Source organism: Methylobacterium sp. FF17 (genome assembly GCF_025813715.1).
Lineage (GTDB): Bacteria > Pseudomonadota > Alphaproteobacteria > Rhizobiales > Beijerinckiaceae > Methylobacterium > Methylobacterium flocculans.
The window spans coordinates 283,396-340,808 of sequence record NZ_CP107532.1; the positions used below are offsets into that span (position 1 = coordinate 283,396).

A 57,413-nucleotide genomic window follows, 5' to 3' on the forward strand; every position below is an offset into this window, starting at 1 on the left:
CGCCAGCGGTCGGAGATCTCCTTGTCCTTGGCCAGCGTGTTGGTGATCAGCGTGAAGGTGCGCAGGTTCGCCCGGAACACCTCGCTCAGCGCCCCGGCCGCCTCCTTGCGGACGGCGCCGTCAGGGTCCTGGAGCTTGTTGAGGGTGGGCTCCAGGGTCAGCGCCTCGCCCTGGACAGGGAAGCGCAGGGCCGCGATCGTGCCGTCGAAGAGGCGGTTCCAGGCGGAGCGCCCCGTCACCGACTTCTCGAGGAACAGCTTCTCGGTGCGGTCGTCGAGCTGGAAGGGCTTCTCCCGGCGCAGGTCCGCGATCCACGGGGCGTAATGCGCCAGGGGACCGTCGGCCATCGCCCGGTCCAGGGTCTCGTCCGGGATGCGGTTGAGCTCGAGGGCGAAGAAGAGCAGGTGGCTCGAGGCCGTGGTCAGGCGCTCCTGGGTGTCCCCGTAGAACTTTTCGCGCAGCTCGTCGGTGGTGTCGCCGGAATAGACGAGACCGGCGAACGACATCAGCCGGCCGAGCAGATCCTCGATGCCCTCGTAGGCCGCCACCGCCTCGGCGAGCTGGGACGAGGCCTCGGGACCGCCCGCGAGGTCGGCGAGGCGGCCGGCATAGCGCTCCGAGAACCGGGCGCAGTCCGCCTCAGCGCGGGCGAGGTCGGCGGTGAAGTCGGGGGAATCGATACCGGCATAGAGGTCCGTCAGATCCCATTCCGGCAGGGCGCCGAGACCCGCCGCGTGCGCGGCCGCCCTGGCCGCGCTGGTCCCTTCCGCATTCGCGACGATGCCCGAGAGGGTGGCATGGGCGACGGCTCGGCTCGGCATGATGGTTCGCTTCCCTGGTGGCACGACGGGTGCCCTGGCCGCTGATATCGAGCGCCGGCCCGGTGCGATCAATCCGCGTCGGGCAGAATCGTCCGTCGCACCCGCGTTTGCACAGGCGCGTTCCGGCCGCGACGCGGCGCCGGCGGCCGTCCCCGATGAAAAGTCCGATCGTCGTTAAGCGCGGCTTTACGCATCTGGCCCACCCTACGGTTCGAAACGAAACAAGCGGGCGTGGCGGCCTCCGGTCCGTCCCGCCCGCGAACCTCGAGGCTGCCCCATGTCGACAACGGTCCTCATCGTCGACGATGATCCCGTGCAGCGCCGCCTCGCCGAGGCGATGGTGCGGCGGCTCGGGTTCGAGGCGCGGGTGGCCGAGAACGGCGAGCAGGGCCTGGCGCTCCTGCGCGCCGGCGAGGCGGTGGACGTCGTGCTCCTCGACCTCGTGATGCCGGGGGGCCTCGACGGCCTCGGCGTCCTGGCGGAGATGCGCCGGGCCGGCATCGACGTGCCCGTGATCGTGCAGACCTCGAACGGCTCCATCGATGCGGTCGTCACCGCGATGCGGGCCGGCGCCGTGGATTTCGTGGTCAAGCCGGCCGGCGCCGAGCGGCTCCAGGTCTCGATCAAGAACGCGCTCAAGGTCGACCAGCTCGAGGAGGAGGTGCGCCGCATGCGACGCCGGGCCTCGGGCGCCCTGAGCTTCAAGGACCTGACCTCCCGCAGCCCCGACATGGACCGCGTCATCCGCCTCGCGGAGCGGTCGGCGCGTTCGAACATCCCCGTGCTGATCGAGGGCGAGTCCGGCGTCGGCAAGGAGGTGCTGGCACGGGCGATCCAGGGCTCGGGCGACCGACGCGGCAAGCCCTTCGTCACCGTGAATTGCGGGGCGATCCCCGAGAACCTCGTGGAATCCACCCTGTTCGGCCACGAGAAGGGCGCCTTCACGGGCGCCACCGAGCGCCATGCGGGCAAGTTCGTGGAGGCCTCGGGCGGCACGCTGTTCCTCGACGAGATCGGCGAACTGCCCCTCGACGCGCAGGTCAAGCTCCTGCGCGCCTTGCAGGAGGGCGAGGTCGACCCGGTCGGCGCCAAGCGCAGCGTGCGCGTGGACATCCGCCTGATCTCGGCGACGAACCGCTCGCTCCTCGACCTCGTGAAGCAGGGCCGCTTCCGCGAGGACCTGTATTACCGCCTCAACGTGTTCCCCATGACGCTGCCCCCCCTGAGGGCCCGCCGGGAGGACATCCCGGACCTCGTACGCTCGTTCTGCGCGCGCTTCTCCGCCGAGGAGGGCAAGCGGGTCCGCGCCATTACCCCGGAGGCGATGTCGCTGCTCACGCGCTACGGCTGGCCCGGCAACGTGCGTCAGCTGGAGAACGCCCTGTTCCGCGCTGTGGTCCTCGCCGACGGGGACGAACTCACGGTCTCGGAGTTTCCCCAGATCGCCGCGCAGGTCGAGGGGTTCGAGGTCCGCATCCCGGCCGCTCCCGTGCAGCCGCTGGTGCAGTCCGGCGCGCCGGAGCCCGTGCGGGAGATCGTCCGGGTGGAGGTGCGCGACCCCCACGCCATGAGCCTCGTCGCGGAGGCCACCGGCGAGATGAAGACCATGGAGGGCCTCGAGACCGAGATCATCCGCTTCGCGCTGCAATACTATCGCGGCCGCATGTCCGAGGTGTCCCGCCGCCTCGGAATCGGCCGATCCACCCTCTACCGCAAGCTCAGGGATCTCGGCCTCGACGGGGACGGCAAGGCCGAGGAGGCCGCCTGACGGCTTCCGTCGGGCGTCCTTTGCCGGAGCTCGGGTGCGATTGCGCACGCGCGCTCGAGATCCGATCATCCTAATGCCATCGGCCGGCCCGGTCGGTCCCGAGGAGTTGCACCCATGGGCGTTTCGCGCTCCGCCGCCGTCGCGCTGTCAGCCCTGCTGGCGGCCTCCACGGCCCAAGCTCAGACGGCCCAAGCTCAGACGGCCGAACCGGCGGCAACACCGTCGGTGATCCGGAACGCCGCCGTCGATCCCGGCGCGGCCCCGGTCGCACCGGAGGCGCCGAAACCCGCGCTCGCCGCCGACGCCCCGAAGCCCGCGACCTCGCCGGATGCCCCGGCCGCTGAAGCGCCTCCCGCCCAAGCTCCCGGCGCCCAGACCTCCGGTGCCCAAACCCCAGGGGCCCAAGCCCCGATCGCCCCTGCGCCGGCCGCCGAAGCCCCGCCACCGCCGGCCGATCCGCAATCGGCCGCCGTCGCCGCGCGCCTGTCCGATCCGGCCCCCCTCCTCCCGCGTCTCTCGACCAAGGAACGCGAGGCGATCCAGGCCTTCTACGCGCTCGGCGCGTTCAAGCCGGTGTGGATCGCGGACGGGGCCTTCACCCCGGCGGCGAAGTCGGTCGCCGCGCGCCTGGCCGCTGCCGGCGAGGACGGCCTCACGGCCTCGGCCTACCCCGTGCCGGTGCTCGGGACCCAGGGCGTCACCGAGGCGCAGCTCGCCGAGGCGGAGCTGAAGCTCTCGGCCGCCGTGGTGCTCTACGCGCGGGACGCCCGGGGCGGGCGCATCGCCCTGTCCAGCGTCTCCCGGCTGATCACCCCCGTCCTCGATATCCCCGCGCCCGATACCGTCCTCGGCCGCATCGCCTCGGCGGGGAGTTCGGCCGGCGCCCTCCTTCAGGGCTACAACCCGGCCCAGCCCGGCTACCTCGCCCTCAAGGCGCGCCTCGCCGCCCTGCGCGGCCACAACCATGCGCCGGTGCCGCCGAGCGTGCAGCTTCCCCCGGGCCCGGTCCTCAAGCTCGGGATGACCGATCCGCGCGTCCCGGCCCTGCGCAGCCGCTTCGGCCTTGAGACCCGCACCGCCGGCACACTCGATTCCGGACCCGGCGACCCCGAGACCTACGATGCCCGCGTGGCCGCCGCCGTGTCGGGCTTCCAGCGCGGGCGCGGCCTGCCGGCCACCGGCACGCTGACGGCGCAGACCGTGGCCGCCCTCGCCCGGCCCGACACGGCCGCCCGGACCGACGAGGGCGAGGCCGCCCTCATCGTGAACATGGAGCGCTGGCGCTGGCTCCCCTCCGACCTCGGCCGCGACTACGTCATGGTCAACATTCCGGAATTCAAACTCCGGGTGATCCGCGACGGCCGCCAGCGCGACGAGGCCCGCGTCATCGTCGGCAAGACCGAATCCCCCACCCCGATCTTCTCGGGGATGATGGAATACGCCGTCGTCAATCCGTCGTGGAACGTGCCGCCCTCGATCCTGAAGAACGAGTTCCTGCCCGGCCTCGCCCGCGACCCGAACTACGCGGCCCGGCGCGGCTACGAGGTGGTCTACCGCAACGGCAACGTGTCGGTGCGCCAGCCGCCGGGCGAGCGCAACGCCCTCGGCTTCATCAAGTTCATGTTCCCGAACAACCACGCGGTCTACCTGCACGACACGCCGAACCGCGGCCTGTTCTCCGCCTCGCAGCGGGCGCTCAGCCACGGCTGCGTGCGGGTGGACGACCCGTTCCGCTTCGCCGACGCGGTGCTGCCCGAGGCCTGGTCGAGCGAGCGCCTGAAGAAGCTCATCGGCAAGGGCGAACGGCATATCCGCCTTCCCGAGAAGCTGCCGGTGCACCTCGCCTACTTCACCACCTCGGTGGACGAGGCCGGCGGCGTGCGCACCCTGCCGGACCTCTACGGCTACGATGCCCGCATGAAGGTCGCGCTGGGCCTGAGCCCCGGCAGCCTCCTCGTGGCCAAGGCCCCGGGCGGCAAGACGTCCGGCGCAAAGCCCGTCGCGGGCCGGACGTCCGGTTCCGGGAGCGCCGAGGCGGCCAATGCTGTCAAGCCGAAGCCCAAGCCGGTGGCGGAGGTGCGGCGCAGGCCCCGCCCCGAGGCGGCCTTCGCCGACGCCCCCACGACCCGGACCTCGGCCGCGCGGGCCCCGGCCGATTTCGGCGAGCCCGACCTCTGGACGCCCCGTCCCGGCCGTACCTCGAACGGCTGGTGGTAGGCGGCGCCCCGGCGGCTGCTCCCACTGCTCCATTTCGCCGGGTCGGCGTCCCGCTCGATCCCGTCTGGTTCGCTTCGCGGCGCGTCACCCCCGCGGGCGGCTGGACTCCGCGTGCGGCCGCACACCCCCGGCACGATTTCGCCACGGTTCAGACTTAGCCCTGAAGCCGACAAAAGGCGAAGCGACGAGGATCCGGTAAACCGGTCGTTCACGGTTTTCGGCAACCTTGCGTTCACCATGATTCGCGTCCCGCTCGCGATCAGGCAGAGGGTGAGACCAAGGTGCTGAAGCGTCTGCGAAATGGGCTCCCGAGGCCAACGCGTGTCACCGAGGCGGATCAGGTACGCGAGGCCGGCAAGGCGCGCGTGGCGGCGCGCAGCCGCCGGCTTCGCCCCCTCGCCGCCATCGTCGCGGGACTCGGCCTCACCGTGGTGGGCGGCACGCGCGGCACGCAGGATGCGGTGGCCAACGGCGATACCCGCACCCTCTCGATCTATCACAGCCACACCAAGGAAAGCCTGACCGTCACCTTCAAGCGTGACGGCCGCTACGATCGGGCCGCCCTGGAGCAACTGAACTGGCTCCTGCGCGATTGGCGCGCGGACGAGCCCACGAAGATGGACCCGCGCCTGTTCGATACGGTGTGGGAGGCCTACCGCTCCGTCGGCTCGCAGGAACCGATCACCGTCGTTTCCGCCTATCGCTCCCCCGGCACCAACGCGATGCTGCGGCGGCGCTCCCGCATGGTGGCCGAGTACAGCCAGCACATGCTCGGCAAGGCGATGGACTTCTACCTGCCCGACGTATCCATCGACCAGATCCGCGCCATCGGCATGCGCATGCAGCGAGGCGGCGTGGGCTGGTATCCGCGCTCGGGAACTCCCTTCGTCCACCTGGACGTGGGCTCGGTCCGGTCCTGGCCGCGCATGACCCACGACCAGCTCGCCCGGCTGTTCCCGGACGGCAAGACCGTCCACCTGCCCTCCGACAACCGCCCGCTCCCCGGCTACGAGTTGGCGCGCGCCGAGGTCCTGGCCCGGGGCGGCACCGTGCTCGGCGTCACGGAAGTGGCGCAGATGGACGAGGATGACGGGCCGAGCATCAAGGGCTTCTTCGCCAGCCTGTTCGGCGGCGGCAGCCGCGAGGCGGAACCGCCGGCCCAGGTCGCGAAGGCGCAGGGCCGCTCGCGGGCCAAGGCGGCGCCGGTGCTCGTGGCGAGCGCGGATCCCGAGGATCAGTCCGCGACCCGCTCGGCCCTCGCCTACGCCGCGCCGGCCGCCGACGACACGCTGAAAACCGCGCTCCTGCGCCGCGATGGCCGCGACGCGCAGAGCCTCCTGACGGCGGAGACGGGGGAGACGGCGGCGGCCGCCCCCGAGCCTGCCGCGACGATCGCGCTCCCGCTTCCGCCCCGGCGCCCGGCCGAGTTCGCCGCCGTCACGGCCGCCCTGACCATGCCGCTGCCCCCGCCGCGCCCGCCGGTCCAGGTCGCGAGCCTCGGGACCTCCGGCATGGCGAATCTCACGGTTCCGCCCGCCCCCGCGCGCGCCGGTGCCCCGCTGGTTCCCGCCAACGCCGATTCGCGTACCCAGCTCCGGGCCCTGTTCGCGGCCGCGACCGCCGATGCGGAGCCCGCGAGCCGCGCCGCGCCGGTCAAGCTGGCCAACGCCAAGGCGAAGCTCGACGGGGCGCCCGCCGCGATCGTCGCCCCCGTCACCGGTGTCGCGACCCGCTTTTCCACCCGCAGTCCGGGCGACGACCTCGCGGCGTCCCGATTCACCGGATCCGCGACCCGCGTGGTGCCCGGCGCCCGCTGAGCGTCGGCCCTCGCCCCGAAACCCCGCGCCTCGGCCGGTCGGCCGCCTCCATCCACACGCTTGAGCCTGCGGGCTCGCGCCCGCCGTGGTGGCGGTGACGCGTTCCAAGACCGTCATCGGGTTCGACCGCAACGGCCCGCATCCGGGCCGGGGCGACGGCGTCGTCGCGCCCAGGGCGCCGCGGCGCGATTTTCCCCGGCAGTTGCCTCAGTCTCGGCCATGATCTCTGCGACAAGGCCGGCGTGTGCCAAGGTTTCGCCCTTGGGCGCTTTGTTCTATTCTGGACGAACGCCGCGCGAACGACCTACTCACGAAATCGAGAGGTGACAAGCCTCGTGCTCGTGAATCAAAGCTAACCCCGCTAACCTTCGGCGTTCCGTTCGCTGGGTCCACAACTCAGGATCGTCGCGCGGATCGACCAACGTATGTGATGGCGGCAGGGTGTTTTCAGGCTTTGATAGGGATCTGTGCCCTCGGCCGGATTTGATCGCGCGGGCGCCTGTATTGAAGGAACATCTCGGCTGTACGTCGTTTATCTGAGCGCAAGTCGTCCGGCCTCCCTCAAATGGGTCAGGACTCGGAATATCCATTGGTCCAGAAGGCTCGATCCGTCTCAATGGGACGGAGTCGAGAACCGGGTTCTGAACGACGGAACTCCCCAGGCCCCGAAGGGAGGCACTCCGCCATGTTCGCCATCAGCTTGACCTGCCTCCTCGCCGGCGTGGCCCTCGCGGCCGCCGCGCAGAGTTTCCCGAACCACCGGGCGGCCATGGAATGGGCCTGCGGGACCCTGCTGCTCGCGGGGCTGGGGCTGCTCGGATTCGGCCTGCGCCTGTACCGGTAGGCCGTGGGCGCCGTCCGGCGCCGGTTCCGGGAGGCGAAGGCGCCGTCCGGCGCCTGTTCCAGTGGGCAAGGGCGCCGTCCGGCGCCACTTTTGTGGGCAAGGGCGCCGTCCGGCGCCAATTTCAGTGGGCAAGGGCGCCGTCGGCGCCCCGGGGCCTCAGACCATGCCGAGCGCCTGCATGTAGAGCTCGAGGATCGCCTCCTCCTCCTGGCGCTCGGCGTGGTCCTTCTTGCGCAGGGAGATGATCTTGCGCAGGGCCTTGGTGTCAAAGCCGGTGCCCTTGGCCTCGGCGTAGACGTCCTTGATGTCGGAGGCGAGGCCGGCCTTCTCCTCCTCCAGGCGCTCGATGCGCTCGATGAAGCTCTTGAGCTGGTCGGCGGCGACGGAGGAGGCGTCGACGGCGGGTGCGGCGGATGCGGCCATGGTCGTCTCAAGTCCCTGAGATGCGAGGCGCCGCGATGCGCGCGCCGGAACCGCTTCGATAAGCCGTCAAGCTTACCGGGAGCTTAGTGCGGCTCCGGTGCCGCCTTCGCGAAGGCCGCCTGCTGCTCCGGAGAGGCGTCCGCCTGGTGCAGGCGCTTCCACTCGGCATAGGGCATGCCGTAGACGGCCTCCCGGCTCGCGTCCTTGCTCAGGGGCAGGCCCTGCGCATCGGCCGCGTCCTTGAGCCAGTTCGAGAGGCAGTTGCGGCAGAACCCGGCCATGTTCATGAGGTCGATGTTCTGCACGTCGGTGCGGTTCTGCAGGTGCGCCACGAGGCGGCGGAACACCGCGGCTTCGAGTTCCGTCCGGGTGGCGGCGTCGATCTCGGTCATGATGGCGTCTCCTTGCTGGACCCTTCAGGTCGGCGTGGCGGGGCGTCGCGTCAAGCGCGGCGCTCAGGCACGGATCGGCAGCATGGGCGCGAGCAGGCGCGCGAACCGCGCCGCCCACTCGGCTTGGCCCGCCTCGCCGACGATGAGGTCCTGGCGGATCTCCACGAGCGCGTTGGGCAGCCCGCGCGCCATCGCGTGGCGGTCGATCGTGTCGCCGGGCAGGCCGCCGCCGTAGGGCTCGTTGTCGCCGACCGTCAGCCCCGCCGGATCGGCGCGCAGGCCCGCGATCAGCGGCGCGCTCATGCGGTCGTCGCGGTCCCAGAGGATGCCGACCTCCCAGGGGCGCGGCACCCCGCGCCAATAGGGCGTGAAGCTGTGGATGGTGACGATGGCGGGCCGCACCCCGGTCGCGGTCGCGGCGGCGATGCCGGCCTCGATCGCGGCGTCGAAGGGCTCATAGAAGCGCCGGATGCGCTCGGCCTTGCCCGCCTCGTCGATGCGGGCGTTGCCCGGCACCACGGCTCCGTCGGAGAGGCGCATCACCAGGGTCGGGTCGGCCCGGCCCCGGTTCGGGTCGATGATGAGGCGCGAGAAGCGGGTCAGGATCGCGGGCGCGCCGAGCTGGGCCGCGAGCCGGCGGGTCACGGCGGCGGCGCCGATGTCGTAGGCGATGTGGCGGCTGAACTCGTGCGCCGGCACCCCGAGCTGGGCCAGATCCTCGGGCACGTGGTTCGAGGCGTGGTCGCAGATCAGCAGGAGGCCGCGGGCGGGGTCGCCGGGGAGCGTCTCGACGGGATGCGGTGGCAGCATGGGGTCTCGCGCGGTCCGGGGTTGCGGCAGGCGGGGCTCCGGCCGCGGCCGCGGACGGTCCTTCCGCGAACGCGTGGCTTGCCGAGGCGGCGGGCGTCGGGCACAGCACGTATCGCGGATCGCGCCGCGACGGCAACAATCCGGCGTCATGCCGGGGGCAGAACAATCCGGAGGAGAACCCCCGGGCCGCCTTCGCGACCGCCAACCGGATGACGGAAGCGCCATGACCGATCCCAAGATGACCGATCTCGATAAGACCGAGGCCGCCCGCGCCCTGCTCCTGCACTGCCTCGACGAGGCCATCGCGGCGGCCCATCCGGCCCGCTGCCTCGTGCCGCACCTGCCCGCGCCGGGCCCGGGCCGGCTCATCATCCTGGGGGCCGGCAAGGCCGGCGGCAGCATGGCGGCGGTGGCGAGCCGGTTCTACCGCGAGGAGCACGGCGTCGATCCGAGCCGCATCGTCGGCCTGGCGGTGGCCCGCCACGGCTATGGCGAGGAGGCGCCGATGATCCGCATGGTCGAGGCCGGCCACCCCGTACCGGACCAGGCCGGGATCGACGCCACCGCCGACGCCCTGAAGATCGCCGCAGATGCCGGCCCGGAGGACGACGTGCTGGTGCTGCTCTCGGGCGGCGGCTCGGCGAACTGGATCGCCCCGGCCGGTGACCTGACCCTCACCGAGAAGCAGGCGATCACCAAGGCGCTCCTGCGCTCGGGCGCGCCGATCAACGAGATCAACGCCGTGCGCAAGCACCTGTCGCGCATCAAGGGCGGCCGCCTCGCGATGATGGCGCGCAACGCCCGCTCGATCCTGACGCTGGCGGTCTCCGACGTGCCCCACGACGACCCGGCGGTGATCGCCTCCGGCCCGACGGTGCCCGATCCGACCACCCTGGCGGAGGCGCGCGCGATCTGCGAGCGCCGCGGCATCCCGCTGCCCGAGACCGCCAAGGCGCTCCTGAACGATCCCGTCAACGAGACCCCGAAGGCGGGCGACCCCTCCTTCGCCCGGGCCGAATACCGCATCATCGCCCGGCCCATCGACGCCCTGGAGGCCGCCGCCGCCGCCGCCGCGAAGGCCGGCTACGAGCCGGTGATGCTCGGTCCCGACGTGGAGGGCGAGGCGCGCGAGGTCGCCGCCGAGCACGCCCGCCTGGCGCGCGAACTGGCCGAGGCCGGACGCCGCGTCGCGATCATCTCCGGTGGTGAACTCACCGTGACGATCCGGGGCGAGGGCAATGGCGGCCCCAACCAGGAATACGCCATGGCACTGGCGATCGCCCTCGACGGCGCCCCCGGTATCCTCGGCATCGCCGCCGATACCGACGGCACCGATGGCGGGCGGGGCGCGGCCACCGATCCGGCCGGCGGCCTCATCGACCCGACCACCCTCGCCCGCGCCCGCGCCGCCGGCCTCGACCCGGCCGCGATGCTGGCCGACAACGATTCGACGAAGTTCTTCGCCACCATCGGCGACCTCGTCCAGCCGGGTCCGACACGCACCAATGTCAACGATTGCCGCATCATCCTCGTCGGTTGAGGAAACATCCCGTCGCGTGCGCCGCCCCTCCCCCGGGGGGCGCACCTGCGCGGGGGCGGCCATCCTCGTCGTCCTCGCGCTGACGCCCGCGCCCGCACAGGCGGACCTGCGCATGTGCAACCAGACCGCCAGCAAGGTCGGCATCGCGCTCGGCTATCGCGATCCGCAGGGCTGGGTCACGGAGGGCTGGTGGGACGTGGCGCCCAAGGCCTGCGAGACCCTGCTCAAGGGGGCGCTGGCGGCGCGGTTCTACTACGTGTTCGCGGTGGACTATACGCGCGGGGGCGAGTGGAACGGCCGCTCGCTGATGTGCACCAAGGACCGGGAATTCACGATCCGGGGCGTCGAGGATTGCCTCGCGCGCGGCCTCGACCGCAACGGCTTCTACGAGGTCGATACCGGCGAGCAGAAGAGCTGGACGATCCAGCTGACGGATCCGAACCAGCCGGCGGCGCCGACGCCGTGAAGGGCGGGGCAGTCCCGGAGGCCGCTCAGGCGTCCCGGGGTCGAGACGGGTCGTCCCCGAATCGGATCGGGAAACGCCGGGTCAGCCGATCTGATCCTCGTCGTCCACCTCCGGAACGATGTCGCTGAACGGGATGGTGAGCACGGGACGGGTCTGCTCGTCCTCGATCTCGAACGAGCAGGCGAACCAATCCCGCACGGCCATGGAGGGCGGCCCGGCAACGAGGTCGCGGGCGGTTTGCAGCGCATGCTCGCGCGCCGCCTCCACATCGGCGAGCTCATCCCCTTCGGGATCGACCGCCAGCTTGCCGGCGCCGGGGCCGTAGCGAAGGTTGAAGAAGTAGCGAGGCATCGTCAGGCCCCCTCGATCAGCCGCGCGTACTCGGCCTCCGGAATACCGTAGCTGCCGTCCGCGATCTCCTCCAGAAGCTCCCGGTTGATCACGGTGACGCGCCCGCGCTTGGCTCGGATGCGGCCGGCGCCCTCGAGTTGCTGCATGGCGATGGTCACGCCGGAACGCCGCACGCCCAGCATCATCGACAGGAACTCGTGCTTGAGCAGGAGCTCGTTGCCGTCGGCCCGGTCGTGACACATCAGCAGCCAGCGGGCGAGGCGCGCCTCGATCTCGAGGGTCGCGTTGATGAAGGCCGTCTGCCGGACCTGGATCATCTCGGTGAGGATGTAGCGCAGGAGCAGTTTGCGCAAAGCCGGGCTGTCCTCCACCGCCGCGACCACCACCTCGGCGCTGATCTGATAGGCGCTCCCCGGCATCTGAACGAAATGGTCGTAGGGCACGCGATCCGAGCCGAGGAGCATGGGGGTCGCCCCGACGACGCCTTCCCGGCCGACGATCCCGATCTCGACCCGGCCGTTCGCGCTCTCGGCGGTGATCGAGGTGACCCCGCTCTCCATGAAGTGGAACGTCTTGATGCGGGCGTTCGGCTTGATCAGGGGTTGCCCCGACAGCAGCTCGACGAACTCCAAGTGAGGCTGGAGGCGCGCGAAGTCCTCATGGGTCATGACTTTGAGCAAACGATTCTGTACGTCGGATTGCTGGATCGGAGCCATGGACCCTTATCTGCCAATAGGAGCAAGAGCGCATTTCGTCTCTTAGTCGCCTGCGCTCGAATATTTTCAGCAGACGATCGATTCCGTGTGATACAAATATTGGTTCAATACAACGGCGCAAAACCACTTATGTTACTTCGTTACTAACTCGGTACGGTATCGCACATTCGAAAGTTCGATAGCGCACGCGAAACATTGTTGCCTTGATGGGCCTTTTACTTGGAGGCTATAAAATTGATGATACAGCCTTGTTGCCCTGGAGGTTGTTGAGCATCCTGTTCCGGAGCGTTCCATGGATCTCGCAGCCCGACGCCCGCTCGTCCTGCTTGCCGAAGCCGATGCGGTGGTCGGTGCGGATCTGAGCGAGGCGCTGGAGCGGGCGGGCTATCGTGTGCTCGGGCCGTTCGTAACGGGCGGCGAGGCCCTGGCCGCTATGGCGCGGGAGAGGCCCACCCTGGCCGTGGTGGATGTCGTACTCCGGGATGGTCTCAGTCCGGCCCTGGGCCGCGCCCTGCACCGGCACGATGTTCCGGTCCTCGTCTATTCCGCTCTCCGGCGAGACGACCCGCGGGCGCGCGACTTCCAAGGCCTGCCGTGGCTCGATAAGCCGGCTTCGCCGCAGGAGGTCACCACGCTCCTCGATGGACTGGCCCCGCCCCCGCCCCCATCGCCTGCCGTCGTGAAGTCCCCCGCGCCGGTTCGGATGCTCCGTTCGGATGAGAGCTTGGGCAATCCGCTCATCCGCAAGCTGGAGGGCTTCGGGGTGCTCTCGGACGCGGATCGTGCGGTCCTGACCCAGATCAGCGCCAATCCCCGCCTGATCGGGCCGCGCATGGACCTGATCCGCGAGGGCGACCGACCCGAGGGCGTGTTCCTGGTCCTCGACGGCATGGCCTGCCGGCACAAGGTGCGCGAGACCGGCGCCCGTCAGATCCTGGCCTACCTGCTGCCGGGAGATCTCTGCGACCTCGACGTGGCTCTCCTCGACACCATGGACCACACCATCACCACGGTGTCGGCCTGCCGGGTGGTGCAGATCCCGCCCGAGACCATCGCCGCGTTGATCCAGCATCACCCGCAGGTCGCCCGGACCCTGCGCAAGACGACCCTGGTCGACAACGCGACCCTGCGCGAATGGCTGGTGAACGTCGGCAGTCGCTCCGCCGTGGAACGGCTCGCCCACCTGCTCTGCGAGCTCCTCGTCCGGCTGCGCGCGGTGGACCGGACCGAGGGCGACAGCTTCGAACTGCCCGTGACCCAGGCGGAGCTCGGCGACACGACCGGGCTCTCGAGCGTCCACGTGAACCGCTCCCTGCAGGAACTCAGGCGCCAGGGGCTGATCGAACTGAAAGGTCGGCGCCTGACGATCCTCAATCTGCCTCGGCTCAAGGCGGTCGCCGAGTTCCGGGCGAATTATCTGCACCTTGGAAACCGAACCGCGGCATGATTCGGGGACATGGCGCAGGGGTGTGATTCCGAGGCGTGAGATCCCCGCTCCACGCCGGGTCCCCTCGCCCGCCGGGCGTCCGTGCGATCGAAAAATCTTGACAATATTCCTATTATGTGGTTCCTTGCCACCGCTCGCCTTCCACGAGGGAGGCCCCGCGACGGACCGGGTCGCGGGGCTTGGAAGGAGGAGACGGCGCCCGCGTCGGTGGCCCGGTTTCGCCATCGCTTCGGGCCGCGCCGTGCGACGCAAGGTGTCTCGGCAAACCGGTCCTTCCGGACCGGTCTCCTGGGGCATCCCCAGATAACGGACGACCTGCCCGAGACGCGGCGGGTCCGGGGCCGTGGGCCATGATAAGTCGGTCGCCAGGGGCTGCCGCTCCCGCCAAGGGGGTGACGGTGCCTGGAGGAGGGCCGCCACAAGCCGAGTCGCAGACGCTGTCGAAGACGCCGTGACGTGACAGGTTCGGCTCCCCGGCGGGGGCCGGGCCCAGGGACGCCGGGGAACCGGCATAACCTTCGAAAACGTGGTTTCGCGGCGTCCCGCGTCTCCCGCTTTCAGCCTCATCCCGCGCCGGAAACGGCGGCGGGGCCGTCGGCGCATGCCTCGCGCGCAGCGCGCGACCCTGCGTCGGGCGCGGCCCCCGCCGGGTCCCGGGGATCGGCGTTCTTGACGCGCCGGCTCCTTCGGTGCTTGTGGCCCTTCGCTCAATGCCGGTCGTTCGAAACTGGCGGGGCCCGATCCGGGGATGGAGACACCAGTGAAACGCTCACGCCGCACGAAGATCATCGCCACGCTCGGCCCGGCCTCCGACACGCCGGAGATGATCGAGACGCTGTTTCGCGCCGGCGCCGACGTCTTCCGGCTCAACATGAGCCACCTGCCGCGCGAGAAGCTGCCGGAGAAGATCGAGGTCATCCGCACCATCGAGCGCGAGCTGAAGCGCCCCATCGCGATCCTCGTGGACCTCCAGGGCCCGAAGCTGCGCGTGTCCGCCTTCGCCGAGGGCGCGGCGATGCTCGCGAACGGCGCGACCTTCGTGCTCGACAGCGATCCGACGCCGGGCGACGTCTCGCGGGTCTACCTGCCCCACCCCGAGATCCTCTCGGCGCTGGAGCCCGGTCACTGCGTCATCATCGATGACGGCAAGCTGCGGCTCACCGTGACGGAGGTCTCGGAGGGGCGCGCGGTGACCCGGGTCGAGGTCGGGGGCCGCATCTCGAACCGCAAGGGCGTCTCCCTGCCCGACACGGTGATCCCCGTCGCGGCGATGACCGAGAAGGACCGGGGCGACCTCGAGGCCGGCCTTGCCGCCGGCGCCGACTGGATCGCCGTCTCCTTCGTGCAGCGGCCCGAGGACGTGGCCGAGGTCAAGAAGGTCGCCGCCGGGCGCGCCCTGGTGATGGCCAAGATCGAGAAGCCGCAGGCGCTGACCCGCCTCGAGGAGATCATCGAGATCTCCGACGGGCTCATGGTGGCGCGCGGCGACCTCGGCGTCGAGATGCCGCTGGAGCAGGTGCCCGGCGTGCAGAAGCGCATCACCCGCGCCTCGCGCCGCATGGGCAAGCCCGTGGTGGTCGCGACGCAGATGCTCGAATCGATGATCTCCGCGCCGGTCCCCACCCGCGCCGAGGTCTCCGACGTCGCCACCGCCGTCTACGAGGGCGCCGACGCGGTCATGCTCTCGGCCGAGAGCGCCTCGGGGGCCTTCCCCGTCGAGGCCATCACCATGATGAGCCGGATCGCCGAGCAGGTGGAGCGGGACGCCCTCTACTGGACCATCCTGACCGCGCAGCGCTCCGAGCCCGACGCCACCGCCTCGGACGCGATCGCGGCGGCGGCCCACCAGATGGTCGATGCCCTGGGGCTCACGGCCGTGATGGCCTGGACGCATTCGGGCTCCACCGCCCTGCGCCTCGCCCGCTCCCGGCCGAACGCCACCATCATCGCCCTGACCCCGAAGCGCGAGACGGCGCGGCGCCTGGCGATGTGCTGGGGGACGCACCCGATCGTCACCAAGGACGCCAGCGACGTCGACGACATGGCCTTCCGGGCGGCGAAGTTCGCGGTGCGCGAGAACTTCGCCGAGATCGGCGGCCGGATCATCGTGGTGGCGGGCGTGCCCTTCGGAACGCCGGGCGCCACCAACCTCGTGCGCATCGCCTTCGTGACCCGCGAGCACGCTGCGAAGGCCTGACACCCGCCGTCGCCGGCTTCCCGGCCGGCGGCGGCCTTCAGCGGGCGCTGACCCCCTCGGAGAGGCGCAGGCTCTCGGAGAGACGCACGACCTCGTCCTGCACGGAGGTGCTCGCGACGGCGTGGACCATATGGCCGATGCCGGGCAGCACCACGAGCCGTGCCCCCGGGATGCGGGCCGCGAGGGGCTTGGCGTGGCGTTCGGCCGGCACGATGCTGTCGCGGTCGCCGGTGATGATGACGGTCGGCGCCGTGATCTCGCCGTAGCGACGGCTCTGCGCCAGGAGTGCCGCCGGAAGCCCGGTCAGGTCCTGTACGTTGGCGAGCATGGTCGCCGGCCGCAGCACCAGGGCGGCGCGGACCGCCTCCAGGTAGTTGGCGGGTGCCGCCTGCGGACGGAACACGCCGTTTCCGGCCCGGGGCAGGTAATAGAGCCCGACCGGCGTCGCCACGGTCCGGCTGAGCAGCCAGGTCACCGGGGGCCAGAGCGCCAGGCGATAGATCGCCGGGATCGGCCCGATCTCGGGCAGCGGCATCACGGCGGGCGACATCAGGACGAGGGCCGCGACCGCTTCCGGATGATCCAGGGCGAGCGCCGTCGCGAGGGCGCCCGACCAGGAATGCCCGAGCACGATCGCCGGACCGGCCCCGAGGCCCGCGAGGGCCTCGGCGATGGCGGCGGCCTGAGCCTGCGGCGTCGCCATCCCCGCGCCGGCGAGCCGGTCGCTCCAGCCGAAGCCCGGCCGGTCCAGGGCGATGACCCGGAAGCCCGCCTGGGCCAGGCTCCCGCCCAGAGCCGTCATCGGGTCGGCGGCATTGGCGGATGCACCGTGCAGGAGCACCACCGTTCCCCGGTCGGAGGGATTCGGCCCGGCCTGGATCGTCGCGATGCGCCCGCCTGTCACCGGAACGAAGGGTCCGGCGGGCGGATAGCGGGCCTCGATCCGCGCGGTGATGAGCAGGGTGATGCCCGCGGCCACGAGGGTGAGCACGAGGCCGCCGGCGAGCAGGGCCGCGATCAGTTTCAGGAGGAGCATCGGGCGCTACAGGTCCCGGCCGTCGACATCGGGGGCGAGGCGGTCGATCGCCGTCTGCAGCCGGTCCATGCGCGGGTAGAGCGCCGCCGCCCGCCGGAAGGCGACGAGCGCCCGACGCTTGTCGTCCATGGACTGGTAGATGCGCCCCAGGGCTGCCCAGGCCTCGTAGTGGCGCGGCTCCAGCGCGAGCGTCCGCTGCAGGTCCGCGATGGCGGCGGCGGGGTCGGCCAGCATCCAGAACACCGTGGCGCGCCGGTTCCAACCCTCGGACCAGGCCGGCTCCAGGGTCGTCGCCCGGTCCATCAGTTCGATCGCCAGCGGAAGGTCCTGTCCGGACATGGCCTGGCGCGCCCGCTCGGTCAGCAGGTCCGCCGTCGCGCTGCCCGATCGTCCCAGCCGCTGCTCGATGAGCTTGGCAACGCCCTTGGCCTCGGCATCGTCCCCCGCCGCCTTCAGGCGTGCGTAGAGTTCGTCGAGGCCGGGCGGTGGCTTCTTCTCGGGCCTTGCCGTCTCCGGTGTCGGCTCGGCAAAGGCAGGCGGCGCCAGGCAAACGCAGAAAGCCGCGACGAGCGCGGCTTTCAGGCAGGATCGGATCGAAAGGGGGTTCGGCATGGCCGGAGCTTCCTCGCCCCGCGCCGTGTCGTCAACGTGATGGCTTGCCGCGTCCGCGGCGAGCGCCGTTCAGCCCTGGCGCGCCTTGAAGCGCTTCTGGGTCTTGTTGATGATGTAGACGCGGCCCTTGCGACGCACGATCTGGTTGTCGCGGTGACGGCCACGGAGGGACTTGAGGGAGTTGCGAATCTTCATCGGTCTCACGTCGGCCGGGCGCAGAACCCGCCGCCTGTCCATAGGGTCTCGGGAACGAGGCACCTGACGGCGGCCTCGGCGATGTGTCGATGCATCGCGGAAAGGCGGTTGCCTTATCAGGATTCGCGACATCATGGCAAGGCTTCGCGGCGCTTTGCACGATCGAAGGCCTGAGATGGGTCCGGCATCGGTGCCCTTCGAACGAATGTATCGCGCTCGTCGGGTCGATACTCATGGTCGGATGGAAACCTGAGGGATTGGAATTCCTGATCGACCACGGCCGGATTGGCCCACCGCCTCGGGACTGGAATCGTCCGCTCGCCGTTCCGAGAGGGGGAGAGGCGATGTGCGGGTATCCTGAATTTAACAACCATCAGAAGATGTATCAAAGGATAGTCCGCGCGGCTTTCAGAGCTCGGCAGATCCCTGGACCAGTGGGACGGCAACGCTCTCGTGAAACGGTCGGGAGTGCCTGTTCCGCGGTTCTCGGTTTCGCGACAGAGCTGGCCGGAGGGGCTCGAAAGCGATTGAGAACTGCGTCCGGCGCACACGGTATGTCTCCGTAAACACTTCGCATGCGAGATAGCGTCAGCATCTGTCAGCTACGGAGACCCACGGGTGACGGTGGAATCAGGCGAGTCGACGCCAGAGTCGGCGGTCCCACGGCGGGAGGAGCGAAGCCCGACGAACTGGATCGCGACCATCCGTCTGCGCGATGGGACCGAGATCCCCTGCACCGTGAAAGACGTTTCGAAATCTGGTGCCAAGATCGGTGTGGCCGCCAGTCAGGTCCTGCCGCCTGTCTTCATGCTGCGAATCATCGGGCGCGATTTCCTGTGCCTCGTTCGCTTGGCGTGGCGCCGCGGGGATTACGTCGGCGTACGCATCGAGCGCGTGGGGAAGGTTCCCGTGTCGGCCGCAAAGACGGATGTGGATTCCCAAGCGCGACAGGATGTGCGCGGCGGTATCGGCGTCCCCTCACGCAAGCGCGGGATCTCGGCCTTCTGACGCGATGCCGGTGCCGGGCGCCGTACCGTTCCGATTTTTTTCGATGGCACCATGAAACGCGAGAACCCCGCCCTGCCGAGGCAGAACGGGGTTCTTCGATGATGTTCGATGGAGAGGTCTCTCGCGCGTTCAGGCGGCGCTGCGGTTGCGCGCCTCGCGCTTGGTGTCGACGCCCGAGGCTTTAATCTCGGACAGCTTCTGAGCGACGTTACGCGAGAACACGAACTCGGCCGGACGCTGGTTCTCGAGGTTGATCTCCGGCGCCATCGCGCCCTCGGTCTTGATGCCGCGAATGGCGTGAATCAGGGGCTTCCAGGGCTTCTTGACCGAGTCGACCACCGAGGACGCCTCGTAGCCCGAATGGACCATGCAGTCGGCGCACTTCTCGTAGTTGCCGGTGCCGTAGGAGTCCCAATCGGTCTCGTCCATCAGCTCCTTGAAGGTCGCCGCATAGCCCTCGCCGAGGAGGTAGCAGGGCTTCTGCCAACCGAACACGGTACGGGTCGGGTTGCCCCAGGGCGTGCAATGGTAGGTCTGGTTGCCGGCGAGGAAGTCGAGGAACAGGCCCGACTGCTGGAAGGTCCACTTCTCGCGACCCTTCTCCTTACCGTGACGGAACACGCCGCGGAAGAGATCCTTCGTCGCCTTGCGGTTCAGGAAGTGCTTCTGGTCGGGTGCACGCTCATAGGCATAGCCGGGAGAGACGGTGATGCCGTCGATACCCATCCGCGTGACGCTGTCGAAGAAGTCGGCGATCTTGTCGGCCGACGAATTGTTGAAGAAGGTGCAGTTGATCGTGACGCGGAAGCCCATCTCCTTGGCCTTCGCGATCGCCGCCACCGCCTTGTCATAGACGCCGCGCTGGCACACCGACTGGTCGTGCATCTCCTTGTCGCCATCGAGATGGATCGACCAGGTGAAGTACGGGCTCGGCTTGTACTCCTTGATCTTCTTCTCGAGGAGGAGTGCGTTCGTGCAGACGATGGCGAACTTCTTCTGCGCGATGATGCCTTCGACGATCTGCGGAAGATCCTTGTGGAGCAACGGCTCGCCGCCCGCGATCACCACCACGGGTGCACCGCACTCGCGGACGGATTCGAGCGCATCCGCCACGGGCAGGCGCTTGTTCAGGATCTCGTCCGGATAGTCGATCTTTCCGCAGCCGGCGCATGCGAGATTGCAGCGGAACAGCGGCTCCATCATCATCACGAGCGGATAGCGCTTACGTCCGGTCAGGTGCTGCTTCAGGATGTAGCCGCCAATCTTCGCGACGTACCGGATAGGAATGCCCAAGACGCGGCTCCTTGTTGTTGGCCCGAATGTATCGGGCTGCTTAGCGTGAAAAATGGCCAAATTCCAGCGACGTAGCTTGGAACCGATCTCAAAGGCGTCGAAAGGCGTTCATTCGGCAAAGATCGCGAAGCCCTGGGACAATCGCGCCACAGAGTTTCAAGCGTCGGGACCGACCGTGCGATGGAGACTAGGCAGGGTATCTCAGCCCCATCCCGACTTTCCTATTCCTCCAGAGCATGCCCAGGCTGCAGCTTGACGGTTCCTGGTCCGACGAGCCGCGGCATCAAGGGCTATTTTCGAACCGTGCTGCGGTGCGAAGCGGCACGCGAGATAGAACCTCGGGGCCGCCACGCCGTTTGCGTTGCAATCTGGTCGCGGGGTGGATAGGTGGGCGTGCTGCGCAGGGCTGTTTCGTCCCCATGCGATTCAGAGAAGCTGTGTCGAACATGCATCAATTGGCGCATGGGCAACTCGGTTTGCACGCTGGATTCGGGATTTGCAGCAACAGGTGATAACCCGCGGCACTAGACAGATCGATCCTCAGCTCCGCAGCCGTCCGGGCTGCGGCGTCCTTGCGGGCGCCAGGGCGGCGGGGATCGCATCGCTCAGGCAGGTAGGATACCCGTGATCGAACGGCTCGTCGCGTTTTCCGTCCAGCGTCGCTGGCTGGTCATTGCTCTCGTGGCACTCGTCACCGTGGCGAGCGCCGGCATGGCGGCTCATCTCTTCAAGATCAACACCGATGTCGAGCGTCTGATCGACAAGGACGTGCCCTGGCGGCAGGACGAGATCAACTACGAGAAGGCCTTTCCCCAGCGTACGGGGACTTTGGTCGCCGTGATCGACGGGAAGACACCCGAGGAGGCCGAGGAGGCCGCGGCCAACCTCTCGGCCGCTCTCGTCAACCACAAGGACATGGTCGAGTCGGTCTACCGACCCGATGGTGGTGCCTTCTACGAAAAGAACGGTTTCCTCCTGATGTCACAGGAGGAGCTGACGAAGACGACCGAGCAGCTCGTGCAGCAGCAGGGTCTGCTCGGCCCGCTTGCCGCCGACCCGTCGCTGCGCGGCATCATGCGGGTGCTCGGTCTCGGCGCACGCGGGATCAAGAGCGGAGACGCCAAGCTCGAGGACCTCGAGCGGCCGATGACGCAGATCGATGGAACTCTCCGCAAAGTGTTGACGGGCGAGCCGGCGCGCATGTCGTGGCAGATGCTGCTGTCGAATGGGCGGACGCAGAGCACCGATCTGCGCAAGTTCATCATGATCCAGCCGGTCCTCGACTATAACGCGCTGCAGCCCGGTGCCGAGGCGACCGAACTCGTGCGCAGGGTCGCCGCGGACCTGAAGATCAACACGCTCGGCGCTCCTGAGATCGCGGGCAACCCGCGCATGCGCCTCACCGGCCCGGTGGCGGTGGCGGACGACGAGTTCGCGACCCTCTCCGAAGATGCGCTGCTGAACTACAGCGTCACCGTCGGGGCCATCGTGCTCTTCCTGTGGCTGGCGCTGCGCTCCGCTCCGCTGATCGGCGCGGTCCTGATCACCACGTTCGCCGGGCTCATCGTCACGGCGGGCCTCGGCCTGCTCATGGTCGGCGAGTTGAACCCGATCTCGGTGGCCTTCGCCGCCTTGTTCGTCGGCCTCGGCATCGATTTCGGCATCCAGTTCGCGGTGCGCTACCGGGCCGACCGCTACGAGCAGCCCGATCTGCCCTCCGCCATGAACGCGGCCGCCCGTGGGGTCGGCTGGTCGCTGACCCTGGCGGCCATCTCGCTCATCGCCGGCTTCTTCGCCTTCCTGCCGACGGCGTTCCGTGGCGTGTCGGAACTCGGCCTGATCGCCGGCGTCGGCATGATCGTGGCCTACCTGTTCTCCCTGACCCTGCTGCCCGCGCTCATCGCGGTGTTCAGGCCGAAGGGCGAGCGCGAGGCGGTGGAGACGACCTGGCTCGCTGGCGTCGATCCCTGGATCATCCGCAACCGCAAACCGATCCTGATCGGCGTCACCCTGATCACGCTGGCGGGCATCCCGCTGCTCTTCAAGCTGCCCTTCGATTCCAACCCGATGCACCTGCGCAGCCCGAAGGTTGAGTCGATCTCGACCTATCTCGACCTGATCAAGGACCCCGAGACGAGCCCGAACCTGATCGACGTTCTGGCGCCCTCCCCCGAGGCGGTCCCGGCCCTTGCCGAGAAGATCTCCAAGCTCGCATCGGTGGCCAAGGTCATCGACATCAACACCTTCGTTCCGCCGGACCAGGATGCGAAGCTTGCGATCATCGCAGACACAGCCCAACTGCTCGGGCCGGTCCTGAATCCAGGCCGTAAACCGCCGCCGCCGACGGATGCCGACAACGTCAAGGCGATCAAGGAGGCCGTAACGGCCCTGCGCGGCATCGCGCTGGGTTCCGATGCGCCCGGCGCCAAGGCGGCGGGCGCTCTCGCGGATGCCCTCGACAAACTTGCCGCCGCGCCGGTGGCGACCCGCGAGGCGGCCAGTGTCGCCCTGACGAAGGATCTCAGGACCCTCCTCACCCGCCTCTCCGGGCTTCTGAACCCGGAGAAGATCACCCTCGACAATCTTCCGCCGAAGCTGAAGGCGGAATGGATCGCGGCGGATGGACGTTCGCGCATCGAGATCCACCCGAGCGGGGATGCCAACGACAACCAGGTCCTGCGTCGCTTCGCCAAGGATGTGCAGAGCGTGGCGCCGCACGCCACGGGTGCGCCGGTTGCCACGACCTCGTCGAGCTACACCATCCTCGGCGCCTTCCTGCAGGCGGCGGTGACGGCCCTGGTCCTCATCTTCATCATCCTGTCGGTGGCCCTGCGCAAACCCTGGGATGTCGCCATGACCCTGGGGCCCCTGGTGCTCGCGACCCTGTGGACCCTGATGGCCCTGCACATCGTGGGGATGCCCCTCAACTTCGCCAACATCATCGCAATGCCGCTGATGCTGGCGGTAGGCGTGGCCTTCCACATCTACTACGTCATCGCCTGGCGGGCCGGCGTCACCGACATGCTGGCGTCCAGCCTGACGCGTGCAATCTTCTTCTCGGCCCTGACTACGGGGACTGCGTTTGGCTCTCTGGTGCTGTCGAGCCATCCGGGTACCGCCAGCATGGGCAAGCTGCTTGCCCTGTCGCTGTTCTTCACCCTGGTGGCGGCCTTCTTCGTGGTGCCGGCTTTCCTTGGTCCGCCCCCGAAGCAGCCCGATCCGAAGCGGCCCGAAGGTGATGCCGCCCTGCCGCCGTCCCTTCAGCCTCGCAAAGCCGAGGCGCTGTCGGCGAAGTAGCGTGGCTGCGAATCTCAATTCCTGAACACCGAAGGGGCGCGGATCGGATCCGCGCCCCTTCTCGTATCGTCGCGGTCCTGAAGGCCGGGCTCAGGTCAGGAAGTCGGAAAATCCGCCCCGGGAAATGCCCGCCGCGGCCGCCAGGGTCGCTGGGGCGATGAGGGCGTCGCGCTCGGCCGCATAGGCGTAGCCCGGCGCCTCTCCCGCAAAGCCGCCACCCGTCGCAGGGTGGGTGTAGAGTTCCGTGAGACCATCCGGCAGGTGAGCCAGCAGGCCGGCGACCCGGGCCGGCGTCATGGCGCCGGACCAGGCGAGCCCGAGTGTCCGGTCGGGGATCAGCAGACCCGCCTGCCGCGCCCGCACGGCGAGCAAGGCAGCCCAGGGTGCACTGTCGAGGGCGGCTTTCGGGGTGGCACCGGGTTCGGCCGCGCGCAGGATGGCCCGCGTCTCACGGGGCACCCGGATTGCGCGCATGCCGTGCCGTTTCCCCGCCGCGAGGACGAGGCCGGCGATCAGCGGATGCACGTGGAAGTGCTTGTGGGCATTCACATGGTCGAGGGGCAGGCCGGTGGCGCGATAGGCCTGAAACTGGGCTTCGATCTCGGCGGTGAGTTGCCGACGGGCAGAGGCTTTCAGCGCAAGGTCGAGGCCGAGGCGACCCATGTCGCTGCGGATCAGTCCATCGGCTCCCACGAGGTCCGGAAGCTGTTCGGGTGGGAGCGTCGGCCACGCCTCGACCATCACCAGGTGAAGCCCGACGCGCAGTGAGGGCAGTCGCGTCGCGCGGGCTATGGCATCGGCGGCCGCGGGCGCGGACACCATCAGGCTCGCGGCCGTGAGGATGCCGTCGCGGTGGGCCTGCTCGACGGCCTCGTTGACCTCCCGGCTCAGGCCGAAATCGTCGGCGGTGACGATCAGGCGTTTCCTATGGGCCTCGGCCATGTCCAAGCCTTCTCATCGGGAATGGTGCCGGGGGAAGCGGCAAAGGTATTGCGGCCGAGCACCGGGGTCGCTCCGGCCTTCCTGCCAGAGGCGTCCTCGAGCAGGCGCAGGTTCATAAGCTCTGGATTGCGCTTCAGCATCGGGGTCAAACTAGCCAGGGAACGCAAGGGCCGGCCTGTTCAATGCGCGCGCTCCGGGCGGCCTGTCCCTCAAGCAGCACCCGCTCCACCTCCGCCTAGAGCCGGCGGACCCTTGCGTCGCTGGCCGCACCCCAGAGGGTGTCGCGCGACCGGATCTGCCCGGCCAGGCGTCTAGACCACGAGATGCAGGGTGGAAACCGGTTTCCCGCATCCGGCTCGCCGTGCAGCAGGCCGCAGAAAACGAGAACGGCCGGGCGATCTGCCCGGCCGTTGTTGGCGAAAGACGATGAGGAACCCGGGATCAGGCGGCCTTGGAGGTACCGGTCTGACGCTCCTTGAGGAAGCGGTAGAACTCGACACCCTCGCGCAGGCGGCGCTTCATCATATCGGGGGAGCGCACCATCTCGGAGACGATGGAGGCGATCTTCGGGGCGCGGAAGTAGAACTTCCGGTAGAACTCCTCCACCGACGTGAAGATCTCGGTGTGCGACAGGTGGGGGTAGTGCAGCGGGGCGATCTGAACGCCGTTCTCGTCGACGAGCTCCGCATTCTCCACGTCCAGCCAGCCGTTCTCAACCGCCTGCTTGTAGAGGAAGGTACCCGGATAGGGAGCCGCGAGCGAGACCTGGATTGTGTGCGGGTTGATGCGCTTGGCGAAGGCGATCGTCTCCTGGATCGTCTCGCGGGTTTCGCCCGGCAGGCCGACGATGAAGGTGCCGTGGATGGCGATGCCGAGTTCGTGGCAATCCTGAGTGAACTTCTCGGCCACCTCGACGCGCATGCCCTTCTTGATGTTGTTCAGGATCTTCTGGTTGCCGGACTCGTAGCCGACGAGCAGCAGGCGCAGGCCGTTGTCCTTGAGGACCTTTAGGGTCTCGCGGGGCACGTTCGCCTTGGCGTTGCAGGACCAGGTGACCCCGAGCTTGCCGAGTTCGCGGGCGATCTCCTCGGCGCGGGGCAGGTTGTCCGTGAAGGTGTCGTCGTCGAAGAAGAACTCCTTCGTCTGCGGGAACTCCTTCAGGCAGTACTTGATCTCTTCGATCACGTGCGCGACCGAACGGGTGCGGTAGGTGTGGCCGCCCACGGTCTGCGGCCAGAGGCAGAAGGTGCAGCGGCTCTTGCAGCCACGGCCGGAATAGAACGAGATGTAGGGGTGCTTCAGATACCCGATGAAGTACTTCTCCATCTCGAGGTCGCGCTTGTACACGCTCGTGACGAAGGGCAACTGATCCATGTCCATCATGATCTCGCGGTCCTCGTTGTGGACCACGGTACCGTTGGCATCCCGATAGGACAGACCCTTGATCTCCGACATCGGAGTGCCGTCGGCGACTTCCTTCACAGTGAAGTCGAATTCGTTGCGGGCGCAGAAATCCACCACCGGCGCCTGGGCCATCGCGCCGGCGGCATCGACGGCCACCTTCGCGCCGATGAGGCCGGCGATGAGCTTCGGATTGGCGGCCTTCAAGGCCTCGATCGTCTTCACGTCCGACTTGAAGGACGGCACCGAGGTGTGGAGCACCACGAGATCGAAATCGTGGGCCTGGGCCACGATCTCATCGAGCTTGATGTTGTGCGGGGGGGCGTCGATCAGCTTCGAGTTCGGCACGAGGGCGGCCGGCTGGGCGAGCCAGGTCGGGTACCAGAACGACTTAATCTCGCGCTTGGCCTGGTAGCGGGAGCCGGCACCGCCGTCGAAGCCGTCGAAGGTGGGAGCCTGCAGGAAGAGGGTGCGCATGGGGTTCAAGGCCTCAGCGAGATCAGGGAAAAAGGTGAATCGAGGACGGGCGAAGCTTAGAGCGAGGATGCACCAGCATCGCGGGCGAGCGTCGCCTCGGGGATCAAGGTGCCATCTGCAACCACGCGATAATCATGGCCCTTCCATGTCACGGCACCCGAGACGAAGCTCCAGGTGAAGTTCATGAAGGAGAGGATGTCGCGAATCGGCAACAGCCAGTAGGGATGCGGAGCGAGACCGAAGGCACGCTCCAGGCGGATGCAGAGGATGATGCGGCAGGCGAGCGCGAAGGCCGCCACCGCAAGGGCCGTGGCGCCGGCGCCGGGGATCAGCGCGCCGATGAGGGCGAGCGGAAAGGCATGGGTGACCAAGGAGCCGGCGTAACCGGCCGGGTCGACGTTGCGGATGGTCCGGTTCCAGCGCAACTCGTGACTCCACAGGCTGGCGAGGTCCGTGTCGACGCAGGTATGGCCGATGGTGAAGTTCGGAATCGCGACCACGCCGCCCTTCGCCCGCAGGGCTTCGCCGACCGCATAATCGTCCGCGAGGTCGTTACGGAACGCCTCGAAGCCGCCGATCTCGGCGAGCGCCTCGGCGGTGAACGCGATGGTGGAGCCGAAGCACGGATTGGCGAGCCCCAGGGACGTGCCCATCACCACGTTGGGTAGGAATTGGACATCGATGGCGAGGGCCGAGAGGTGGGCCCAGATACCCCGATGCGCCGGCACGCCGTGATACAGACAGGTGACGCCGTTGACGCCGGGCTGACCGAGTTCGGCGACGAGGCGGCCGAGGTAGTCCGGCTTCACCACCATGTCGCTATCGGCGAGCACGATCACCTCATGGGCGATCAGGCCCGACATGTTGATGAGGTTAGAGACTTTGCGGTTCGTGCCGTGCTGGCGCGCGTCGATCACGAGGTCGAGGCGCTTGCCCGGATAGGCGGCCTGGAGCCGGCGCACGACGGCGATGGCCGGGTCTGCGGCGTTCTGAACGCCGAACACGACCTGTACCGGTCCGGCATAGGCTTGCTGGCAGACGGTCTCGAGATTCTCGTAGAGGTTCGGCTCGATGCCGCATAACGGCTTCAGGATCGTCACCGAGGGAGCCGCCGCACCGAGCGCCGGGGCCGGTTTGCGCGCGAAACGCCCCGCCAGCACGGCGGCCGTCAGACCGTACAGGCAGCCGACCAGGGCGATCAGGGGCAGAAGGTGCGAGAGCCAGGTCAGGTCCATGAGGGGCATCGCTCGGTCACGGGTCTCGTGAGAGTGCCGCGGGATCGAGCGGCGCGAATGATTCGAAGATCGGGAGGAAGAAAGTCCGGCCTCTCTCGCCGGACTCTAAGGCGCTGGTTTGACGGCGAGCATGCCCGTGGTGCGATCGCGCAGAAATGTCAGAAGCGCGTCCGCGCCGCCGGCCTTCAGCGGTTCGGCGAAGCTGCCCCGTAAACTCGCCACTTCGCTGACGTTGCCGTTGAGGTAGACGTCCTGGACCCGGTTATCCGGGCCGAGAAGGAAATCGACCTGCGAGGTGTCTCCGTCCCGGTTCGCGACCTCGGTCTGGACCATTCGGTTCGGCCCCCGCGTCTCGCTTTGCGGCTTGACGCTGAAGATACCGCCCGCCGCCTGCGCAAGGCGCGTGGCGTAGGTCGCGGTGAAGTACCGGCCGAATGCCTCGGTGAGGGCGCCCTGCTGCTCGGGGGTGAACGCCTTCCACTTCGGACCAACGGCGACGCGGATCATTGCGGGGAAATCGAAGGTCTCGGCCAGGGTGCTGCCGATGCCGTCCGCGCGCGCCTTCACGTCCTTCGGGCTGTCCTTCAGGGCCGATTCGAAGCGTGCGTAGGTCTTGCTGATCGCCGCAACGGCCGGATCTTCGGCGGCTAGGGCAACGGTGCCGCCCTGGATCAGGCCGGTCACCAGTAGGGCGAGGGCGATGCGTTTCAGGCGCACTTCTTGAAGTCTCCCAGATCGTCGTCATTGCGGATCCGGGCAGCGCCGAGATCGCTGGCCAAGCCATAAACAGGAACCGGGATACGGATCTCGCGGAGCAGGCCGGCTTCGGCTCTGGGCTCGGGGGCCTCTTCCGCCACCGCGGAGCGGCCCTCGAGAGCGTGCCAGGCGAAGAGTCCGGGAACGCCGACGAGGAGGTCCGCGAGTCGCTTGACCAGCGACAGGGCGAGGGCCGCCTCGGCCGGAATTCCGAAGATGGCGCAGAGGGCGATCAGGCCGCCTTCCTGCGCGCCGAGGGCGCCGGGTACCGCGAAGGCCGCGCCGCGCACCGCCTGAGCCAGGCTCTCGATCACCACCGCCTCGACGACGCTCACGGGATATCCCATGAAGTGCAGGGCGACATAGACTTCGATCGTGCCAATCAGCCAGCCGCCGAGATGGATGCCGATACCTCCGGCGACCCGCAGGTGCTGGCCGTAGAGGCGCTTGAGGCTGGCATAGAGCACGTCGATGGCGCCGAGCGCCTGCCACTCGCGGGAGCCGGCGAAGCGGGTGACCAGGGCCTGGACGACCTTGTGGCCGCTGCGACGCTGGATGAGGTAGAACGCCCCGAGGGCGGGTGCAGCGAGTGCCAGGCCGCCGGCCACGGTGCGCACGATCGGTCCGTCGCCGGCGAGCCAGACCAGGAGCGCGACGCCCGCCACGGTGAAGATGAACTGGGTCACCGCCTGGGTCATCAGGTCGACGAACATGCTGGCCCCGGCGATTCCGCCGGGAACGCCGCGCTTGGTCAGCAGTCGGGCGCCCACGAAATCACCGCCGACCTGCGCCACCGGCAGCAGCGTGTTGATCCCCTCGCGCACGAAACGCAGGGTGATGCAGTCCCGCAACGTCGGGCGGGAAACCTTCGGAAAGATCACGAACCAGCCGAGGCCCGCCCAGGCCACGGCGACGGCGCGCGCGACCACGACAATCAGGGCACCCCAGCCGGCGCTCACGACGGCGGCGGCCACGTCTTCGAGACCCGAGGACAGGAACAGGCCGACGACCGTGCAGAGACCGGCGATCAGGGCCAATGTCGTCAGACGCTTCATGGTCCCCTTTCGGCCAACGGCGCGGGGATCTCGGACGAAGATCCGCCGTGTTTCCGTCAGCAAAAAACCGCCGGAAACGGTGAACGTCTCCGGAAGTTGCAGCTTTGGGAACCGTTGTCTATCACCCCGGAGACACAGTCAGGACCAAAGCGGCGCAGGGCTCAGGGCCCCCGAATCAGCCGTCGATGTGCACAAGGGAATGGGAACCGATGGATCGCGAATCACACATCACGGCCGACGAGGCCGTGCGCGACGAGACTCGGGCGGAGCAGTACGGCCATGCCGGTCTCGACGCGGGGCGGCTTGCCGCCCCGAGTTCCCCGGTGATGGCCTGGAACGAGTGGGATCCGCTGGAGGAGGTCATCGTCGGAAGTCTCGACGGTGCGACCATCCCGACACACCACCTCACGGTGATCTTCAACCTGCCGCGGGCGGCCCAGCCCTTCTACCGCTTCGCCTCCGGTTTCCGGTATCCGAAGTTCATGAAGACGCTCGCGCAGAAGGAGCTCGACAACTTCATCACGATCCTGGCCGGTGAGGGCGTGAAGATCCGCCGTCCGGACGCGGTCGATTTCTCGCGCAAGTTCAAGGCGCCGCGCTGGTCTTCGCGCGGCTTCTGCGTCGCCTGCCCGCGCGACCCGTACCTCGTCATCGGTGACGAGATCATCGAGAGCCCGATGTGCTGGCGCTCACGCTACTTCGAGGGCGACGCCTACCGGTCCCTCTTCAAGGAGTATTTCCGGGCCGGCGCGCGCTGGACCTCGGCCCCCCGTCCGCAGCTGACGGACGAACTCTACAATTACGACTACCGGGTGCCGAACCTGAAGGCCGGCGAGCCCATGCAGTTCACCGTCAACGAGTTCGAGCCCGTCTTCGATGCGGCGGATTTCGTGCGCTGCGGCCGCGACCTCTTCGTCACGCGCTCCAACGTCACCAACCTGATGGGCATCGAGTGGCTGCGCCGCCACCTCGGGCCGGGCTTCCGCATCCACGAGATCGAGAGCCGCTGCCCGCAGCCGATGCATATCGACTCCTCGTTCATGCCCCTGGCCCCCGGCAAGGTGCTGGTGAACCCGGACTATATCGATGTCGAGAAGCTCCCGGCCGTCCTCAAGAAATGGGACGTGCTGATCGCGCCGCGCCCCGATCCTGTCGAGGGTTTCATGAGCAAGATCTCGATGTGTTCGCCCTGGACCTCGATCAACGTGCTCGCCATCGACGAGAAGAAGATCGTCGTCGATCAGAGCCAGCCGACCCTGATCAAGGCCCTGAAGGACTGGGGCTTCGATCCGATCCCGGCGCCGTTCCTGTCCTATGGCCCGTTCGGTGGCTCGTTCCACTGCGCCACCCTCGACGTGCGTCGGCGCGGAACGCTGAAATCCTACTTCTAGGGTTTCCTTCGTCTCAGATCGGTCGGCAAAGGGGGCGCCTGGGGCGCCCCCTTTCTCGTCTCAGCGGGCGACGCTGTAGACGGATGCGGCAGCCGAAACCGGCGCGGTGACGGTGGAGAAGACGGAGAGGACCTTCTGGACCTCGGTGAAGGGGGCGTTGGAGACGTAGACGAGGTCGCGGTTGCGCATGCGGAAGGCCTGGGTGAGGAACAGGCTGTTGGGGTCGCGCATGTTGATGCGGTAGACCACCGGCACCAGGGGGGTGCCCAGCAGCGGGCTGCCGGGCTTGAGGCGGCGCACCACGGCGGCCGGCTCGAAGCGGAAGATGAAGGTGCCGGTCGGGTCCGCCTGGAAGTCGGACAGGCCCCGCGCCTTGGCCAGGGCCTGGGCCAGCGTGATGCCCTCGGCCTGGAACGCGATCTCGGTGGAGTTGCCCAGGGCGCCCACCGCCAGGAAGGTCTGGGGGTCGCGCACCAGGGTGAGGGTGTCGGCCGGGCGCAGGAAGATGTTCTCGGCCGGGTTCGACACCACGGTGGTCAGGGGCACGGTGGCGGTCTGGGCGCCCCGCGAGAGGCGCACGAAGGTCTCGTTGACGGGCGCGCGCACGCCGCCGGCGGTGGCGATGACGTCGAGGAGCCGGTCGCCCTTGCCCGAGAGCGGCACGCGGGCGCCGGTGACGGCCTCGCCGGTGACGGTGACGGTCTGCGAGACGGACTTGGTCACCGAGACCAGCACCTGGGGCTGGATGGCCTTGCCGGCCAGTTCGGTCTCGATGAGGCCCTGCACGTCCTGCGGGCGGCGCCCGGCGACCTGGATGCGTCCGGCGTAGGGCACGGTGATGGCCCCGTCGCGGGGCACGACCTGCTCGGGAATGAGGGCGGACTTGGAGCCGGCCGAGAAGCGGTCGGCCACCAGCGGCCCGGAGAACAGGCCGCCGGAACCGGCTTCCCAGACGGAGATGGCGACGTAGTCGCCGACGCCGATGACGGGTTCGAGGGAGGGGCGCCGGTCGCCGAAGGAAGCGAGCAGGCTGTCGAGGGCGCGCCCGCGCAGGGCTTCGATGGTGGCCGCGGACAGGTCGACGATCTCGTAGCGGGCGAAGGTGCCCTCGCTGGTCGAGACGTCGGCCCCGTCGATCACCGCCCCGGTCGTCGGGCCGGCGGCGGGCAGCAGCGACGAGCAGCCCGAGACCAGGCATGCCGCCAGGGCCGCCAGGGTCACATTACGCACCATTGTCATTCTCCCGACCGGAGCCGCCGAGGCGACGGTCCGGCGACGACGTTCACCCGGCGCGAGACGCGGGCGGCGCCGTTGCTAAGTTCATCCGCTGGTGCAGCCATGGCGGCGGCGGGCCAGGACGACCGCGTGACCAGGGGTCGTTCGCAGACCCCTCGACTCTCGCCTGATACGCGCTCAAACGCTGCGATCGGTTTAACGGATCATCCAGCTATCCGAGTCGACGCTGCGTTCGGATCACCTCCGCTGTCGGTCCCCATTGCGTCACAACGGTGGCAAGGCCACGCTTGCCTTCTGTGAGACCTGCTCCATGGACGCACGCAATTGGCGGCCGAGTCCGCCGGCGCTGAGGTCGCGCCGCATGGGGGCGGTATCGGACGCGGTCCCGAACCGGAAGATCGCGTAATCGGTCGTCGTGTCCTCGAATCCCGGCCGGCAGTTGGGCAGGGACGGCGCGTGGTCTCCGAAGATGCAAAGCGTCGCCGGCAGGGTCTCTAGGCTCGCGATCAGGGTCTCGACCGCGCGGCCGGTATTCGCCACGTGGGTGAGATACTGCGCCAGGGGGTCGTCGATGCCCGGCAGGCGACCCGGCTTCCAGGGGCCGTGGTTCTCCATGGTGACGCAGAACAGGAACAGCGCCCCGTCGCGGGCGTGTATTTCCGCCAGCACGCGCTCGGCGAGCGCCGCGTCGCTGATGTAGGGTCCGAAGCGGGGCGCGCCGGAAAAGTCGTCCTCCATGACGAGGCGATCGAAGCCGAGGCGGGTCACCACCTCCGCCCGGTTGAAGAAGGCCCGGTGAAACGGGTGGACGAACAGCGTCCCGAAGCCGGCGTCGCGGGCGCGCGCCGGCAGGCTCGTCGGCTCGCGCCCACCATGCGTGAGGTAGGGATCGAAGACGCCGAAGCCGAGGTCGTCGGCATCCTGCCCGGTGAGGACCGCATGCTCGGTGCGCATGGTGTAGGCGCCGTGCGCCGGCACACTCAGGCGCCCGTACTGGCTGGCCCGTGTCCGGACGACCTCCATAAGCGGCAGGGGTGGACCACCGAGGCGCTGGGGATCCATGAAGGATTCGAGTTGCACCACGACCATGACGGCATCGTCACCGCGGCCCTGTACGGGTTGTCGCGGTACGAGATCGGCGCGGCGCCCGGCCCGCCAGCGCAGGGCATAGCCGACGATCGTCGCGGGTAGGCCGAAGCGGGCGACGTCCGCCTGCAGCGCCGGCTTGGGGAACAGCCTGGCCAACCCACCCGCGATTCGCCCGGTGCCCGAGAGCGCCACGAGCGTGAGGAGGAGGAGTGGCAGCGTCAGGACCGCCAGCACCGCGACACTTGGTTCTGCCGGCAGGATCGTCGGCTCGATCGCGTACCATGCGGCCACGAACAGGAGGCTGACGCCGATCGGTCCCGCCATCCGGGGGTCCGTCAACGGGTGGGTATAGTAGAGCTCCGGATGGCGCGGGACCTGACGCAGCAGTGCGAAGTCGCTGAAGACCAGGGGCTCGCCGATGATTCCCCGCTTCAGCCGGCTGATGACGGCGAGGATCGCCACCGTCAGCACGCAGGAGAAGCCCGCGAGCCAGGGGCGCCAGGAGAACTGGAACCAGAACGCCATGAGGAGGCCGTAACCCGTCAGGCGAACCGCCAGGTCCGTCGGGCGGCGGGAGACCGGCCGGGTCCGTCCGCCCTCGACGGCCTCGACGGCGAGGCTGAGCCCCAGCGCGACGATGAGGCTTGCCAGCAGCGTCATCGCGGACGTCCCCCTGCCGGTGCGTCGGCCTTCGTGATCCCGCGCTTGCGCCGCAGCCGGCGAACGATCGGATTGAGGAGGGCGTAGCGTGCTCGCATGAGCAGGTGTGCGCCCTGGCTCAGCGCGAGCCTGGACGGCCCGGCGGCATCCCGGGCTGCCGAGAGGCGGTCGAGGAGCTGTTCGGCCGAGCACGGCTTCATCGCGACGGGGTCCAGGTAGAGCGGATAGAGGAGGAGCGCGCCGGCCACGAGCTCGTCGAGGGCGAGCCGGCGGCCACGGTCGGCACCGGGGGCGAGATCCTCGCTCAAGCCCCAGCCGGCGTAGAATGGGCGGCCGTGCACCGCGACGGACAGGCCCCGGATCAGGGCCTCGAACCCGGCGAGCGACGTCATGGTCTCGACATGGTGCGCCCGGTCGAGGAGGTCGACGATCGACAGGCCGCCGACGATCCGATCGGCGAGGGTCAGCGCCTCCGCTTCCGGGATCGCTCCGGGGCGAAACCCGGCCTCGACGTCCGGGTGCGGCTTGTAGAGCAGGAACGCGTCCGGGTTGCGGGCGCGCGCCGCCCGGAGCAAATCGCGGTTCGAGCGCACCACCGGCGATCCGTGCATCACCGAGGCATCGTCCTCGACCTGACCCGGCACGAGCACGATACGCCGGTCGCTCGGCCAGGGGGCGGCCTCGTCCGTGAGCCCGACATTGTACTTCGTGAGGCGCCGGGCGATCACGCCCTCGCGCAGGGCCCTGGCGCGGGCGACGAGGTCGGGGCCGAAGGTGGCGGTTCGCAGGATCACTGCGAGCCGGCTCTCGGTGCGCGGATCGTAGTAGATTCCGCGATCGTCCACGACGATCGAGGCGCCCGGCTGCAGGCTCGCCCCAAGCCCGACCGAACGCAGGAACCCGTCCTCGACGCGGGACAGCGGAAGGCCCTCCTCGGCGCAGAGGGGCGCCAGCCGCTCCGGCATCCGCGTGGCCCAGGCGACCACGCGAGCCTGGCGCAGGCGCGCGGCCGCGACGGCGTCCTCGGCCGTCATAGTGTGAATGGGCCGCCCGGAGGGACCATCCATGAACACGTCGAGGGCGGGTCGCTTCCAGCCCGAGATACCGACGAGCACCGTTGGCCGGCCGTTGTCCGCGAAGCGGTCGCACAGCCACGTCACCCGCTCGAGGCAATCGGCGAACGGGATCGGTGCGCGGGTCCAGGGATCGAAGTAATGCACGCCCGCGCCGTAGCCGGCCGTTCCGCCTTCATCCGGCCTCTGCACGGGTTCCGCCGCGCCGGAGCCATCGAGGCAGACCACGTCCGCGCCGGCGAGTTGGGCCTCGCAGGCGAAGCGCCGATCCGCCACGAGCACCCGGCGCATCCGTGGGAACAGGGCCCAGGGGTCGACGGGACCGGTGATGACCCGCAGGCGCGGTGACGGCGTCCCCGGCAGGGCGGGACATCCGGCACTTCCCGCGACCACGAAGGCTTCGTCCGGGAACCGCGCACGCGCGTGGGTGACGAAGGCGCTCAGACGCGTCCGGGACCGTGCGAGATGTCCCTCGGCCAGGATCAGCGATGGCGCCGAAAGGCCGGCCAGCGTGTCGGTGATCGTCGAGGTCTCGCCGCGCACGAAACGATTGCGTCCGAAGGTGCGGGCCGCGCGCAAGGCCTCGCCATCGATGCCCCCGCCCTCGATGCCCTCACCGCCGACCGGCGCGCCGGCCAGGGACAGGCGCAGGCTCGCCATCCCGGTCGCGGGTGAATCGTAGGGCGAGAGCAGCGGCCCGGGCTCCACGCGGAGCGCGGGACGGCCGAGCCGCGAAGAGAGGTTCCACAGGGGATCGTGATCCCAGACGACGGGGCTCGCGCCGCGCTGCCAGGGGGCCGCGAACCCGATCCCCGTGGCGGCCGCGATCTGCCCGCGCAGGGCCTGGATGGTCCGGCCTGTGGAAAAGACCGATGACGGCAATGGCGAGGGCATGGGTCCGTTCGATCGCGGCGACTGGCCGCTGCCTTACCACCTTCCCGAGCCCGAGGGGGATGGCGGAGCCAACTTTCCGTTCGCCCCGTTCCGGATGACACCTCGAGCGGGGCGTTCGCGCAGGGCGTGTGGACGAAACCGTTGCGCGGGGACCACAGGGTCAGGGAATCCCCACTCGGCCCCACCGCCGCCCAATTGATGAGATGGATGTGCCGTGCGACGGAATATCCCGTGCAAGGCGGCCCGTGCGTTGACGGGCGCAGGAGCAGGCGTCCCAGGAATGCTTCAGCCCCGCGCAGACGTGCATCCCGGTGCAGAACCGCATCACGACGCTGACGCGCATCGCGGCGGGCCCGCGACCTTCCTCTTCCTGCAGGGTCTCGCATCCCCGTTCTTCGCGGATCTCGGTCGCGCCCTCTCCGAGCGCGGGCACCGGGTCCGGCGCATCAACATCTCGTCCGGCGACTGGTTGTTCTGGCGCCTGCCCTCCGAGAATTATCGCGGAGCCTTCAGCAATTGGGGTGCATACGTCGCGAACTACATCCGCGAACACGGCGTCACCGACATCGTCCTGTTCGGGGATTGCCGCCCTTACCACGTGGCCGCCACGCAGGCGGCCAAGCCGTTCGGCGTGCGCATGCACGTGTTCGAGGAAGGCTATCTCCGGCCGAACTGGATCACCTGCGAGCTCGGGGGCGTCAACGGACACTCGTCATTGCCGAAGACCGCCGACGAGATCCGCGCCGTCGCCCGGCGGCTGCCGCAGCCCGGCCGCGCCATGCCGTCGAGCGGGGACATGGCCCGCCGCAGCCTGTGGGATGTCGCCTACAACATCGCGAATTTCGGCTTTCCCTACTTCTTCCCACATTTCCGGAGCCACCGCCCGCACCACATCGCGGTGGAATATGCGGGCTGGATCAAGAAGTTCTCCCGCCGCGGCCGAACCCGCCGCGAGGCGTCGGGCCTGAACCAGGCCTACGTGGCCATCGAGGCCGATTACTTCCTGCTGCCGCTCCAACTCGACAGCGACTACCAGATCCGGGTCCACTCGCCCTTCCTCGGGGTCGAGGCCTTCATGGATCGGACCATCGCGTCCTTCGCCGCCCATTCGGTGGCTCCGGCGCGCCTGCTCATCAAGTTGCATCCCCTCGACAGTGGCCTCATCAACTGGCGCAAATACGCCCGGCACTCGGCCAAGCGCCACGGCGTGAACGACCGCCTCGACATCATTGACGGCGGCGACCTTCCCAGCCTGATCGCGGGCAGCCGGGGCGTGGTCCTGGTCAACAGCACGGTCGGCATGCTCTCGCTGGAGCTTGGACGGCCGACCTATGCCGCCGGCGCGGCCATCTACAACCTGGCCGGCCTGACCCATCAGGGCGGGATCAATTCGTTCTGGACCGCACCGACGCCGCCGGATTCCGAGCTGATGTCCGATTTCCGGCGGGTGGTCCTGCACCGGTCGCAGGTGAATGGCGGCTACTTCTCGCATGCCGCCATCGCGCGGGCTGTGGCCGGGACCATCCCGCGCCTTGAGGCCACGCTGCCCGCCTCGGCCCTCGCCGCCGCCGCTTCGATCCGTGAGGCGTCCGATCCGGCGCAGGAACTCGCGCCGGTCTATTGATCCGGCGCCGGCCCCCGCGCTAGCACGCCGCATGTCCGTTACCCTGATCACCGGCGCGTCGAGTGGCATCGGCGCCGCCCTCGCCCGCCACTATGCCGAGCCCGGCACGACGCTGATCCTGCATGGTCGGGACGCGCCGCGCCTCCAGGCGGTCGCCGAGGCCTGCCGGGCCAAGGGCGCCCGGGTCGAGACTGCGCGCCTCGACGTCCGGGACCGGACCGCCGTCGCGGCCTGGCTCCAGGCGCTCGACGCCGCCCATCCCCTCGACCGCGTCATCGTCAACGCGGCGATCAACGGCGGCGACCCCGGCGGGGATGTCGAGTCCATCGAGATGGCCTTCGAGACCGTGGACGTGAACCTCGTCGGGGCGCTCAACGTCGCCCTTCCCTGCGTGACGCTGATGCGGGCCCGGGGCCGTGGCCAGATCGCCCTGGTGTCGTCGCTCGCGGCCTTCGCACCGCTTCCCGACGCTCCGTCCTACAGCGGCACCAAGGCCGCGCTGCTCGCCCACGGTCTGGCGCTTCGCGAGAAGCTGAAGCCGTACGGGGTGCGCATCAACGTCGTGACCCCCGGCTACGTGAAGACCGCGATGGGCGGCGAGTACCAGGGCTGGCGCCCCCTGGAGATCAGCGCGGCGGATGCCGCCGCCCGGATCGCGCGGGGGCTCGCGCGGGACCGGGACATCGTCGCGTTCCCGTGGATCCTGGCCGCCGCCGCCCGGGGCGCGGCTCTCTTGCCGGAACGGCTCCGGCGCCTCGGCATGAGCGGATTCTCGTTCAAGATCCGGGTCGGCCGATGAAGCGCCCCCGCCTCGCGCTCTTCGTCCTGGAGGCGCTGCCGAACGCCCGAGCCGTGCGCCGGTTCGTGGCGGACCATGCCGACGAGATCGCCTTCGTGGGCCTCTCGAACGCGGAGCGGCCGAGTACGGGCGGCCTCCTCGGCCAGGTCCGCCGACACCTTGCCCGCTCGGGTCCGGCGATCCTGCCCTATCTCGCGGTGAACTTCGGCCTGCCGGACCTGCTGGCCCCGGTCTCGGGTCCGCTGCGTCGGCTGACCGGTGCGGGACCGGCGGTGAGCGCCACGCCCCTGAAAGACCTCTGCCGGGATCTCGGCATCCCGACTTCGAGGGTCGACGACGTCAACGGTCCGGAGGTGGCACAGGCTTTCGCGAGCCATGCCCCCGACCTCATCGTCACCTTCCACTTCGATCAGATCCTGTCCGGGCCGACGCTTTTGCGGGCGCCCCTCGGCGGCCTCAACATCCACCCCGGGTTACTGCCGCGCCATCGCGGACCCGTGCCGACCATCCATGCCCTGGCGGAGGACACGCCAGATTTCGGCGTCAGCGTGCATCGCCTCGCGGTGACGATCGACGCGGGTGCGCTCCTGGCACAGAGCGCGGTTCCACTATCGGGCGACACCACGGCGACGCGGGCCGCGATCCTGCTCCACGAGGAGGGACGGCGGCTCCTGGAGGGTGTGCTGACGCAACTCGGCGACGGAACGCTCGGTCCAGGCGAAACGCTGCCGATCCTGCCCTATTGCCCGTTCCCGGACCGGAGATTGCTCGCGGACCTGCGTCGGCGCGGGCGCAAGCTCACGGATCGACGGGATCTGAACGAGGCCCTGAGCCTCAGCGCCCGGGCCTGATGTTGATAGATCCGCGTCCTTGAGGTTCGAAACGCCCTCGTCCTGAGAGAAGAGGGCGTTTCGATCGCTCTCAGCGCGAGAACTTCTTGTACTTGATCTTCTTCGGCATCAGCGAATCGGCGCCGAGGCGACGCTTCTTGTCCTCCTCGTAATCCGAGAAGTTGCCTTCGAACCACTCGACATGGCTCTCGCCCTCGAAGGCGAGGATATGGGTGGCGATGCGGTTCAGGAACCAGCGATCGTGGCTGATGATCACTGCGCAGCCCGCGTAATCCTCCAGCGCCTCTTCGAGGGCCCGCAGGGTCTCCATGTCGAGATCGTTGGTGGGCTCGTCGAGGAGGAGCACGTTGGCGCCGCCCTTCAGGGTGCGGGCGAGGTGCACGCGGTTGCGCTCACCGCCCGAGAGGGTGCCGACCTTCTTCTGCTGGTCGGAGCCCTTGAAGGCGAAGGCCGCGCAATAGGCGCGGGAATTGATCTCGCGCTTGTTGAAATAGATGATGTCGTTGCCGCCCGAGACCTCCTGCCAGACCGTGGCGTTCGGATCGAGGGCGTCGCGTGACTGGTCGACATAGCCGAGATGCACGGTCTCGCCGACCGAGATCGTGCCGCCATCCGGCTTCTCGGCGCCGGTGATCATCTTGAACAGGGTCGTCTTGCCGGCACCGTTCGGGCCGATGACGCCGACGATGCCGCCCGGCGGCAACTTGAACGACAGGTCCTCGATCAGCAGGCGGTCACCGAACGCCTTGTTGAGGTGCTCGAACTCGATGACGTTGTTGCCGAGGCGCTCGTCGATCGGGATGACGATCTGCGCCGAAGCGTCGATCTTGTCCTGCGACTTCGCCACCAGCTCCTCGTAGCGGGTGATGCGGGCCTTCGACTTCGACTGGCGCGCCTTCGGCGAGGCGGCGATCCACTCCTGCTCGCGGTTGATCGCGCGCTGGCGGGCCATGTCCTCGCGACCCTCCTGCTGGAGGCGCTTCTGCTTCTGCACCAGCCAGGCCGAGTAGTTGCCCTCGTAGGGGTAGCCGCGCGTGCGGTCGAGTTCGAGGATCCAGCCGGTGACGTTGTCGAGGAAGTAGCGATCGTGGGTCACGATCAGGATCGCGCCCGGATACTGGCGCAGGTGGCCTTCCAGCCAGTTCACCGTCTCGGCGTCGAGGTGGTTGGTGGGCTCGTCGAGGAGGAGGAGCTCCGGCTCCCACAGCAGCAGCTTGCAGAGCGCCACGCGGCGACGCTCGCCGCCCGACAGCGTCGCGACGGGCTGCTCGTCGCTGGGGCAGCCGAGTGCCTCCATGGCCTGGTCGACCTTGGAATCCAGCTCCCAGAGGTTGGCGGCCTCGATCTTGTCCTGGAGGGCGGTCATCTCGTCCGCCGTCTCCTCGGAGTAGTTCATCGCGAGTTCGTTGTAGCGGTCGAGCAGCGCCTGCTTCTCGGCGACGCCCTCCATGACGTTCTCGCGCACGGACTTGTTCGGATCGAGCTGCGGCTCCTGCGGCAGATAGCCGACCCGTGCGCCTTGCGCGACGAAGCCTTCGCCGGTCCAATCCTTGTCGATGCCGGCCATGATCTTCAGCAGGGTCGATTTGCCCGAGCCGTTGATGCCCAGAACACCGATCTTCGCATCCGGGTAGAAGGACAGGTTGATGTTATCGAGGACCTTCTTGCCACCCGAATAGGTCTTGGTCAGACCCTTCATGTGGTAGATGAATTCGCGCGCCATATCGGTGTCCTTCGTCCTGTCGGCGGCCCGGCGCGCCTGCGCGCTGACCGTCGGAATGTTCGTGTGCGTGGCCGCGAGCGGCGTCCGGTCGATCCGGTATTCCTGCGCGCTCTGCGCCTGGAGGGCCGGAGACCGTGGGCCCGTCGTCGCCGAACCGCTTCGCGTGAAAGTGTTGCGTCGGAGTATCAGGGCGGCGGCGGACCGGCAAGAACGTGACGCCGACAAGTATGCCGGATCGGTCGTGCGTGCCGGCTCCGTCGCGCCGGGCTCTCGCGATCAGGCGTGGGATCAGGTGAAGGGGTTCTCCACCGACGCGGCCGGGCGCACCGCATCGCTCACCCGCTCGGGCAGCACCTGCGCCTCGAGGGTGGTCACGATGGCGGCCAGGGTCTGCGCGAGGAGCCGTGCGCGGGCGAGGCCCGCCGTGTCGCGCGTCAGATCGACGGCGCCGTGGATGGCGATCCGCTCCGTGCCATTCTCCAGCGACAGGCCGCCGATGGTCTGGACGGTCGACTCGTCGGCGAAGGGCTCGAATCGCGTCGGCGATTCCGGGGCTTCCGTGATCGGAGTCTCGCGCTTCGGCATGGCATCTTCCCTCAGAACAGGGCCCGCATCAGGTCGCGCCAGAGCCGCCGCAGGGCGCGGTGCAACTCGCCACGAGCCCAGGCTTCGAATGATTCGTCCTCGCGGGGGCGCCGGCGGGGCCGCTCCTCCGCGCCAGCCTCGCCGCGGGAATAGGCGCGCGGTTCCGGCAGCGCCATCGCACGCGCCTTGACGTCCGGCGCCAGGGCCGGAAACACATCGAGCCCCGCGGCCTGCCGCAACGCGTCGAGGGACACCGACTGCCAAGGGGCATCGTCCCGGTTCGCCACGAGGTAGGCGCCGGCCTCGCCGGTCTCCAGGTCGTACAGGGCCTTGAACAGCTGCGTCGGCACCAGCACGCGCCCGTTGATCGCCTGTAGCGCATCGCCGGAATAGATCGGGCCCGTGACCACGTAGAGGGCGCCGCGCCGGGTCGCGAGCCGGCGCACGCTCTCCTCGATCGCCGACCACAGGCCGCGATTGAGCTCACGGTCCTGCGGCACGATGTTGGCGAGCGAGAAGGACTGCGCCTGCGCGGGCCCCGTGGGCATGTCGCCTGCCGGGGCCATGTGGCCTCGGTCGAAGCCGCTGCGGACGTAATCGTCGAGGCGTGCCCGCTCATCCGGTGGCAGCGCGTCCTCGTCGTGAAAGGTGTCGACGCGGTCGACCCGGCGCGCCGCCGCGACGCTGGCCGAGGTCAGGTGTTCCGCTGCGTAGAGGGGCGTCCGCGTGGCGCCCGAATGCAGCACCGCGAACGCATCGAAGCAGAGCGGCACGAGGCGCTGGGCGAGCTTCGGGTTCGTGATCTCCGGTCGGCGGCCCTGCGCGAACAGTCCTGCGCAGTCACCGGCCCATCCGGTACCGGGCAATGCCAGGACCCAGGCCACGATCAGGGAGGCGACGGCGGCCCTCATCTTGGCGTCTGGGTCAGAAGCATACCCGGACCTTGCGCGTCCCCTCCGGGGTGGCGCGCCAGCGATAACCGCAGGGACGTCCCAGGGTGCCCTCGAACGGATGCACGGAGCGGTCGGCGGGTCCGGGGGCGGCCTGTGGGCGGCACGGTGCGAACGGTCCGCACGCGAACGTGAAGCGGCCGTGCCGGGCGGACGGGTGGGACGCGCGTGGGGCCTGCGCCGGCTCGGCGGCCCGGGGCGATCCGGCCTGCAGAAGCAGGGCGGAGCCGATCAGGGAGAAGGACCGGAAGGGCGACATCATCAACCTCGATGCGGGAGCCGGTTTCGGGGAAAAGCCGTCCCCACCGTTGATCGGAACGAACGAGGGGATTAACTGCCGGACTTCGAACGGCGATGCCAGCCTCGCGGCGATTCGAGGATGCGGTCGCGAATCCCATCGTCGGGTGATCGTCGGAACGGTTCTGCAGAGCTGAAGCGTCCACTCTCAATGCCACCCGCGCCGCGTTGCGTGGCAAACCGGCGTAATGGCGTTATAAGTGCGATCGAAACGCCCCGGCCTGGTTCTGGGGTCTACACCGTTTGAGGGTCGGACCGCGCATCGCCGGGCGGGCTGGATCGAGCGGATGTCCAGCAACGAACGGGTGTGAATCAGTGTCACGGCAAGAAACCTCGCAAGATTCTACAGGCGCGACGGCGCTTCTCGACGGGTTGTCGGAGCCTGCGGCGCTGCGTCTGCTTCCGGAGAGCCAGCTTCAGGCGGTGGCGGACGCGGTGCGGGCGGAGATGATCGAGGCGGTCTCGGTCACGGGCGGGCATCTCGGCTCGGGGCTCGGGGTGGTCGAGCTCACCGTGGCGCTGCACCACGTGTTCGACACGCCCGACGACCGCATCGTCTGGGACGTCGGCCACCAGGCCTACCCGCACAAGATCCTCACCGGCCGACGCGACCGCATCCGCACCCTGCGCCAGCCCGGCGGCCTGTCGGGCTTCACCAAGCGCTCGGAGAGCGTCTACGATCCGTTCGGGGCGGCCCACTCCTCCACCTCGATCTCGGCGGCGCTCGGCATGGCGGTGGCGCGCGACCTCGACGAGGCCTCCGCCAAGGCCAAGGGCGCGCCGGCCCCGAAGCGCCGCAACATGATCGCGGTGATCGGCGACGGCTCGATGTCGGCGGGCATGGCCTACGAGGCCATGAACAATGCCGGCGCCCTGCACTCGCGCCTCATCGTCATTCTCAACGACAACGACATGTCGATCGCGCCGCCCGTGGGCGCGATGTCGGCCTACTTCGCGCGGCTGGCCTCGGGCGACACCTACCAGTCCCTGCGCGAGACCGCCAAGCAGCTCGGCAAGCTCCTGCCGAAGGGGCTCTACCAGCGCGCGGCCGCGGCCGAGGAATACGCCCGCTCCCTGGTGGTGGGCTCGGGCACGATGTTCGAGGAGATGGGCTTCCACTATGTCGGGCCGGTCGACGGGCACAACCTCGACCACCTGCTGCCCGTGCTCAAGAACGTGCGCGACTCCGAGCAGGGCCCGATCCTGCTCCACGTGGTCACGCAGAAGGGCAAGGGCTACGCGCCGGCTGAAGCCAGCGCCGACCGCTACCACGGCGTGGTCAAGTTCGACGTGCTCTCCGGCGTCCAGGCCAAGGCCAAGCCCAACGCCCCGGCCTACACCCGGGTGTTCGGCGAGAGCCTGATCAAGGCGGCCGATGCCGACGACAAGGTGGTGGCGATCACCGCCGCCATGCCGGGAGGCACGGGCATCGACCTGTTCGGCAAGGCGCATCCGGACCGGACCTTCGACGTCGGCATCGCCGAGCAGCACGCGGTGACCTTCGCGGGGGGGCTCGCCACCGAGGGCTACAAGCCGTTCGTGGCGATCTACTCGACCTTCCTGCAGCGGGCCTACGACCAGGTCGTGCACGACGTGGCGCTGCAGAACCTTCCCGTGCGCTTCTGCCTGGACCGGGCCGGGCTGGTGGGCGCGGACGGGGCGACCCATGCGGGCGCGTTCGACCTGGCGTATCTCTGCTGCCTGCCGAACATGACGGTGATGGCGGCCTCCGACGAGGCCGAGCTGGTGCACATGGTGGCCACGGCGCATGCGCACGACACCGGCCCGATCGCGCTGCGCTACCCGCGCGGCGAGGGCGTGGGCGTGGACCTGCCCGAGCGGGGCGAGGTGCTGCCGATCGGCCGGGGGCGGATGGTGCGCCGGCCGGAGGGCGCGCGGGTGGCTCTGCTGGCGCTGGGCACGCGCCTGTCGGAGGCGCTGAAGGCGGCCGACCTCCTGGAGGCAGAGGGGGTCGCGGTCACGGTGGCGGATGCGCGCTTTGCCAAGCCGCTGGACGAGAGCCTGATCCTGGACCTGGCGGGCAGCCACGAGGTTCTGGTGACGCTGGAGGAGGGCTCGGTGGGGGGCTTTGGCGCGATGGTGCTGCACCTGCTCGCGGACAGGGGCGCGCTGGATGCGGGCCGGGTCCGGGTGCGCACGCTGACGCTGCCGGACACCTACCAGGACCACAACACGCCGGACGCGATGTACGCCGAGGCCGGCCTCGACGCCGCCGGTATCCTCAAGGTCGTCAAGGCCGCACTGCCCGAGCGGAAGGCCGGTCAGTCGGGGCGCCTGCGCCTCGCCTGAACCGCCTCGGCCGGCGCTGAGACCCCCGGGCTTTGCAGCCCGGGTGTGGCTCCGTTGCGCTTGTCCGGTGGCGGTTTCGATGACAAAAGCGCGCCATTCATGGGTCCGAGGTTCGCCTCGGGCCCGGCACGCGTTCAAGATCCTCAGACCCTTACGAGAGAAATGCCACAGGCGACCCCTTCCGGCCCGTTCGACGCCGGCCCGGTTCTCATCACCGGCGCGAGCGGTTTCCTGGGAGCGGCCCTGGTCGATGTCTTCCGGAAGGCGGGCTTTCCGGTGCGGATCATGGTGCGCGCAACCTCGCCGCGCACCAACCTGACCTGGACCGACGTCGAGATCGTCGAGGGCGACATGCGCGACCGCGCCGCCGTCGCACGGGCCCTTCAGGGTCAGCGCTACCTCGTCCACGCGGCCGCCGATTACCGCCTCTGGGCGCCCGACCCGGAGGAGATCGTCGCGACCAACCGTGACGGCGCCGTCATCCTGATGGAGGAGGCCCTGCGGGCCCGGATCGAGCGCATCGTCTATACGTCGAGCGTCGCGACCATCAAGCCGCACGACGACGGCACGCCGGCCGACGAGAGCCGCCCCCTCACGCCCGGGACGGCCATCGGCGCCTACAAGCGCAGCAAGGTCGTGTCCGAGCGCGTGGTCGAGGAGATGGTGGCGCGCAACGGCCTGCCGGCGGTCATCGTCAATCCCTCGACGCCCATCGGTCCGCGCGACGTGAAGCCGACCCCGACCGGACGCATCATCCTGGAGGCCGCCCTCGGCCGGATGCCCGCCTTCGTGGATACGGGCCTCAACCTCGCTCACGTGGACGACGTGGCCGCCGGACACCTGCTGGCGCTCCGGCACGGGCGCATCGGCGAGCGCTACATCCTCGGCGGCGAGAACGTGCTGCTCTCGCAGATGCTCGCCGACATCGCCGGCATGGTCGGCCGCAAGCCGCCGACCGTGAACCTGCCCCGCGCCGTGGTCTATCCGATCGCCTTCGTGTCGGAGCAGATCGCGCGCTTCACCGGCAAGGCGCCCTTCGCCACCATCGACGGCATCAAGATGTCGCGCTACCGGATGTTCTTTTCCGACGCGAAGGCGCGGGCCGAACTCGGCTACAGCGCCCGCCCCTACCGCGAAGGTCTGTCGGATGCGATCGCGTGGTTCCGTCAGGAGGGACGCCTGAGATGAGCGCGACGATCCAGACGGCCACCGAGGCGCGCACCGGCAAGGGCTATCGCGACGAGAACTTTCCCGTCGCCTCCCACCTGATCCACCCGCGGCACCGCAGCGCGATCCTGGCCTTCTACGACTTCGTGCGGGCCGGCGACGACGTCGCCGATCACAACGGTCTGATGCCCGAGCGCAAGGTCGAACTCCTCGACGCCCTGGCCGCCGACCTGACCGGAACGAACCCGTCCGATTCCGCCGCCGTGCCGCTGCGGCGGGAGTTGGCGGCGCGTGGGCTCGGCCCGACCCACGCCCTCGAACTCCTCGATGCCTTTCGCCTGGACGCGCGCAAGAACCGCTACGCGGACTGGGACGAACTCATCGCCTATTGCCGGCTCTCCGCCATGCCGGTCGGCCGCTATGTCCTCGACGTGCACGGCGAGGATCGCAGTGTCGTCTGGGGGCCGTCCGACGCGATCTGCGCCGCCCTGCAGATCATCAACCACCTGCAGGATTGCGGGAAGGATTTTCGCGGACTCGACCGGGTCTACATCCCGCAGGATGCCCTGGACCGGCACGGCGCGGCGATCTCGGAACTCGGCGCCGACAAGGCCTCGCCGGCGCTGCGCAACGTGATCCGCGATCTTGCCGAGAAGACCATGCTGCTCCTCGACGAGGGCGCGGTGCTGCCCGACCTCATCGCGGACCTGCGCCTGAGCCTCGAGATCGCCGCGATCCACCGCCTCGCCGTCGTCCTCTGCCGGGGCCTGATGGAGCGCGACCCGCTCTCCGAGAAGGTCCATCACGGCAAGGCCGCCTTCGCGCTGACCGCGTTCGGCGGCATCGCCGCGACGCTGGCCCGACGCCCTCTGCGCGGCCGGACCCTGCGCGCGCAGGCCCTGAAGACGGCGCGAGGGAGCCACGCATGAGCGCCACCCTGTCCCCGGCCACCGAATCCGCGCCGTCCGAGGTCGCCGCCCTGCCGGCGAAATCCTCGTCGTTCTACACGGCGATGCGGCTGCTGCCGCCGGAGCGCCGCGAGGCGATGTACGCCGTCTACGCTTTCTGCCGGGCGGTGGACGATGTCGCGGACGACGGCGGCCCGGCACCGGTCCGCGCGGCCGAACTCGACCGCTGGCGCGCCGACATCGACGATCTCTACGCCGGGCGGCCGGCGGCACGCGTGCAGGATCTCGTGGTGCCGATCCGCCGCTACGGACTCCTGCGGGACGACTTCCAGGCCGTGATCGACGGCATGGCGATGGATGCCTTCGAGGACATCGTCGCCCCCGACGAGGCCACCCTCGACCTCTATTGCGACCGCGTCGCCAGCGCGGTCGGCCGCCTGTCCGTGCGCGTGTTCGGCGTGGCCGAGGCGGAGGGCATCGCGCTCGCCCACCACGAGGGCCGTGCGCTCCAACTCACCAACATCCTGCGCGACATCGACGAGGATGCCGAGCGCAACCGCCTCTACCTGCCGCGCGAGAAGCTTGCCGCCATCGGCCTGACCGCCCCGACGCCCCAGGCCGCGATCGACCATCCCCGCATCGGCGAGGTCTGCGCGGCCGTCGCGGCGGAGGCCGATGCCCATTACCGCGCGACCTGGGAGATCATCGGGCGCTGCCCGCGCAAGGTGACCAAGGCGCCCCGCCTCATGGCCGCGGCCTACCGGCTCTACCTCGACGCGCTGCTGGCGCGCGGATGGCAGAAGCCGCGCGCGCGGGTGAAGCCGGGCAAGCTCGCGCTGCTCGGCGTCGCCCTCCGCCACGGGATCGTCTGATGGCGGGCACCGTTCACGTCGTCGGCGCCGGCCTCGCCGGCCTCTCGGCCGCCGTCTCGCTCGTCGAGCGGGGCGCGCGCGTCATCGTGCACGAGGCAGCCAAGCAGGCCGGCGGGCGCTGCCGCTCGTACTACGATCCGACCCTCGGCCTCACCATCGACAACGGCAACCACCTGCTCCTGTCGGGCAACACCTCGGCGCTGGGCTTCATGCGCACGATCGGCGCGCCGGCGAGCGCCCTGAGCGGCCCGGACGAGGCTGCCTTCCCCTTCGCCGACCTGAAGACGGGCGAGCGCTGGACCCTGCGCCCCAATGCCGGCCGCGTGCCGTGGTGGGTGCTCCAGGCCTCGCGCCGCGTGCCGGGGACCTCGGCACGCGACTACCTCGCGCCGCTTGGCATCCTGAAGGCCGCCGCCGGCAAGGCGCCGGGCCAGGGCGGGACCATCGGCGAGAGCATGGCCTGCGAGGGTACCCTCTACGAACGGCTCTGGCACCCGGTACTGCTGGCGGCCCTCAACACCGATCCGAAGGAGAGCGACACGGGCCTCGCCGCGAAGATCCTGCGCGAGACGCTCGGAGCGGGCGGAAAGGCCTGCCGGCCCCTCGTCGCGGTCGAGGGGCTCTCGGCCGCCTTCGTCGACCCGGCGGTGGCCTACCTGACGCAGCGTGGTGCCGAACTCCGCTTCGGGCATCGCCTGCGCAGCCTGACTCTCGGGAACGGCCGGATCGACGGCCTCGTGTTCAGCGACGAATCGGTCAGTCTCGGGCCGGATGATGCGGTCGTGCTGGCGCTGCCGCCCTGGGTGGCCAGCGACCTGCTGCCCGACCTGCCGGCTCCGCAGAGCCACCGGTCCATCGTGAATGCCCATTTCGCCATTGTCCCGCCTCCGGGATCGCCATTACTTCTCGGCGTGGTGAACGGATTGACGGAGTGGCTGTTCGCGTATCCGGATCGTCTATCCGTGACGATCAGTGGAGCAGATCGACTACTCGATGTGCCCCGCGAAGATTTGGGACGTCGGATCTGGGCCGAGATCGTGACCTTGACCGGACTTGCGCCGGAACTGCCAAGCTGGCAGATCGTCAAGGAGAAGCGGGCGACCTTCGCGGCAACGCCCGCCGAGGCCGCGCGGCGCCCCGGCGCCGTGACGGCCCATGCGAATCTCGTCCTGGCAGGCGACTGGACCGCGACCGGTCTGCCTTCGACGATCGAGGGAGCTATCCGTTCTGGGACGACCGCCGCGCACGCTCTCGTCCGAAAGGACGGGACGTGCGGACAGGCACTGGCGCGCGGCGCGGCGTGAGGTAGGGCCGCTGCAAGCGCGGCCGGTGAGGCGAGGACGATGCGGGACGCATACAGGAAGGTCGAGGCGCTGCAGCGCCCCAAGACGCAGGAGATCTCACTCGAGGACGTCGATCGCGGCGTCGTGCGTGCGACCCAGGCGCTGACCGCCCTGGCGCATGCCGACGGACACCTGTGCTTCGAACTCGAGGCGGATGCGACCATCCCCTCCGAATACATCATGTTCCACCAGTTCCGGGCAACGGAAATTCCGGCGGAGCTGGAGGCCAAGATCGGCGCTTACCTGCGGCGTACGCAGGGCAAGCACGGTGGCTGGGCCCTGGTCCATGACGGCCCGTTCGACATGAGCGCCAGCGTCAAGGCCTACTTCGCCCTCAAGATGATCGGCGATTCCATCGAAGCGCCGCACATGCGCCGGGCCCGCGAGGCCATCCTCTCGCGCGGTGGCGCGGCCAACGCCAACGTGTTCACCCGGTTCCTGCTCGCCCTCTACGGCGAGGTGCCGTGGCGCGCCGTGCCGGTGATGCCCGTCGAGATCATGCACCTGCCGCGGTGGTTCCCGTTCCACCTCGACAAGGTCTCCTACTGGGCGCGTTGCGTGATCGTGCCCATGCTGGTGATCCAGGCCAGGAAGCCGCTGGCGAAGAACCCGCGCGGCGTCGGTATCCCGGAGCTGTTCGTGGCGCCTCCGGCAACGGTGCGCACCTGGCCGGGCAGCCCGCATGCCACCTGGCCGTGGACGCCGATCTTCGGGGCCATCGACCGGATGCTCCAGGTCACGCAGGACTATTTCCCGAAGAAGCGCCGCGAGCGCGCCATGGACAAGGCTGTGGCCTGGGTCAGCGAGCGCCTGAACGGCGATGACGGCCTCGGCGCGATCTTCCCCGCCATGGTCAACACCGTGCTGATGTACGACGTGCTCGGCTACCCCGCCGATCACCCGCAGGTGCGCATCGCCTGTGAGGCGATCGAGAAGCTCGTCGTCGTCAAGGAGCACGAGGCCTACGTGCAGCCCTGCCTGTCCCCGGTCTGGGACACGGCGCTCGCCGGCCATGCCCTGCTCGAAGCGGGCGGACCCGATGCCGAGCACCAGGCCCGGCGCGGCCTCGATTGGTTGAAGCCCCTGCAGGTGCTCGACATCAAGGGTGACTGGGCGGCCGGACGGCCGAACGTGCGTCCCGGCGGCTGGGCCTTCCAGTACGCCAACCCGCATTTCCCCGATCTCGACGACACCGCCGTGGTGGTCATGGCCATGGACCGGGCCACCCGTCAGCACGGTCCGGTCGCCGATGTGCCCGACTACGCGAACGCCATCGCCCGGGCCCGCGAATGGGTCGAGGGCCTGCAATCGAGCGACGGTGGCTGGGCGGCGTTCGACGCCGACAACAACCACCATTACCTCAACCACATCCCGTTCTCGGATCACGGCGCGCTGCTCGATCCGCCCACCGCCGATGTCACGGCCCGCGTCGTCTCGATGCTGTCCCAGCTCGGCGAGACCCGCGCCAGTTCGAAGGCCCTCGATCGCGGCGTGATCTACCTCCTGAACGATCAGGAGGAGGACGGCTCCTGGTACGGCCGCTGGGGCATGAACTTCATCTACGGCACCTGGTCGGTGCTCTGCGCCCTGAATGCCGCCGGGGTCGACCCGGCCTCGCCGGAAATCCGCAAGTCGGTGGCCTGGCTGATCCGGATCCAGAATCCGGATGGCGGCTGGGGCGAGGATGCCTCCTCCTACAAGATCGATCCGGCCTTCGAGCCCGGTTACTCCACGGCCTCCCAGACCGCCTGGGCGCTCCTCGCCCTGATGGCGGCGGGCGAGGCCGACGATCCGGCGGTGACGCGCGGCATCAACTATCTCACCCGTACGCAGGGCGCCGACGGCTTCTGGTCCGAGGAGCGCTACACCGCTACGGGTTTCCCGCGCGTGTTCTACCTGCGCTATCACGGCTACCCGAAGTTCTTCCCGCTCTGGGCCATGGCGCGCTACCGCAACCTCAAGCGCAGCAATACCCGGAACGTCGCGTTCGGGATGTGAATCCCGGGCGCGGTCCCGCAACCGCGCCCCTCGGCCGGCCGCACCCGATGCGGGACGCGGCATCGCGGACGAATCATGAGTGCCAGCACCCTATCGCAGCCCCTGCCCGTCCTCGCCGTGACCGGATTGGCGAAGGAGGCGCGGCTCGCCGCCGGCCCGGGCGTCACTGCCATCGGAGCGGGGGGCGACCCGGCCCGACTGCGGGCCCTGCTCGCCCAGCGGACGGAGCCCGGCTGCCGCGCGGTGGTGAGCATCGGCATCGCGGGCGGCCTCGATCCCGACCTCCTGCCCGGCGATGTTCTGGTGGCCACAGCCATCGTTACCCCGAGTGGCCGGCATGTCGCCGATCCCGCCATCGTGGAAGCCATGCGGCGCGCGCTCGACGGATCGGGGCTGCGGGTGCGGTCGGCGGTGCTGGCGGGCGTCGACGCGGCCGTGCTCACCGTCGCGCACAAAGCGGCACTGCGGCGGGCCACCGGAGCCGCCGGTGTCGATATGGAATCGCACGTGGCCGCCGCGTTCGCAGAGCGGCACGGTCTACCCTTCGCGGCTCTCCGCATCGTGTGCGATCCGGCCGCGCGCGCCATTCCGGCCTTCGCCGCCAAGGCCCTGAAACCGAACGGCGAGCCCGACATCCGGGCCGTGCTCTCGGCGGTCGCCCGCGACCCATCGCAGATCCGCCCGCTGGTCCACCTCGCACGGGATTCCGGCACCGCCTTCGCCAGCCTGAAGCGGTGCCGCTCGCACCTCGGCGACGGCCTCGGCGTGCCGCGGCGTTCCGCCTGAGGCTCACGGCATCGGCCGCCCACCCGCGACGTTCCCCGCCCGGTTCGGCTTCGCAGCCGGCAGAGGGCCGTGCGGTCGATGCGTGCTCCACCTTGGCCGGCGACAAACCCACCATTTTGCTATGATGGTGGAGACCAACCCGGATTGTCGGGCTGACGCGCGGGTGCCGCCCGAAGGGGCGCCTTCGGCAGGCAGCCCCCGGCGATCCCCGGGGCCGGAACGCGGAACGCCTTCGATGTACGTGCTCATCCTCGACGACGCGCCGCTCAACAATCTGCTGCTCGCCGAGGTCATCCGCGATCTGCCCGGTTGCACGGTCCAGGCTTTCACCTGTCCCGTCGAAGCCCTCGCCTTCGTGCGTGGGAATGCGACGGACATCGGCGTGGCGATTTCGGATTTCGAGATGCCCGGGATGAACGGGGTGGCGTTCATCCGCAGCGCCCGGCTGATCCCGAGCTTCGCGCACGTGCCCATCGTCATGGTGACGAGCCTCGATCAGCGCAGCCTGCGCCGCGAAGCCCTGACGGCAGGCGCCACGGACTTCCTGGCGAAACCCTTCGACGCGGTGGAGATCCGGGCCCGGGTGTCGAACCTCCTGGCGCTGAACCAGGCGCGCCTCGATCAGATGGACCGGGCGGCCTGGCTCGATCGCGAGGTCAAGGCGGCCACGGCCCTGATCGCCGCGCGGGAACGCGAGATCGTCATGATGCTCATGAAGGCCGCCGAGCACCGGGACAACGAGACCGGCAACCATGTGGCGCGGGTCGCCCACCTCGTGGCGACGATCGGCCGGGGCCTCGGCCTGCCCGAGGAGCAGGTCGAGCAATTGAGCCTCGCTTCGACGATGCACGATGTCGGCAAGATCAGCGTGCCCGACGCGATCCTGCTCAAGCCCGGCCCGCTGACGGCGGAGGAGCGCAGCGCCATGCAGACCCATGCCGAGCGCGGCCGGCGAATCCTCGAAGCGGGTTCCTCCAGCCTCATGCAGCTGGCGGCCGAGATCGCCGCCACGCATCACGAGCGCTGGGACGGGACCGGCTACCCGCTCGGACTTGAGGGTGAGGCGATCCCGCTCGCCGGTCGCATCGTCGCCGTCGCGGATGTCTTCGATGCCCTCACCTCGGAGCGGCCCTACAAGAAGGCCTGGAGCGAGGCGGAGGCGCTCAACCACATCCGGACGAATGCGGACTCGCATTTCGACCCGGCCTGCGTCGACGCTTTCCTGCGCGAGAGAGATTCAGGCGCCTGAGCGGCATGCCGGATCGGCGCACGGCGTCGGGACCGGAAGCGCCGCGACAAGAAAATGGGGTCTCGCCGATGCAATCGGGGGCAAGGCATCAGCGAGACCCGCCGAACACCCATGAGCGCCCGACCCGGTCAACATGCCCGTCGGAGCCGGGGCTCGCATTGACATAAGCTGGAAACAGCTTCGATCGGACGTCGTTTCGACGAGGATTGTCCCGTCCGCGACGCGCCTCCGCGTTCCGGTCAGGCCACGGCGCGTGGGCCCAGGTGCAGGTAGCGGGCGTTGAACTCCGCGATCGTCTTGAGCCTGTGACGGTCGAGGATCTTCAGGGTCCGACCCTTCAGTTCGATCACACCCTGGCGCCTGAGTTCCTGGAGCGAGCGGTTCACGTGAACGTTGGAGAGCCCGACGGTGTCGGCGAGGTCCAACTGGGTGACGGGAAGCTCGTAGGAATCCTCGCTGGCCAAGCCGACGACCTGGAGGCGCACGAGCAGCTCGCAGAACAGGTGCGCGATCCGCTCGATGGCGGAGCGGCACCCCACGTTGACGAGCCACTCGCGCAAGGTCGCCTCGTCCACGAGGGTGGCCATCCGCAGGGTTTTGGCGATGGCGGGATGCTCGGCCATCAGACGTGCCACCACATCGCTCGGGATGCGCACGACGCGGCAGGTGGAGAGCGTCGTGATGGTGTGATCCATCCGGCTCAGCAGCGCCACGTCGAGGTCGCAGGCGTCGCCCGGCACGAGGTAGGCGGTGATCTGGCGCGACCCGTTCGCCCGGTGCTTCTGGCGGCAGGCGATCCCCTCCATGATGAGGACGACGCCATCGGGGGGATCGCCCTCGCGGATCAGATCGATGCGCGCGCCGACGAGGTGGCTCGGAGCGCTGATCCGTTCGAGGATGTCGCGTTCGGCGGTCGTGAGCCGACCGAAGGCTTCGAGCTTTCGAACCAGCGGGTTGGACATGTCGGGGCGCGGAGCGGCAGATCTGGAAGGCAATTCGGCGTCCGTATCAGGGCGTCTATCGTGCGATCCGGCCCGGACCCGACGGAGTCGCAATGCCCGGGTCCGGCAAGAAGCCGGTCCCATGACCCGGCGGCGTCGTCTCCCGGCCAACCCGTATGGCCGCTGTGAAAGAAGCACGACAGCGGCACGTTACGAAGAGGCCTTTAGCCTGCGGTCCCAGAACGCGTAAGATGACAGAACAACTTCGTATGTTTTCGAACATTAACCTAGGTTGAGGTCGGTGTACAATTGATCAAGTAATCCCCATGCTAAATGTAACGGCGTCCGGATAGCCGAACGTTGTCCACACGCAGCCCTGGGTCCGGCAAGAGGCGTCGCCCTCTCTAGCCAAAGAGAGCCGGGTCGGTCTTGCGCCTATTTGAAGCACGCTCTCGAAACGCAAAGCGGCCGGGGTGGATCCCGGGTCAGGCCGAGGGTTCGGTAAGGCGGGCCCGGTGCCGCTCCAGGGCAGTGCGCAGGTGCGGCAGGAACGGCGAGGGCCCTTTCAGCCGAGCGGCCTCCGCGCTCAGGCGATCCAGGGCCGCGATCTGCGCCGTGCTTCCATGCGATTGCGCGAGATAGGCCCAGATCGCGTCGTCGGCCTGTCCGATATCGACGGGCTGTTCGGCGAGCATCAGCGCCTCGAAGCGCTGAAGCGTGTGTGCGAGATCCGCCATGTCCCTGCCCTCCCCCGTTTCCGCCGTCCGGCAGTGCCCTTTCGCTCAAGAGTGACGCCGGCTGCCGCCAAGGAGGCTGGCGGCGGCAAGTCCGAAACCCGCCACCACGGCGGCGGTCGCCAGCGGATGCAGGGCACTGCGCGTATAGAAGCTGCGCCGCATGACGTAGCCCGGATGATCGCCGGCGACGCGGCCGCCGAGCCCCGCCGCATAGAGGGCGCCGCCCCGGTCGCGGGGTGCCTCCGCCCGCTGCTGCTGCGCCGTCATGGTGCGGGCGACCCGGTCGAAGGCCCGGGGGGCCATGCGCTTGGCGCTGCTCATCAGGCGCCCGCCGCCGCCGATATAGATGTCGCGCTGCGGATGCACGGCCGCGTGCACGATCGCGTTGGCGACCTCCTCGGTCCGGTAGATCGGCGGCGGCAGCTTCGGTTCGTGGTCGGTGTAGTTGCGGGCGTTCTGCGGGAAGGGCGTATCGATGGAGGCCGGCTTGATCAGCGTCACGGCGACCGGATCGCCCGCCGATTCCAATTCGATGCGCAAGGCATCGGTGAAGCCTTTGATGGCATGCTTGCTGGCGCAGTACATGCCCTGCAACGGAAAGGCGATGTCCGAGGCGACGCTGCCGAGGTTGATCAATACTCCGCGCGAAGCCTTGAGGTGCGGCAGCGCCACCAGCGAGCCGTAGACGACCCCCCAGAAATTGGTCTGGAACAGGCGCTGATGGTCGGCGTCGGTGACCTCCTCCAGGCGCCCGAAGATCGACAAGCCGGCATCGTTGACCCAGGTGTCGATGCGCCCGAAGCGTTCGATCGTCTGGTCGGCGATGGCCTGCACCTCGGCGCGTTCGCCGACATCGGCCACAACATGCAGGGCCTCGCCCCCGGCCGCCTCGATCTCGCGCCGGACTTCCGCCAGCACGTCGCCGTTGCGCGCGGCGAGCACGACCTTCGCGCCGGCCTGTGCCGCCATCCGGGCGGTGGCGAGGCCGATGCCGCTGGAGGCTCCCGTGATGACGATGACCTGCTGGTCGAGGGGCTTGCGCGTGAAGGCCATGCGGTTCCGGCTCCCGGGGCTCGCGTGTGAGGAGATGCACGGTCAACCGGTGCCGGTGCCCGGCTGTTCACCCGGCCGGGGACGCCGCGTGTCCCGGGGAAGCGCGACATGACCGCGTCTTGACCGATTTGCGGCGATTGACTGATTTCTAGGCAGGGATCCGCTCAGGCGCGGCGCTTGGCCCGGTGTCCAGGCTTCCCCTCCGCATCGAGGTGGATGGCGCGGAGAAGGGCGTTCGAGCTTGGCCCGATCCATGCCAAGGTGGGTGAAGCCGCGTGGGAAGCACGCTCGAAGAGGATGGCTGCCTTGTTGAAGTCAACGGTCAAAGCGTTCGTCTCGGCGACACTCCTCGCCGGAGGTCTCGGCCTGTCCGCTCCGGCTCCCGCCGCGGCTGCCAACGTCTTTCGCTTCGCTTTCCAGGGTGACATCAAATCCCTCGATCCCTACTCGCTGAAGGAAAGCTTCACGATCGGGATGCACGGCGCCATTTTCGACTCGCTCATCACGCGCGACAAAAATTTGAAGCTCGCCCCCATGCTCGCCGAGTCTTGGGAAAATCCGGAGCCGACGCGCTGGCGCTTCCACTTGCGCAAGGGCGTCACGTTCCACGACGGCTCCCCCTTCACCGCCGACGACGTGATCTTCTCGGCCACCCGCGTGCGGGCGCCGGGCTCGAACTTCACCACCAACGTCCCGTCCGACGCCGAATGGGTGAAGGTCGACGATCACACCGTCGACATGGTGCTGAAGAGCCCAAACCCCATCGCCCTCTACCAGTTCTCGACCTGGTACATCATGTCAAAGGCCTGGGCCGAGAAGCACGGGGCCGTGTCGCCGACCCTGCCGAGCGCCACCGCCACCAGCTACGCGGCGCTCCACGAGAATGGCACCGGGCCCTTCATCGTCAGCGAACACCAGCCCGGCGTGCGCACGGTGTTCAAGAAGAACCCGAATTACTGGGGCAAGGCGGAATCGAACCTCGACGAGGCGGTCTTCACCACGATTCAGAACGATGCCACCCGCGTCGCCGCCCTCATCTCCGGCGAGGTCGACTGGATCGAACCCGTGCCCCTGCAGGATGCCCAGCGCGTCAACGCCAGCGGCACCAGCACGGTGATGGCCGGGCCGGAACTGCGCACGATCTTCCTCGGCATGGACCAGTCCCGCGACGAGCTGAAGGACTCGAACGTCAAGGGCAAGAACCCGTTCAAGGATGTCCGCGTGCGCGAGGCCTTCTACCGGGCCATCGACGAGGAGACGATCGCCAAGCGCGTCATGCGGGGCCAGGCGACGCCCTCCGCCCTGCTGATCGCGCCGGTGCTCTTCCCGCGCGCCGACGAGATCAAGCGGCCGGATTACGACCCCAAGCGCGCCAAGGCGCTGCTCGCCGAGGCCGGCTATCCGGACGGGTTCTCGCTCGGCATGGATTGCCCGAACGACCGCTACGTCAACGACGAGGCGATCTGCCAGGCGGTCGTCTCGATGCTGGCCCGCGTCGGCGTGAAGGTGAACCTCAACGCACAGCCGAAAGCCAAGTACTTCGCCAAGGTGCTGGCGCCGGCCTACGACACGTCGTTCTACCTCGTCGGCTGGACCCCCTCCTCCCAGGATTCGCACAACATCCTGTTCGAGATCGCCGGCTGCCGGAACGGCTCCAAGCCGGGCCGGGGCAACTGGAACCTCGGCAATTACTGCAACCCGAAGGTCGATGCGCTCGCGGATTCCGCGGAGGCCGAGACCGACCAGACCAAGCGCAACGCG

The 57,413-nt window shown here is 69.0% G+C and carries 48 protein-coding genes (2 of these 48 only partly in view); 23 read left to right on the top strand and 25 right to left on the bottom strand.

The window, feature by feature from the left end; genetic code table 11:
- On the bottom strand, positions 1-821 hold the 5' portion of the coding sequence (locus OF380_RS01345; RefSeq protein ID WP_264048997.1) for a M3 family oligoendopeptidase. 1,054 nt of this gene lie to the left of the window's left edge; the window shows 821 of its 1,875 coding nt (coding positions 1-821); the start codon lies at positions 819-821; its stop codon lies beyond the left edge, outside the window.
- A gap of 277 nt (positions 822-1,098) precedes the next feature.
- On the opposite strand from OF380_RS01345, the gene OF380_RS01350 reads away from it, so the two are divergent.
- From OF380_RS01350 to OF380_RS01365, 4 genes are all read left to right on the top strand, one after another.
- Positions 1,099-2,589 carry a sigma-54-dependent transcriptional regulator gene (locus tag OF380_RS01350; RefSeq protein ID WP_264048998.1) on the top strand — a complete coding sequence of 497 codons (1,491 nt, stop codon included), beginning with the start codon at positions 1,099-1,101 and terminating at the stop codon, positions 2,587-2,589.
- 114 nt (positions 2,590-2,703) lie between these two features.
- Positions 2,704-4,806, top strand: coding sequence for a L,D-transpeptidase family protein (locus OF380_RS01355; protein WP_264048999.1), 2,103 nt, complete (start codon positions 2,704-2,706; stop codon positions 4,804-4,806).
- A 365-nt stretch (positions 4,807-5,171) separates the two neighbouring features.
- On the top strand, positions 5,172-6,623 hold the full coding sequence (locus OF380_RS01360) for a DUF882 domain-containing protein (protein ID WP_404810586.1): 1,452 nt from the start codon (positions 5,172-5,174) through the stop codon (positions 6,621-6,623).
- Positions 6,624-7,308: 685 nt separating this feature from the next.
- Entirely contained in the window at positions 7,309-7,467 is a 159-nt protein-coding gene (locus tag OF380_RS01365; RefSeq protein WP_264049000.1) for a hypothetical protein, read from the top strand.
- 156 nt (positions 7,468-7,623) lie between these two features.
- On the opposite strand, the gene OF380_RS01370 is transcribed toward OF380_RS01365, so the two are convergent.
- The 3 genes from OF380_RS01370 to OF380_RS01380 all read right to left on the bottom strand — a co-directional run bounded on the left by OF380_RS01370 (position 7,624) and on the right by OF380_RS01380 (position 9,092).
- A complete protein-coding gene (locus tag OF380_RS01370; protein ID WP_056180857.1) occupies positions 7,624-7,890 on the bottom strand; it encodes a DUF2312 domain-containing protein in 267 nt (88 codons plus the stop codon).
- Between the two features lie 83 nt (positions 7,891-7,973).
- Entirely contained in the window at positions 7,974-8,282 is a 309-nt protein-coding gene (locus tag OF380_RS01375) for a DUF1244 domain-containing protein (protein ID WP_264049001.1), read from the bottom strand.
- Positions 8,283-8,345: 63 nt separating this feature from the next.
- On the bottom strand, positions 8,346-9,092 hold the full coding sequence (locus OF380_RS01380; protein WP_264049002.1) for an N-formylglutamate amidohydrolase: 747 nt from the start codon (positions 9,090-9,092) through the stop codon (positions 8,346-8,348).
- A gap of 223 nt (positions 9,093-9,315) precedes the next feature.
- Here OF380_RS01380 and OF380_RS01385 point away from each other — a divergent pair, with 223 nt between their 5' ends.
- On the top strand, positions 9,316-10,632 hold the full coding sequence (locus OF380_RS01385) for a glycerate kinase type-2 family protein (RefSeq protein ID WP_264049003.1): 1,317 nt from the start codon (positions 9,316-9,318) through the stop codon (positions 10,630-10,632).
- Positions 10,633-10,744: 112 nt separating this feature from the next.
- Positions 10,745-11,098: a DUF1036 domain-containing protein gene (locus OF380_RS01390; protein ID WP_264051143.1), complete on the top strand. Its 354-nt coding sequence runs from the start codon at positions 10,745-10,747 to the stop codon at positions 11,096-11,098.
- A gap of 81 nt (positions 11,099-11,179) precedes the next feature.
- Here OF380_RS01390 and OF380_RS01395 read toward each other — a convergent pair whose 3' ends face one another.
- Together OF380_RS01395 and OF380_RS01400 are read right to left on the bottom strand one after the other, a co-directional pair.
- The gene (locus OF380_RS01395; RefSeq protein WP_264049004.1) at positions 11,180-11,449 is read right to left on the bottom strand and encodes a DUF6894 family protein; all 270 of its coding nucleotides are present in this window, start codon (positions 11,447-11,449) and stop codon (positions 11,180-11,182) included.
- Positions 11,450-11,451: 2 nt separating this feature from the next.
- Positions 11,452-12,117, bottom strand: a complete 666-nt coding sequence (locus OF380_RS01400; protein WP_318784408.1) for a Crp/Fnr family transcriptional regulator — start codon at positions 12,115-12,117, stop codon at positions 11,452-11,454.
- Positions 12,118-12,457: 340 nt separating this feature from the next.
- Between OF380_RS01400 and OF380_RS01405 the strand changes: the two genes are divergently transcribed.
- A complete protein-coding gene (locus tag OF380_RS01405; RefSeq protein ID WP_264049006.1) occupies positions 12,458-13,612 on the top strand; it encodes a helix-turn-helix domain-containing protein in 1,155 nt (384 codons plus the stop codon).
- 760 nt (positions 13,613-14,372) lie between these two features.
- A complete protein-coding gene (gene pyk / locus OF380_RS01410) occupies positions 14,373-15,809 on the top strand; it encodes a pyruvate kinase (RefSeq protein WP_264049007.1) in 1,437 nt (478 codons plus the stop codon).
- A 37-nt stretch (positions 15,810-15,846) separates the two neighbouring features.
- On the opposite strand, the gene OF380_RS01415 is transcribed toward pyk, so the two are convergent.
- The 3 genes from OF380_RS01415 to ykgO all read right to left on the bottom strand — a co-directional run bounded on the left by OF380_RS01415 (position 15,847) and on the right by ykgO (position 17,652).
- The gene (locus OF380_RS01415; RefSeq protein WP_264049008.1) at positions 15,847-16,845 is read right to left on the bottom strand and encodes an alpha/beta fold hydrolase; all 999 of its coding nucleotides are present in this window, start codon (positions 16,843-16,845) and stop codon (positions 15,847-15,849) included.
- 6 nt (positions 16,846-16,851) lie between these two features.
- Positions 16,852-17,457: a tetratricopeptide repeat protein gene (locus tag OF380_RS01420; protein WP_264049009.1), complete on the bottom strand. Its 606-nt coding sequence runs from the start codon at positions 17,455-17,457 to the stop codon at positions 16,852-16,854.
- 69 nt (positions 17,458-17,526) lie between these two features.
- A complete protein-coding gene (gene ykgO, locus OF380_RS01425) occupies positions 17,527-17,652 on the bottom strand; it encodes a type B 50S ribosomal protein L36 (RefSeq protein WP_055886195.1) in 126 nt (41 codons plus the stop codon).
- Between the two features lie 618 nt (positions 17,653-18,270).
- Here ykgO and OF380_RS01430 point away from each other — a divergent pair.
- Positions 18,271-18,660 carry a PilZ domain-containing protein gene (locus OF380_RS01430; RefSeq protein ID WP_264049011.1) on the top strand — a complete coding sequence of 130 codons (390 nt, stop codon included), beginning with the start codon at positions 18,271-18,273 and terminating at the stop codon, positions 18,658-18,660.
- Between the two features lie 129 nt (positions 18,661-18,789).
- Here the strand turns inward: OF380_RS01430 and hpnH are convergent, their stop codons facing one another.
- Positions 18,790-19,953 (bottom strand): adenosyl-hopene transferase HpnH, encoded by a 1,164-nt coding sequence (gene hpnH, locus OF380_RS01435; protein ID WP_264049012.1) that lies wholly within the window; start codon positions 19,951-19,953, stop codon positions 18,790-18,792.
- 624 nt (positions 19,954-20,577) lie between these two features.
- On the opposite strand from hpnH, the gene OF380_RS01440 reads away from it, so the two are divergent.
- Positions 20,578-23,250, top strand: a complete 2,673-nt coding sequence (locus OF380_RS01440; RefSeq protein WP_264049013.1) for an MMPL family transporter — start codon at positions 20,578-20,580, stop codon at positions 23,248-23,250.
- Positions 23,251-23,340: 90 nt separating this feature from the next.
- On the opposite strand, the gene hpnK is transcribed toward OF380_RS01440, so the two are convergent.
- From hpnK to OF380_RS01465, 5 genes are all read right to left on the bottom strand, one after another.
- Positions 23,341-24,192 (bottom strand): hopanoid biosynthesis-associated protein HpnK, encoded by an 852-nt coding sequence (gene hpnK / locus OF380_RS01445; protein WP_264049014.1) that lies wholly within the window; start codon positions 24,190-24,192, stop codon positions 23,341-23,343.
- 441 nt (positions 24,193-24,633) lie between these two features.
- The gene (hpnJ, locus tag OF380_RS01450) at positions 24,634-26,070 is read right to left on the bottom strand and encodes a hopanoid biosynthesis associated radical SAM protein HpnJ (RefSeq protein WP_264049015.1); all 1,437 of its coding nucleotides are present in this window, start codon (positions 26,068-26,070) and stop codon (positions 24,634-24,636) included.
- A gap of 56 nt (positions 26,071-26,126) precedes the next feature.
- A complete protein-coding gene (hpnI, locus tag OF380_RS01455; RefSeq protein ID WP_404810587.1) occupies positions 26,127-27,305 on the bottom strand; it encodes a bacteriohopanetetrol glucosamine biosynthesis glycosyltransferase HpnI in 1,179 nt (392 codons plus the stop codon).
- 105 nt (positions 27,306-27,410) lie between these two features.
- Positions 27,411-28,022, bottom strand: a complete 612-nt coding sequence (locus OF380_RS01460) for an MlaC/ttg2D family ABC transporter substrate-binding protein (RefSeq protein WP_264049017.1) — start codon at positions 28,020-28,022, stop codon at positions 27,411-27,413.
- On the bottom strand, positions 28,013-29,116 hold the full coding sequence (locus tag OF380_RS01465; RefSeq protein WP_264049018.1) for a flippase-like domain-containing protein: 1,104 nt from the start codon (positions 29,114-29,116) through the stop codon (positions 28,013-28,015). Before OF380_RS01465 ends, OF380_RS01460 begins: the two co-directional genes overlap by 10 nt.
- 209 nt (positions 29,117-29,325) lie before the next feature.
- Between OF380_RS01465 and OF380_RS01470 the strand changes: the two genes are divergently transcribed.
- Positions 29,326-30,507: an amidinotransferase gene (locus OF380_RS01470; RefSeq protein WP_264049019.1), complete on the top strand. Its 1,182-nt coding sequence runs from the start codon at positions 29,326-29,328 to the stop codon at positions 30,505-30,507.
- Positions 30,508-30,567: 60 nt separating this feature from the next.
- On the opposite strand, the gene OF380_RS01475 is transcribed toward OF380_RS01470, so the two are convergent.
- The 3 genes from OF380_RS01475 to OF380_RS01485 all read right to left on the bottom strand — a co-directional run bounded on the left by OF380_RS01475 (position 30,568) and on the right by OF380_RS01485 (position 35,459).
- On the bottom strand, positions 30,568-31,740 hold the full coding sequence (locus OF380_RS01475) for a polysaccharide biosynthesis/export family protein (RefSeq protein ID WP_264049020.1): 1,173 nt from the start codon (positions 31,738-31,740) through the stop codon (positions 30,568-30,570).
- Between the two features lie 267 nt (positions 31,741-32,007).
- A complete protein-coding gene (locus tag OF380_RS01480) occupies positions 32,008-33,492 on the bottom strand; it encodes an LTA synthase family protein (RefSeq protein WP_264049021.1) in 1,485 nt (494 codons plus the stop codon).
- A complete protein-coding gene (locus OF380_RS01485; RefSeq protein WP_264049022.1) occupies positions 33,489-35,459 on the bottom strand; it encodes a capsular polysaccharide export protein, LipB/KpsS family in 1,971 nt (656 codons plus the stop codon). Before OF380_RS01485 ends, OF380_RS01480 begins: the two co-directional genes overlap by 4 nt.
- A gap of 280 nt (positions 35,460-35,739) precedes the next feature.
- Here OF380_RS01485 and OF380_RS01490 point away from each other — a divergent pair, with 280 nt between their 5' ends.
- The 3 genes from OF380_RS01490 to OF380_RS01500 are packed head-to-tail and all read left to right on the top strand — an operon-like array spanning position 35,740 to position 38,733.
- The gene (locus OF380_RS01490; protein WP_264049023.1) at positions 35,740-37,083 is read left to right on the top strand and encodes a capsule biosynthesis protein; all 1,344 of its coding nucleotides are present in this window, start codon (positions 35,740-35,742) and stop codon (positions 37,081-37,083) included.
- 31 nt (positions 37,084-37,114) lie between these two features.
- Entirely contained in the window at positions 37,115-37,882 is a 768-nt protein-coding gene (locus tag OF380_RS01495) for an SDR family NAD(P)-dependent oxidoreductase (RefSeq protein ID WP_264049025.1), read from the top strand.
- Complete coding sequence (locus OF380_RS01500) at positions 37,879-38,733, top strand: formyltransferase family protein (protein ID WP_264049026.1); 855 nt, start codon at positions 37,879-37,881, stop codon at positions 38,731-38,733. Before OF380_RS01495 ends, OF380_RS01500 begins: the two co-directional genes overlap by 4 nt.
- A 70-nt stretch (positions 38,734-38,803) precedes the next feature.
- Here the strand turns inward: OF380_RS01500 and ettA are convergent, their stop codons facing one another.
- From ettA to OF380_RS01520, 4 genes are all read right to left on the bottom strand, one after another.
- Positions 38,804-40,456 (bottom strand): energy-dependent translational throttle protein EttA, encoded by a 1,653-nt coding sequence (gene ettA, locus OF380_RS01505; RefSeq protein WP_264049027.1) that lies wholly within the window; start codon positions 40,454-40,456, stop codon positions 38,804-38,806.
- 288 nt (positions 40,457-40,744) lie between these two features.
- The gene (locus tag OF380_RS01510; protein ID WP_264049028.1) at positions 40,745-41,041 is read right to left on the bottom strand and encodes a hypothetical protein; all 297 of its coding nucleotides are present in this window, start codon (positions 41,039-41,041) and stop codon (positions 40,745-40,747) included.
- An 11-nt stretch (positions 41,042-41,052) separates the two neighbouring features.
- A complete protein-coding gene (locus tag OF380_RS01515) occupies positions 41,053-41,952 on the bottom strand; it encodes a DNA/RNA non-specific endonuclease (RefSeq protein WP_264049029.1) in 900 nt (299 codons plus the stop codon).
- Positions 41,953-41,965: 13 nt separating this feature from the next.
- Positions 41,966-42,253 carry a hypothetical protein gene (locus tag OF380_RS01520; RefSeq protein WP_264049030.1) on the bottom strand — a complete coding sequence of 96 codons (288 nt, stop codon included), beginning with the start codon at positions 42,251-42,253 and terminating at the stop codon, positions 41,966-41,968.
- A gap of 407 nt (positions 42,254-42,660) precedes the next feature.
- On the opposite strand from OF380_RS01520, the gene dxs reads away from it, so the two are divergent.
- The 8 genes from dxs to OF380_RS01560 all read left to right on the top strand — a co-directional run bounded on the left by dxs (position 42,661) and on the right by OF380_RS01560 (position 52,921).
- Complete coding sequence (gene dxs, locus OF380_RS01525; RefSeq protein ID WP_264049031.1) at positions 42,661-44,598, top strand: 1-deoxy-D-xylulose-5-phosphate synthase; 1,938 nt, start codon at positions 42,661-42,663, stop codon at positions 44,596-44,598.
- Between the two features lie 162 nt (positions 44,599-44,760).
- A complete protein-coding gene (gene hpnA, locus OF380_RS01530) occupies positions 44,761-45,786 on the top strand; it encodes a hopanoid-associated sugar epimerase (RefSeq protein ID WP_264049032.1) in 1,026 nt (341 codons plus the stop codon).
- A complete protein-coding gene (gene hpnC / locus OF380_RS01535; protein WP_264049033.1) occupies positions 45,783-46,694 on the top strand; it encodes a squalene synthase HpnC in 912 nt (303 codons plus the stop codon). The genes hpnA and hpnC overlap by 4 nt, the downstream gene beginning before the upstream one ends.
- Complete coding sequence (gene hpnD / locus OF380_RS01540) at positions 46,691-47,545, top strand: presqualene diphosphate synthase HpnD (protein WP_264049034.1); 855 nt, start codon at positions 46,691-46,693, stop codon at positions 47,543-47,545. Before hpnC ends, hpnD begins: the two co-directional genes overlap by 4 nt.
- On the top strand, positions 47,545-48,849 hold the full coding sequence (hpnE, locus tag OF380_RS01545; RefSeq protein ID WP_264049036.1) for a hydroxysqualene dehydroxylase HpnE: 1,305 nt from the start codon (positions 47,545-47,547) through the stop codon (positions 48,847-48,849). The genes hpnD and hpnE overlap by 1 nt, the downstream gene beginning before the upstream one ends.
- A gap of 39 nt (positions 48,850-48,888) precedes the next feature.
- Complete coding sequence (gene shc / locus OF380_RS01550) at positions 48,889-50,886, top strand: squalene--hopene cyclase (protein ID WP_264049038.1); 1,998 nt, start codon at positions 48,889-48,891, stop codon at positions 50,884-50,886.
- Between the two features lie 75 nt (positions 50,887-50,961).
- Positions 50,962-51,672: a phosphorylase gene (locus OF380_RS01555; RefSeq protein ID WP_264049039.1), complete on the top strand. Its 711-nt coding sequence runs from the start codon at positions 50,962-50,964 to the stop codon at positions 51,670-51,672.
- Positions 51,673-51,907: 235 nt separating this feature from the next.
- Complete coding sequence (locus OF380_RS01560; RefSeq protein ID WP_264049040.1) at positions 51,908-52,921, top strand: HD-GYP domain-containing protein; 1,014 nt, start codon at positions 51,908-51,910, stop codon at positions 52,919-52,921.
- A gap of 239 nt (positions 52,922-53,160) precedes the next feature.
- On the opposite strand, the gene OF380_RS01565 is transcribed toward OF380_RS01560, so the two are convergent.
- From OF380_RS01565 to OF380_RS01575, 3 genes are all read right to left on the bottom strand, one after another.
- Positions 53,161-53,883, bottom strand: coding sequence for a Crp/Fnr family transcriptional regulator (locus tag OF380_RS01565; protein WP_264049041.1), 723 nt, complete (start codon positions 53,881-53,883; stop codon positions 53,161-53,163).
- Between the two features lie 464 nt (positions 53,884-54,347).
- Complete coding sequence (locus tag OF380_RS01570) at positions 54,348-54,599, bottom strand: hypothetical protein (RefSeq protein ID WP_264049042.1); 252 nt, start codon at positions 54,597-54,599, stop codon at positions 54,348-54,350.
- A gap of 45 nt (positions 54,600-54,644) precedes the next feature.
- Positions 54,645-55,652 carry an SDR family oxidoreductase gene (locus OF380_RS01575; protein ID WP_264049043.1) on the bottom strand — a complete coding sequence of 336 codons (1,008 nt, stop codon included), beginning with the start codon at positions 55,650-55,652 and terminating at the stop codon, positions 54,645-54,647.
- A gap of 297 nt (positions 55,653-55,949) precedes the next feature.
- Here OF380_RS01575 and OF380_RS01580 point away from each other — a divergent pair, with 297 nt between their 5' ends.
- Positions 55,950-57,413, top strand: the 5' portion of a protein-coding gene (locus tag OF380_RS01580) for an ABC transporter substrate-binding protein (RefSeq protein ID WP_264049044.1). It continues 153 nt past the right edge of the window; only the first 1,464 of its 1,617 coding nucleotides appear in the window; its start codon is at positions 55,950-55,952; its stop codon lies off the right edge, out of view.

Coding starts and splice junctions, on each gene's coding strand:
- OF380_RS01350 (WP_264048998.1), top strand. CDS start 1,099: ATGTCGACAACGGTCCTCATCGTCGACGATGATCCCGTGCAGCGCCGC.
- OF380_RS01355 (WP_264048999.1), top strand. CDS start 2,704: ATGGGCGTTTCGCGCTCCGCCGCCGTCGCGCTGTCAGCCCTGCTGGCG.
- OF380_RS01365 (WP_264049000.1), top strand. CDS start 7,309: ATGTTCGCCATCAGCTTGACCTGCCTCCTCGCCGGCGTGGCCCTCGCG.
- OF380_RS01370 (WP_056180857.1), bottom strand. CDS start 7,890: ATGGCCGCATCCGCCGCACCCGCCGTCGACGCCTCCTCCGTCGCCGCC.
- OF380_RS01375 (WP_264049001.1), bottom strand. CDS start 8,282: ATGACCGAGATCGACGCCGCCACCCGGACGGAACTCGAAGCCGCGGTG.
- OF380_RS01380 (WP_264049002.1), bottom strand. CDS start 9,092: ATGCTGCCACCGCATCCCGTCGAGACGCTCCCCGGCGACCCCGCCCGC.
- OF380_RS01385 (WP_264049003.1), top strand. CDS start 9,316: ATGACCGATCCCAAGATGACCGATCTCGATAAGACCGAGGCCGCCCGC.
- OF380_RS01390 (WP_264051143.1), top strand. CDS start 10,745: ATGTGCAACCAGACCGCCAGCAAGGTCGGCATCGCGCTCGGCTATCGC.
- OF380_RS01395 (WP_264049004.1), bottom strand. CDS start 11,449: ATGCCTCGCTACTTCTTCAACCTTCGCTACGGCCCCGGCGCCGGCAAG.
- OF380_RS01400 (WP_318784408.1), bottom strand. CDS start 12,117: ATGACCCATGAGGACTTCGCGCGCCTCCAGCCTCACTTGGAGTTCGTC.
- OF380_RS01405 (WP_264049006.1), top strand. CDS start 12,458: ATGGATCTCGCAGCCCGACGCCCGCTCGTCCTGCTTGCCGAAGCCGAT.
- OF380_RS01415 (WP_264049008.1), bottom strand. CDS start 16,845: ATGCTCCTCCTGAAACTGATCGCGGCCCTGCTCGCCGGCGGCCTCGTG.
- OF380_RS01420 (WP_264049009.1), bottom strand. CDS start 17,457: ATGCCGAACCCCCTTTCGATCCGATCCTGCCTGAAAGCCGCGCTCGTC.
- ykgO (WP_055886195.1), bottom strand. CDS start 17,652: ATGAAGATTCGCAACTCCCTCAAGTCCCTCCGTGGCCGTCACCGCGAC.
- hpnK (WP_264049014.1), bottom strand. CDS start 24,192: ATGGCCGAGGCCCATAGGAAACGCCTGATCGTCACCGCCGACGATTTC.
- hpnJ (WP_264049015.1), bottom strand. CDS start 26,070: ATGCGCACCCTCTTCCTGCAGGCTCCCACCTTCGACGGCTTCGACGGC.
- hpnI (WP_404810587.1), bottom strand. CDS start 27,305: ATGGACCTGACCTGGCTCTCGCACCTTCTGCCCCTGATCGCCCTGGTC.
- OF380_RS01465 (WP_264049018.1), bottom strand. CDS start 29,116: ATGAAGCGTCTGACGACATTGGCCCTGATCGCCGGTCTCTGCACGGTC.
- OF380_RS01470 (WP_264049019.1), top strand. CDS start 29,326: ATGGATCGCGAATCACACATCACGGCCGACGAGGCCGTGCGCGACGAG.
- OF380_RS01475 (WP_264049020.1), bottom strand. CDS start 31,740: ATGGTGCGTAATGTGACCCTGGCGGCCCTGGCGGCATGCCTGGTCTCG.
- OF380_RS01480 (WP_264049021.1), bottom strand. CDS start 33,492: ATGACGCTGCTGGCAAGCCTCATCGTCGCGCTGGGGCTCAGCCTCGCC.
- OF380_RS01485 (WP_264049022.1), bottom strand. CDS start 35,459: ATGCCCTCGCCATTGCCGTCATCGGTCTTTTCCACAGGCCGGACCATC.
- OF380_RS01490 (WP_264049023.1), top strand. CDS start 35,740: ATGCTTCAGCCCCGCGCAGACGTGCATCCCGGTGCAGAACCGCATCAC.
- OF380_RS01495 (WP_264049025.1), top strand. CDS start 37,115: ATGTCCGTTACCCTGATCACCGGCGCGTCGAGTGGCATCGGCGCCGCC.
- OF380_RS01500 (WP_264049026.1), top strand. CDS start 37,879: ATGAAGCGCCCCCGCCTCGCGCTCTTCGTCCTGGAGGCGCTGCCGAAC.
- ettA (WP_264049027.1), bottom strand. CDS start 40,456: ATGGCGCGCGAATTCATCTACCACATGAAGGGTCTGACCAAGACCTAT.
- OF380_RS01510 (WP_264049028.1), bottom strand. CDS start 41,041: ATGCCGAAGCGCGAGACTCCGATCACGGAAGCCCCGGAATCGCCGACG.
- OF380_RS01515 (WP_264049029.1), bottom strand. CDS start 41,952: ATGAGGGCCGCCGTCGCCTCCCTGATCGTGGCCTGGGTCCTGGCATTG.
- OF380_RS01520 (WP_264049030.1), bottom strand. CDS start 42,253: ATGATGTCGCCCTTCCGGTCCTTCTCCCTGATCGGCTCCGCCCTGCTT.
- hpnA (WP_264049032.1), top strand. CDS start 44,761: ATGCCACAGGCGACCCCTTCCGGCCCGTTCGACGCCGGCCCGGTTCTC.
- hpnC (WP_264049033.1), top strand. CDS start 45,783: ATGAGCGCGACGATCCAGACGGCCACCGAGGCGCGCACCGGCAAGGGC.
- hpnD (WP_264049034.1), top strand. CDS start 46,691: ATGAGCGCCACCCTGTCCCCGGCCACCGAATCCGCGCCGTCCGAGGTC.
- hpnE (WP_264049036.1), top strand. CDS start 47,545: ATGGCGGGCACCGTTCACGTCGTCGGCGCCGGCCTCGCCGGCCTCTCG.
- shc (WP_264049038.1), top strand. CDS start 48,889: ATGCGGGACGCATACAGGAAGGTCGAGGCGCTGCAGCGCCCCAAGACG.
- OF380_RS01555 (WP_264049039.1), top strand. CDS start 50,962: ATGAGTGCCAGCACCCTATCGCAGCCCCTGCCCGTCCTCGCCGTGACC.
- OF380_RS01560 (WP_264049040.1), top strand. CDS start 51,908: ATGTACGTGCTCATCCTCGACGACGCGCCGCTCAACAATCTGCTGCTC.
- OF380_RS01565 (WP_264049041.1), bottom strand. CDS start 53,883: ATGTCCAACCCGCTGGTTCGAAAGCTCGAAGCCTTCGGTCGGCTCACG.
- OF380_RS01570 (WP_264049042.1), bottom strand. CDS start 54,599: ATGGCGGATCTCGCACACACGCTTCAGCGCTTCGAGGCGCTGATGCTC.
- OF380_RS01575 (WP_264049043.1), bottom strand. CDS start 55,652: ATGGCCTTCACGCGCAAGCCCCTCGACCAGCAGGTCATCGTCATCACG.